The following is a 49,788-nucleotide window of genomic DNA, read 5'->3' on the forward strand; positions in this document are numbered from 1 at the left end:
CCGCCAATGGCCACCAAACCGTCCAGCGTGCCGCGCAAGGCCCGCCGGGGGTCGGGAAACCACAGGCGCTCGTCCAGTTGAACCAGAGCCGAACGCATCCCGTTGCTTACTAATATCCGAGATTCTCCAACAACTCAATGATGTGCCATTCGAGGGAGCCGGCGATTTCCATGGCCCAGTATTTGTCCAAATGCCCTGGATTGCGCTTGAGGAGCACTTCAGGATTCATACTTTCAGGGCAGCCCAGCGCATGCCACAGGCCCACCCGCACATCGTTCAACACCTGCAGCAGGCGCTCGACTTCATGCCCTTTCAAGCGGAGATGATAGCCCCGGCCCACCCGTTTAAGGTGTTTTCCTTCCTGCATGAAGGTTTGCTTGAAACGCTGGTTTTCGGCCTTCTGTTCTGCCAATGCCTGCCGCAGCAATTCTTGGGCAGCTTCGACGATTCGGGGGTCCTGGGAATGGGTCAGAGATTGATAATCTTCTTTGAGGACTGGGTACTGGTCCACGACCATCAGCAACGCCTCCCGTTCGTCAGGATTCAGCCAGAATACCACCTCATCGTCACTCTTCTGCACCAGTTTCATGGCTCCACCTTAATGTGCCGCAAAAGCACCCGGGCGACAACTCTGAGTGCCGAAGGCGGGCGGGAAGCAGCAGGCTGACGTCCTCAATCATTTTTCGGCCTGAGCTGCGGGAAAAGGATGACATCGCGAATGCTTTCCTGGCCCAGCAGCATCATGCAGAGGCGATCAATGCCCATGCCCATGCCGCCGGCGGGCGGCATGCCATGCTCCAGCGCCACCAGAAAGTCCTCATCCAGCTTCTGTTTTTCCCCGCCGGCCTGGTGTTCCAGCCGCTCGCGTTGTTCAAGGGGGTCATTTTGCTCAGTATATGCCGGAGCAATTTCCTGACCGTTGATGCATAATTCAAAAACCTCTACGCAGTCCGGTTCTTCGGTAGACAACTTGGCCAGCGGCACCAGCTCTTTGAGGAGGTGGGTGACAAAGGTTGGCTGGATGAGGGTTGGCTCGATCAATTTTTCAAATACTGCTCCGGTGACTTCAAAGTCCTCGTATTCGGGAGTGATTTCGGCGCCCAGGGCCTGGGCGCGCGTCCGCCGTTCTGCCGGCGTAAGAGTGAACCAGTCCACACCGGCTTTTTCACAAATCAAGTCCTTATATTTGACCCGGCGCCACGGGGGGGTCAGGTCTATGGTGCGGATGACCTGCCCGTCGGCGTTTTTGTGCTCAATCACCAGCGTGCCGAGCACCTTTTGGGCGACGTGGCAAATCATGGACTGGGTCAGTTCCATCATGCTTTCATAATCGCCATACGCCTGATAGGCCTCGAGCATGGTGAACTCCGGATTGTGGCGGCGGGACAGGCCCTCGTTGCGAAAATTGCGGCCCAGTTCAAACACCCGGTCCATACCTCCCACCAACAGCCGCTTGAGATATAATTCGAGGGCAATGCGCAGGTAGAAATTGCAGCCCAGCGCGTTGTGGTAGGTTACAAAAGGTTGGGCTGCCGCCCCGCCCGGGATGCTCTGCATCATGGGTGTTTCCACCTCCACAAAGCCGCGGCTGTGCAAGAATTCGCGAATTTCGCGCACGATGGCGCTGCGCTTGAGAAAGACTTCGCGCACCTCATCACTGGCCATCAAATCCAGGTAGCGTTGGCGGTAGCGAATTTCTGTATCGGCCAGCCCATGCCACTTGGCCGGCGGGGGGCGAAGGGCCTTGGCCAGAATGGTGAACGATTCCAGTTTAACGGTCATTTCGCCTGTGCGGGTGGTGAAGAGGGTCCCTTTAACGCCGATGAAATCGCCGAGGTCCAGATGTTTGAAAATGTCGAAGCCCTCCTCGCCCAGCACATTTTTCTGGGCGTACACCTGTAGGCGGCCGGTGGTGTCCTTGATGTCCACGAACATGGACTTGCCCATGTCCCGGTGGGCCGTAATGCGGCCGGCCAGGGCCACCGGCCGGCCCTCGGCATAGCGGGTGCGCGCCTCGCCGATGGTTTCCGAAGGCGTGAACTTGTTCGCAAAGGGGTTGATGCCCCTGGCCCGCAGCGCCGCCAGTTTGGCCTTCCGCTGTTCGATCAAAGCATTGGTCTCTTCCATAAAAGCCCGGTGCCACTAAACACGATATCCTCCATCCTGTTCAAGGATTTTGGCAATCCGGCCTCTGCACCGCACGCCACAGACGAGCAAATCCAGTTGACGTTGAGGCGGCTCTTCCGCAACCTTTCGCCGAAAAACAAGTCATAATTATGAGTGATCCGGTACAAGCGCTGAAGGACTTGAAACCAACCAAAGCCTACTTCATCGGGATTGATTCAGATGGCTGTGTGTTTGACACGATGGAAGTGAAGCACAAGGAATGTTTCACCCCGATGTTTGTCAAACACTTCAACCTGCAGCCGGTGAGCAAGTACGCGCGTGAGACCTGGGATTTTGTGAACCTGTATTCCAAAACTCGCGGGGTAAACCGCTTCCCGGCATTGTCCCGTGCGCTCAAATTGCTGCGGGAGCGTCCGGAGGTGCAGGCGCGGGGAGTCAAGATTCCTGATACCCAGGCGCTGGACGAGTGGATAGCGCGGGAGACCAAGCTGGGCAATGCCACCCTGAAAAAAGAGGTGGAGGGCGGCAACGTTGCCCTGAAACAGGTTTACGAGTGGTCGGTGGCGGTCAACAAGTTCATCGAAGAAATGGTTTATGGCGTGCCGCCGTTTCCGCTGTTCCGCGAGAGCTTGTTGCGCATGGTGGAAAAGGCGGATGTCATAGTCGTCTCCCAAACGCCCACCGAGGCCCTCGTGCGGGAATGGCAGGAGCACCATATCGCCCAATATGTGCGCGTGATTTGCGGACAGGAAATGGGCACCAAGACCGAGCACATCAAATATGCCGCGGGCGGGAAGTACCCGCCGGAAAAAATGTTGATGATTGGAGACGCCCCCGGTGATTTCAAGGCGGCCAAGGCCAACGGCGCGTTATTTTATCCCATCAATCCCGGCAATGAGGAGGCGTCGTGGAAGCGTTTTTACGAGGAGGCGTTGGATCGCTTCTTTAATGGCACCTACGCGGGGGAGTACGAACAAAAATTAATTGCCGAATTTGATCGCTGCCTGCCGGAGCATCCGGCCTGGGAACGCAAAGTCTGAGCGGCTTCAGGGCGCTTTGTCTTGCAGACGGCGGGCCACTTCGTCCGCCGTGGCCCGGGCCCAGGCATCCGCGGCGAGGATGGTATCCAGATCAGGGTGGGCACACACCGTGTGCGCCTCCATGGTGCGGGCCACCGTTTCGGTGATTTGCGGAAAATTGATGCGCCGCTCGCAAAAGGCGCTTACGGCGACTTCATTGGCGGCATTGAGGACGGCCGGGAGGGTGCCGCCAATTTCGCCGGCCTGGCGGGCCAGGCGCAGGGCGGGGAAGCGGTCCAAATCCGGCTCCTCAAAGGTCAGGGTGCCAATTTTCGGGAAATCGGTTTGCACGCGCTGACTGGGAAGACGCACGGGATAGGTGAGGGCATACTGGATGGGCAGGCACATGTCGGGGGTGGAAAGCTGGGCGAGAATGGACCCATCCACAAATTCCACCATCGAATGAATGACGCTCTGCGGATGCACCAACACGCCGACGCGCTCCATGGGGATGTCGAAGAGCCAGCGGGCCTCAATCATTTCCAGACCTTTATTGAACAAGGTGGCGGAATCAATGGTGATTTTGCGGCCCATGACCCAGGAGGGATGTTGCAGGGCGCGCTCGACGGTGATGGCTGGAAATTCACTGGCGGGTGTATTACGGAAAGGCCCGCCGGAAGCTGTCAACCACAGGCGGCGCACGGATTCCGGTGGCTTGCCGTCCAAACATTGAAAAATGGCCGAGTGTTCACTGTCCACCGCCAGCACTCGCACGCCGTGCCGGCGCGCCTCGGCCATGACAGTTTCGCCTGCCATGACCAGAATTTCCTTGGAGGCAATGGCAATATCCTTGCCTGCCCGGATGGCGGCCAGGGCCGGCTGCAAGCCGGCGGTGCCGACGATGGCGATGAGCACAATGTCGGCCTCGGGCAGCGTGGCCAGTTTGACCAGCCCTTCCACCCCCGCGTGCACCGGCATGGGAAGGGTGGCACGCAGCGAGGCGGCCTTGGCGGGGTCCGCCACTGAAACTGCCAATGGCTGGTAACGGCGGGCCTGCTCGGCCAGCAATTGAATATTGTTGCCGGCGGCCAGCGCGACAATGCGCAAGTGCTCCGGCAAATCGTCCGCCACCTTCAAGGTGCTGGTGCCAATGCTGCCCGTGCTTCCCAGTAAGACCACCCGTTTCATGTGAATTACCACCTACACTTCCCCTAATCGCATCACGTAACGCAGATAGATATACATCAGCGGCGCATTAAACAGCAAACTATCCAGTAAATCCAAAATCCCGCCAATTCCGGGAAACAATCGGCCGGAGTCTTTCAAGCCTGCTTCGCGCTTAAACAGGGATTCGATCAAATCCCCCACCACGGCCGCCGCTCCCAGCAGCAGTCCCAGGGCCAGGGCATGGGCCACCGTCATGCCCGCCAGCGTCTGGGGGGCCGCCAGCACCCACCCCAGGCTGGCCAGCAGACTGAAGAGCAAGGCTCCAGCCAGTCCTTCCCACGTTTTGCCGGGACTGATGCGGGGGATCATCTTGTGCCGGCCCATCAGGGAGCCGACGCTGTAGGCGCCAATATCGCTGAACTTGGTCACCACGATGAAATACAGCACATAGTAGCGGCCATCCACCGCGGGGAAGAAAATGATTTTTTGGATGAAGTTCAACAACCAGGGCACATACATCAAACTCAGCAAGGTGATGGCGATGGCGGTAAGTCCATGGGGATTGTCTCTGGCGGTGAGCTGCCGCAAGCACAGGCCGAGAACAAAAAGGATCAGGAATCCCACCTCAAAATCGTTCACCTCGCTGGGGGGGTGACGAAATGGCAGATATTTCTCGGCCTGAAAAAAAATAAAAGTCCCGCCAATCAGTAAAAGACCGCCCACAATGCCCCAGCCGCGAAAGCAGGCCAGTGAGCGGCGTTCGGCCATGCCAAAAAACTCCAACTGGCCGGTAACGGCCAGCAATGAAAGCAACAGCAAAACCACCGCGTCCGAAAGCCAGGGTAGGCCTGAAAACAACGCGGCAATGATGGTGCTCCACAACACCACAGAGCTGCCCAATCTGCGTAAAAATATGGCCCGTTTAGAGAGGCCCGGCGTGGCTGTTATTGCGTCTGCCATGCGGCGGGCATTATCGTTTCCCCGTCAATAGTGTCGAGTGTGGAATCCGGTGGGGCTGAACGGCTGCAGCCTCCAATGTCACGCTGAATTACCTCCCGGAAAGGGAGAACCATCGCAGCCGTACCGACCCCTCGGAACGGGCGGCCACCACCATGCCTGGCGTCACCTCGTACAACGCCGGCCATGTATATCGGAAAGTAACGGGCCAGGCGTCATGTGGGAGCGGCCTCCAGCTCCGGCCGTCATCGTCACTGAGGGCCAAAGTGTTCTGACAGGAGGTCAACAGCAGACGGCCATCGCGCAAAGTTATCACGTAAGGCGCGGCTTCGTGGCCTTCAATGGGAGTGCCCAGGCCCGCCGGCCAGTGCTCGCCGTCGGTCGAGATTTTATAGTGCACCAAACCCCGCCGCATGCCGACCACTTCATAGACCAGAAAAAATCGTCCATCGCGTAGCCGCGTCACCACTCCCATGCCGGGACGAAGCTTGCCTCCGCCTGGTTCTTCCACAATGACTTTTTCCTCGCCCCAAGTGTGGCCTCCATCGGCGGAGGTTTTCTGGGCAAGAACCTGGCTGTAGCCGGCGTGTTTTTCCGAGGAATAGATCACGCTCACGCGCCCGTCCGGGAGTTGTAGTAAAAACGGTTCCCACAGGCCCCTTTTTTGAGCGGCCGTTGCACCATCAATGGAATCAATGTTGCTAATTTTACGCCAAAGGCGGCCTTTGTTGGTGCTGGCGTACACGGGCAGATGATACGATTGGCCGTCCACCAGGGAGCGGCCGGTCAAGAGAAGGGTTCCGTGCTCGAGCCGCAACAAATGGCCATTGTCAAACTTGCGTCCTGGCTCGCGCAGTTCAGTCAGGGACTTCCACTGGCGGCAGTCATCCTCGCTCAGCAGCAGTTCCAGGCGGCTGGGCTCGTTGGAAGAAAAGCGCGTAACGACCATCAACCAACGTGCATCCTCCAGGTGCTGCAAGCGTGCCCAAGCGCCTCGTCCAAGGTCCACCGGCGGCGGCACGGCAGCGGGGATAGGGTTGGTAACCATGAACAGGAAGGCAACGAATGGCAGCAAAATCCGAACCATGAAAGGAGGGTAAGGTTCTCAGGGAACCAAGTCCAGCTTCACCACAACGGAGGCGCGATTTACCAGCCTGTCCTAATTCACATTGCAAAGGTTGAGCTTCTTGCCAATAAAGCTTGGCAACTGGGGTGGTAATATATATTGTGCCGCGCAATCAGCCTCGCCTTCGCGATGAACATGCATGCCCCGGCGGCCAGGACGGGTGACGAGCCGCCGGAGGGGGTGGTTTTTAGGGATTATGTCTGAAATGCGTTTTGCCGTCATGGGCACGGGTTTTTGGGCGCGGTATCAGTTGGCCGCGTGGTATGAGCTGCCCGGAGTCAAATGCGTGGCGCTCTACAATCGTACGGTGGCCAAAGCTGAGGCTCTGGCCCGGGAGTTCGGGATTCCTGCGGTTTATGGAGACGTCGAATCTTTGCTCCGTCACGAGGAAGTGGACTTTGTGGACATCATCACCGATGTTTCCACGCATCGGGCGCTGGTGGAACTGGCGGCGCGTTACCGGCGGCCGGTCATTTGTCAAAAGCCCATGGCTCCCACCATGGCGGACGCGGAGGCCATGGTGCGGGCGTGCGCGGCCGCGGGCGTGCCCTTTTTTGTGCACGAGAACTGGCGCTGGCAGACGCCGCTGCGGGCTTTGAAAAAAGTGCTGGATAGTGGCGTGGTGGGCCGCATTTTTCGGGCGCGGGTGACTTACTGCAACAGCTTTCCCGTGTTTGACAACCAGCCCTTTCTCAAGGAGGTGGAGCAATTCATCCTCATGGATATTGGCACCCATATCCTCGATACCACCCGCATGCTGCTGGGCGAGGCGAAACACTTGTATTGCCGGACCACGCGAGTTCGGGCCGACATTCGTGGCGAGGACGTGGCCACGGTGATGATGGAGATGGCCTCGGGCGCCACCGTGGTTTGTGAGATGAGCTATGCCAGCCGGTTGGAGCACGAGCGTTTCCCCGAGACATACGTCTTCGTCGAGGGCAGTCAAGGCTCGGTGGAATTGGGGCCGGATTACTGGGTTCGGGTCACCACTGCCAACGGCACCTTGGCGCAACGGCACCCACCGCCCTTTTACCGCTGGGCGGATGCGCGTTATGCCGTGGCCCAAACGGCAGGCGTGGCCTGCAACGCCAACCTGCTGCAGGCATTGCGTGGCGCAGGACCGGCGGAAACCACTGGGGAGGATAATCTAAAGACCTTGCGCCTGGTTTTTGCGGCGTATGAGTCAGCGCGCACCGGGCGGGTGATCAGCCTGCCGGTTGGCGGTTGAAGTAACATAGAAGTGAAACAACACATGATCACCATCACTCTTATAGGGGCGGGCGGTAAAATGGGCTGCCGCATCACGGACCACCTGAAAGATCATCCCGGCTATACGCTGCGCTATGTCGAGTGCAGTGAGCGCGGGGTGGCCCAACTGGCCACGCGGGGGGTGACCCCCACCCCCATGGAGCAGGCCGTGCCCGGCGCCGATGCGGTCATCCTTGCCGTGCCGGACAAGCTGCTTGGCAAGGTCTCCCATCAAGCGGCCCCGTTGATGAAGAGCGGGGCGATGCTCATCACCCTGGATCCCGCCGCCGCCCATGCCGGCGAGCTGCCCGCCCGCGAGGACATCAGCATTTTTGTTACCCACCCCTGTCATCCCAGTGTGTTTGAATATGAGGAAGATCCCGAGGCGCGCGCTGATTTTTTCGGCGGCGTCAAAGCGCGCATGCCCATTGTTTGCGCTTTGATGCGTGGGCCGGAGGCGCATTACGCGCTGGGCGAACAAATGGCGCGGGATTTTTTTGCGCCGGTCACCCGGGCGCATCGCATCACGGTGGAACAGATGGCCTTGTTGGAACCCGCCATGGCGGAGACCGTGGGCATTGCGCTGATCATGGCTCTGCGGGAGGCCTTGGAGGAAGTTGTGCGCCGCGGGGTGCCGCGCCCCGCGGCCGAGGATTTTCTCTACGGCCACATCAAGGTGCCGTTGGGCATTGCCTTCAACCGGGTGGATTTTCCGTTTTCTGACGGCGCCAAGCTTATCGCCGAGTATGGCCAGCAGCGGATTTTTCAACCGGATTGGAAGAAGGTATTTGAACCGGAGGATGTGCGCGCCCAGGTGCGCGCCATCGTGGAGGGACAGTTTAAGCCGCAAGACTAAACGCGGTAGGCGTCATGAAATTGGGCATCGGCAGCTACACCTATCCTTATTCTGCCGGTCTGGGTTGGAGACCCGGAGTGCGGCGGTTGACCATCTTTGAATTGCTGGAACGTGCCCGCCAATTGGGCGTGCGAGTAGTGCAATACTGTGACAACCTGCCGCTCACCCGGTTGTCCGACGAGGAATTGGGGCAATTTGAACAGGCGTTGCAACAAACCGGCTTGCAGGTGGAGCTGGGCACGCGCGGTCTTCAGGACACGGCTGAGTTGCTGCGTCACCTGCGGTTGGCGCAAAGATTCGGCGCATCTTTTGTGCGGCTGGTGGTGGACGCCGCCGGTTTTGAACCGTCGCCTGAGGAGTGTGTTGAGCGGTTACGGGCGGTGTTGCCGGAATTCAGGGAGGCAGGAGTCAAACTGGCGCTGGAAAACCATGACCGTTTCACCAGCCGCACCCTGGTGCGGATCATTGAACAAACAGACCCCGCGTGGGTGGGCATCTGCCTGGACACGGTCAATTCCTTTGGGTCTTTGGAGGGTCCGGAAGTGGTGGTGCCCGCACTCGCCCCTTACACGCTGAATCTCCACTTAAAGGACTTCACCATCGCCCGCGTTCCCAATCAACTGGGTTTTGTGGTGCAGGGATGTCCCCTGGGGCGGGGACGGCTGCAGGTGCCGTGGGTTCTTGAGGTGCTGCGCCGGTCGGGGCGGGATGTCAACGCCATCATAGAATTGTGGACATGCGTGCCGGATACCAACACTGACCCCTGGGCGTTGGAGCAGGAATGGGCGGAGCAAAGTGTGCGCCATGCGCGGCAATGGATTGACCTCTGAAACGGAAGTCCGGCATGATACCGGGCACAAATCACCATAATGCCATGAATCGCCAAAGCACGAGTTGGACAACCCTGGTGGATACAGTCACAAAACCTTGGCGTAACATTTCGCGTTGGACTGGGGCTGCCCTGGCCGGGCTGTTCTTGCTTACCGGCGGCTGCCAAAAGTCTGATCCGCCAACTACCGCCGGCAAGCCATCACTGACCATCGGCGTTTCTTTTGAGACCCTGCAAACGGAGTTCTGGGTGGCGGCTTTGGAGGCGTTCAAGGCGGAGTGCGGGCGGCGCAATTATAAAATGATTCAGGCGATTGCGGACGGCGATGCCAACCGGCAAATCGAGCAGGTCCGCAATTTCATCACTCGCAAGGTGGATGGCATCGTCATGGTGCCCAAGGATGCCAAGGCCTGTTTGCCCATCATCAAAGCGGCCAACGCCGCGAACATACCTATTGTGTTGTTTAACCGTCCTCCGGAGAAGAGCGATGCCCGATCGGTGGCGGTGGTGGCCGACAATTTTGCGCTCACCCGCGAGACCGTGCGCTACATGATCGGCGAGGCCCGCAAAACCGGACGCAAACACAAGGCCATGGTTCTGATTGGGGATTTGGGCGACATCAACGCCATTGGGCGCCGGGATGGCTTCGATGAGGCGGTCAAAGAGGCCCCGGAGGTCATCGAGGTGGTGGCCCGCGTGCCCACCGAATGGAATCAGGAAAAGGCACAGGCGGGCGTGGTCAACGCGTTTCAAGCCAATCCGGACATTTCCTTCATCTTCACCTCGTCGGATTTTTTGCTGCCCAGCATTGTGTCCGCGTTGAAGGCCACGGGACGCTACAAAAAAATCGGCGAACCGGGCCACGTGATTCTGGGCGGCTTCGATGGCGACGCGACGGCGTACCAGATGCTGGCAGAGGGTTACATGGACGCCACGGGGGTGCAGGACGTGTACTTCGAGGTCAACGCTTCGCTTCAGGCCATTGAAGATTTGCGGGCCGGCAAGGTAGTGCCCGAGATTCTCAAGGACCCGGGGTTTGTGATTCATCAGGGCAACCTTAAGGAGAAGGCCCCGCGCATGTGGGGCGCCAACGTTAAGCGTTGAGGGTTATGACCTGGTGGAAGCGGTGGGCGAACTCTGAGCACTTGGTGCTGGGATTGGCGCTGGCCTGTTTTGCCGCTCTTGTTCCCTTCACGCCGGGCATCACAAGCGCGGAGAACTTGGCCAACCTGGCCCTTACCTTGCTGCCGCTCTACGTGGTGGCCATGGGCCAGACGGCGGTGATGATCACCGGGGGCATTGATCTGTCGGTGACATCCACCATGGCGCTCACCAGTGTTTTGGGGGCGGCCATCATGAGCGGCGATCAAGGCTGGCTGGCGGGGCATCCTCTGGCTCTGCCGGTGGCCTTGGCGGGCATGGTGGCGTTGGGTGCGTTGGTTGGTCTGCTCCATGGCGCAGCCGTGGTGTTGCTGCGGATGCCGGCGTTCATTGTCACGCTTACCGGCATGATTTTTTTCAGCGGGCTGGCCATTTGGCTGACCAATTCCCGCAACATTGGTTCTTTGCCCCCCGCATTTAATGCCATAGGTGGCCAGGCCTGGCTGGCATTGCTGGTGGTGGCGCCGCTGGCGCTCGCCATGCACCTGGCTTTGCGTCAAACCGTATGGGGCAGGTGGCTTTTTGCCTGCGGGCAAAATCCGCGCGCGGCCCGTGTTTCCGGCGTGCCGGTGGGCGGGGTGGTGGTGAGTGCGTATGTCCTGAGCGGCCTGCTGGCCGGAGTGGCTTCCATCCTTTACACCGGCCAGGCAGAAAGCGGCTCGCCGGTGCTGGGACAGCGTCTCTTGCTGGACATCGTAGGCGCCACGGTTTTGGGAGGCACCAGTTTGTTTGGTGGCCGCGGCAGCGTACTCTGGACCTTTTACGGGGTGCTGTTTTTCAAGCTGCTGGACAACGGGCTCAACCTGCTGGGGTTGTCGCATTACAACATCATGTTCATCAAGGGGGCGGTCATCCTGGCCGCCGCCGCCGCCGATGCCGTGCGCCGGCGAATCGCTGCATGATTGTCTGCGAGTCCATCAGCAAAAGTTTTGGCGCCGCGCGGGTGTTGCGCGAGGTGAGCTTCTCCGTGCCGCCGGGGCAAACCGTGGGGTTGGTGGGTGAGAATGGCGCAGGCAAGTCCACCCTGATGAACATCTTGGGGGGCAACCTCCGGCCCGACAGCGGCCGGATGTGGTGGGCGGGAGAACCTTACGCGCCGCGTGATGCCCGCGATGCGGAACGGCGCGGGATTGCTTTTATCCACCAGGAATTAAACCTCTTCCCCAATTTGACGGTGGGCGAAAACTTGTTCCTGACCGCCTTTCCCCGGCGGGGCGGACTGCCGCTCATTCACCGGCAAGTGTTGCGGAAGCGCGCCTTGGCCCTGCTGCAGGAAGTGGGATTGGACCTTCCGCCGGAGACGCCGGTGGAGCGGCTGACGATGGGGGAACGGCAACTGGTGGAGGTGGCCCGTGCCCTGGGGCAGGAGGCCCGGTTGATCATCTGGGATGAACCCACCACCTCCCTGGGGGCGCGCGAGGCGGAAAACCTGTTTGCCCTCATGGGGCGCCTGCGAGCGCGTGGGCTTTCCATGATTTTCATCTCCCATGCCTTGGAGGATGTTTTGCGCCTGTGTGATGCCGTGGTGGTACTGCGCGATGGGGAGGTGGTGGGCGGGGGCCCGCGCGAGCAGTTTGACCAGCAACGATTGATCCACTTGATGGTGGGCCGTCAACTTAATCAGCTTTACCCGGAGCGGCCCGCCTTCGTGCCGCGCCCGGAAGAACTGCCTCTGTTGGAAGCACGTCATCTGAGCCAGCCAGGGGTCGTGCATGACATCAGTTTTCGGCTGCATGCGGGGGAAGTGTTGGGGGTGGCCGGCTTGATGGGCGCCGGCCGCACCGAGCTGGCACGCATTTTGTTTGGTTTGGATTCTTATCAATCAGGGGAAATTTTGGTGCGGGGGCATCCGCTGCAGCGCCCCAGCCCCCGCCAATGCCTGCGGCAAAGGCTGGCGTTTGTCACCGAAAACCGCCGCGAGGAGGGCCTCTGCCTGGAGGCCACTGTGGCCGACAACGTGGCGCTGGTAGCGTTGTCCCGGCATGCCCGCCGGGGATGGATCAACCGGGCCGAACTGCAACGAGCGGTGCAGGAATTATGCGCGGCGGTGCGGCTGCCCGCTCCCCCGCCGTTGTCCCTGCCGGTGGGCCAGCTCAGCGGGGGGAATCAACAAAAAGTCGTCCTTGCCAAATGGCTGTTGAGCCGCCCGGAAATTTTGATTCTGGATGAACCCACCCGCGGTATTGATGTGGGGGCGAAATATGAGATTTACCAGCTCATCGCCCGGCTGGCGGAGCAGGGGACGGGAGTCCTCATGATCAGCTCGGAGATGGAGGAACTGCTGGGGATGTGTGACCGTCTGTTGGTGATGGCCCGCGGCGAGATTCAGGCTGAGCTGCCGCGCCACGCCTTTCAACGTGAGCGCATCCTGGCCGCCGCGCTGGGAGGGCGAAAGGCCGGCCACGCATGAAAAACGCCGCTTCCAAATGGCTGATGCGGGCGCTCAATGCCGCCCCGCTGCTTTTGTTTGCCCTCATGCTGGCGGGGTTTGGGCTCAAGTCGCCCAACTTTCTGTCCCTGGCCAATATCACCAACATTTTGGTTCAGGCGGCGCCTACGGCCATGGTGGCGGTGGGCATGACTTTTGTTTTGGTGGCTGCCGGCGTGGATTTGTCGGTGGGAGCGATTATGTTTGTAGCCGCCGCGCTGGCCGGCAAGTATGCCATGAGCTCCGGCTCCATTGTGCCCGCAGTGGCGGTGATGGTGGCGACGGGATTGCTGCTGGGCGCCGTGAATGCTGCCCTGATTACCTGGCTGCGCCTCATTCCCTTTGTGGTCACATTGGCCATGCAATTCATCGGCCGGGGGCTGGCCCTGAACATTACGGAAACCCGCTCGCTGCCTTTGCCCGAGGCATTTTTAAGTTTGGGCACGGAGCGGTGGCTGGGTGTGCCTCTGCCGGTGTGGTGGCTGGCGGGTGTGGTGGCCCTGGCGCATGGTGTATTGGAACACACACCTTTCGGCCGGCAATTGTATGCCGTCGGGCATGATGCCGAGGCGGCCCGCAAAGCGGGACTCCACCCGCGCCGCATTGTAGCGGCGGTGTACGTGATCAGCGGGTTCTGTGCGGCCCTGGGGGCAATTCTCGCCATGGCGCAACTGGGGGCGGTGTCGCCCAAGTTTGGTGAAAACAAGGAATTTATGGCCATCGCCGCCGCTGTGCTGGGCGGCACCAGTTTGTTTGGCGGCCGCGGCAAGGTGTTTCCCGGCACGCTTTTGGGGGCCATATTGATTCAGACGATTGAAAACGGTTTGGTGATGCTCAATGCCAATCCCTACCTTTACCCCCTGATCACCAGTGCGATCATCTTTGTGGCGGTGTTGGTGGACAGCCTGCGCAATCAATGGCAGGTCCAATGGAGCCGGCGCTGGATTCGCCGGGAGGAAGAACCGGAGCTATCATGAAAAAACGCTGCGCTTCTGAGCTGGATTGCCGTATTTTCCGCACAGGTTCCCTTTGTGAAACTCCGCCCCCCATGGAGCTGGTGGCCGGACCGCTGCGCCTCCTGTTTGAAATTGAATCCGGTTTTTTGCGGCGGGTTTGTCTGGGTCGGCGCGAGCTGCTGCGCGGGATTTATGCCGCCGTGCGGGATGAAAATTGGCGCACCATCCCGCCACAGATCCTGGACTTTCAACCTGAAGTGTATGCGGATCATTTTCTCCTGAAATTTCATTGCGAGCATCGCGAAGGCGGAATTGATTTTCGCTGGGACGGGCAGGTCGAGGGCCATTCAGATGGGACGATTATTTACACCTTGGATGGCCGGGCGCATGCCACTTTCCGCAAAAATCGTATCGGCTTTTGTGTCTTGCATCCCATTCGCGAGTGCGCGGGCGCGCGCACACGCCAGGTGCGCGTTGGCGGGGAGGTGATCGAGGGAAGATTTCCCAGCCTGATTGAGCCGCAAATCTTTGGGCAAAGTCCCTTGCGTGATTTGTGTGCCCTCGCTCATGAAGTGCAGCCCGGCTTGTGGGCGGAGCTGAAGTTTGCAGGCGACCTTTTCGAGATGGAAGACCAGCGCAACTGGACGGATGCCAGTTTCAAGACGTACTGCACACCGCTGGCTTTGCCTTTTCCCGTGCTGGTCAAGGCAGGCACGCGCATCCAACAGCGGGTCGAACTGCGCTTGAAAGGCGCGAAGGGGCGCATGCCCTCTGCACGGCCCACCTCGAGGAGGACCATCGTCCATCTGCGCCTGCCCGGAAACGCCAGCAAATGGCGGCCTTTGCCGTTGTTGGGTTTGGGGATGGCTACGCACGAGGAGCCCCTGTGCGAGCAGGAAGCGGCATGGCTGCGGGCTTTGCCACTGGCTCACCTGCGCTGCGACTTGCCCCTGAGCCAGCCCCATTGGCCGGCTCTATGGCGCCGGGCGGTCCGTCAGGCGCGACGGCTCAATCTGCCCTTGGAACTGGCCCTGCACCTGCCTTCTGACTTGCAGGCGATCCCTGACACGCTGGCCCGCACCCTGGCCGCGTCTGGCGTGGCCCTGGCACGCGTGGCAGTCTTGCGTGAAGGCGAAGCGGCCACGTCCCTGGTCACCCTGGAAAGGGTGCGCCGCCTGTTGGGGAGGTGGCTTGACTCCGTGCCGGTGGGGGCTGGCACCAACGCGCATTTTTGTGAATTGAATCGCGAGCAGGCGCTGGGCAGGGTGCCGTGGCAGGAGGCCGATTTTTTATTCTGGCCCATCACTCCCCAAGTGCATGCCTTCGATGATGTGTCCTTGGTCGAAACGCTGGAAGTGCAGGGAGACACGCTTGCCAAGGCGGCGGCTTTCGCGCCGGGCAAGCCGTGCGTCATTTCGCCGGTGACCCTCAAGCCGCGCTTCAACGCCGTGGCCACCACCGCGGTTGCATCGGCTGCCCGCCCCGACAGCTTGCCGGAAAACGTTGATCCACGACAAAGTTCGTTGTTAGCGGCGGGATGGACATTGGGCTCATTGGCCACCTTGTCTGTGAACGGGGTCTCAGCGTTCACTTACTATGAAACCACCGGATGGCGGGGCGTCATGGAAACCCGGAGTGGCTCTCCTTCGGAGCTTGGATTCCACTCCGTGCCTGGGGGAGTATATCCCGTTTACTTTGTGCTGGCGGCCCTGGATGGTTTTAACGAGTTTGCCGCGCCCTCCACGTCCGGCGCTGACCAGATTACTACATTGGCCCTGCGTGACCGGCTGGGCAGGCGGCGTTTCGTGGTGGCAAATGTGCGGGCCAGCCGGCGGAAGATTCAGTTACACCTGCCGCATGGCGCCTGGGCCGTGCGCACTTTGCACGAGGAAAATTACCTCCGTTACGCGTGTCATCCTGAACAATTTATCCGGGAGGCGGGGGAAGTCCGGCACGCGGTTTCGTCCAAACTCCAACTGGAGCTTGGCCCTTGTGCGCTGGCCGTGGTGGACGAACTCAGTGACTTTCCAAACCAGACGGTGCGGGGGCAGCGGCGTCCAAAACATCAGCCAGTTTGCTCAACAGACTCTTCACCGTGAACGGCTTCTCAATAAAATGCATGCCCGGCTCCAGAATGCCGTGATGCGCGATGACGTTGGCGGTGTAACCGGACATGTAGAGGCAGCGCAAACCGGGGCGGACCGGGATGATTTTATCGAATAACTCGCGCCCATTCATCCCGGGCATGATGACATCGGTGATCAGCAGGTGAATTGGTCCCTGATGCTGGTTCGCCAGCCGCAGGGCCTCGGCAGGGGTGCGTGCGGCCAGCACGTGGTAGCCATTTTGGGCCAGGATGCGCTGTCCCAGGTGCAGCACCTGATCTTCATCCTCGACCAAGAGGATGGTTTCGTTGCCGCGGCGGAGCTTTTCCTCGGTGCTTTGCGGACCCGGCGCCTCGTGGTTGGTTGCGCGCGGTATATACACCTTGAACGTCGCACCCTGGCCGGGTTCACTGTACGCATTAATCAGACCGCGGTTTTGTTTGACAATGCCAAAAACCGTGGCCAATCCCAAACCGGTGCCTTTACCGGGTTCTTTGGTGGTGAAAAACGGCTCAAACAGGTGCTCCTTGGTGTGGACATCCATGCCTTCTCCGTTGTCCGTGACAGCCAGCATCACGTAATCGCCGGGCACCGCCTCGGCGTGGGTGGCGGCGTAGGTTGCGTCCAGTGTCATATTGGCGGTTTCGATGGAGATCAAGCCGTGCCCGCGAATGGCATCGCGGGCGTTGACACACAAATTGGCCAGGATTTGATCCACCTGGGCCGGGTCCATCCAGACCGGCCACAAGTCGGCGCCGGGTCGCCAGTCCAATTGAATGTTTTCGCCGATGAGGCGGCGCAACATCTTGAGCATGCCCTGCACAGTCTCGTTGAGGTTGAGAACATGCGGGGCAATGGTTTGTTTGCGGGCAAAGGCCAGGAGTTGGCGGGTCAATTCCGCGGAGCGCTGTGCAGCCAGTTCAATTTCCTTGAGGCTCTCACGGGCCGGGCTGTCCGGAGGCAGATCATCCAAAGCCATGGCCACATTGCCCAGGATGGCTTGCAGCATGTTGTTGAAGTCATGGGCAACGCCGCCCGCCAGCCGGCCGATGGATTCCATTTTTTGTGCTTGAGCCAGTTGCCCCTGCAATTTTTCGCGCTCGGCTTCCGCCATCCGCTGGGCGGTGATGTCGGTATGCGTGCCAATCATGCGCAGGGGGCGTCCAGTTTCATCGAACTGCACGATTTTTCCCACGGACAAAATCCATTTCCACTCGCCCGTTTTGGTGCGCTGGCGGAATTCGACGCGGTAGTCAGGCCGCCGTCCGGCCACGTAGTCCAAATAGACACCATACACCGTCTCCCGATCGTCCGGGTGCAAGCGCTCCCGCCATGCGGCGCTGGTTTCCTTCAATTCTTCCGGTTTGTAGCCGAGCATGCGCGCGTATTCCGGGCTGACTACTGCCTCGCCGGTGACGAGGTTGAAGTCATACAGGCCCTCGTTGGCTGAGGCCAGGGCCAGGCGCAGCCGCTCCTCGCTTTCTTGGAGTGCCTGCTCGGTTTTTTTCCTGGCGGTAATGTCGCGCAGGTGTTCGATCACATAGAGCAGGTGACCGTGTTCGTCGAGCACGGGGTAGGAGCGGACGTCCAACCAACAGCCCATTTCGGGCACAAATTTCTCGATTTGGGCCGGCCGGCAGGTGGCCAACGCCTCTTCGCTGGCGCACAAGGCACAGGGGTGGTGACGGCCAATCATCTCGTAACAGGGGCGGCCTCTGGCCTGTTCTGCCGTCACTCCCAACAGACGGTAGCCGGCGGCATTGTAACGGATCACCCGGCGTTGGGTGTCCAAAACACCGATGACATCTGGAATGGCATCCAACAGCCCCTCCAACATCCGGGCCACTTCATACGAGTGTTGCTTATCCTGTTGAGCTTGTTGCCGCGCCAGGTCCGCCTGGCGACAGGTGGCCTGCATGTGTTGGACAGACTGGTGGCTTGCCTCCAATTGTTGCGCGAGGTGTTGTCGCTGCAATTCGGTGATCTCCGCCTGGTTCTTCCACTCCTGGCGCTGGCGGTAAAGCCGGTCATAGGCACCCACCTGCGCCAAAAAAGACGGGCCGCGTAGCGGCCCCGCGAGGCAGCCGTCGGCGCCGGTGTGAATGCCCTCCAGCCCCGCGGGACTCAAGGCCTGTTCCTCCAAGGTCAACAAAAGTATGCCCTGAGACCGGCTGGCGTCAGATTTCATCTGCCGCACGACTTCGAGACTGGCGGGGCTGGTCAATTCGGGGTCCAGCAAGAGTAAATCGGCCCCTGTCTCACGCAAGGCGGCCATGGTGCCCTGACCGGTGGTGGCCCAGTCGCTCCGGTAGCCGGCCGCGACCAGTTCCTGGGATGCGCGTCGGGCGGTCTGCGCGTCATGGTGGGCGATAAAAATGCGGGTTGGGCCCATGGCGGAGCTGGTACTCATAATTAATCAGGCGACCTTTCACACCCTGCTCGTGGCTCACCGGTAAGAACGGAAGCTTGCGGGCGGGCTGAATTAAGAACGGTTGAACGATCGTGGCCGGGGATGTTTTTCACCCCCTGCCGTAACGGCGGTTCAACTTATGAAACTACTCTACGCTTGGGGGGAAGTAATTGCCAGCCGAAATTAGGGGTCCGTGGTTTTCGGGTTTGCCACATTCCTGCGGTTTTGGCTGTGTTCTTGAAATACTGCAGGGTAAGGGGCATATTTCCGCCCTCATGGATTTGATAGGTGATTTATATCAGCAGGGGCGTGCCGCGGGACGGCCGGTCATCTCGTTTGAGTTATTTCCCCCCAAGACGGAGGCAGGCTGGCAACAGTTGGTGCGGCACACGTTGCCGGAGTTGCAGTCCTTGCGCCCCGATTATTTTTCGGTCACCTATGGCGCGGGGGGGAGCACCCAGGAAAAATCGCTGCAGTTGGTGCGGCTGCTGGCCCAGGACTGCAAGGCCAACACCTTGGCCCATCTGACCTGTGTCAATGCCACGGCCGCCCAAATTCAACACGTCCTGGCTCAGTTCCGGGCGGTGGGGGTGCGCAACATTCTGGCCCTGCGTGGTGACCCGCCGCCGGAGCAGCCGGAATTTGCGCCGGTGCCCGGCGGGTTCAGTTACGCTTATCAACTGGTGCAGCTTTTGCGCGAGATGGGGGGGTTCAGTATTGGTGTGGCGGCGTTTCCCGAGGGGCACATAGCCTGTCGGGAGGGCAAGCGGCGGGACTGGGAGCATCTGGCCGCCAAAATTCGTTGTGGGGCGGATTTTGCCATCACTCAGTTGTTTTTTGACAACCGGCATTATTTGGCCCTGCGCGACTTCTTCAAGGAACAGGACCTGCAAGTGCCGTTGGTGCCGGGAATCATTCCCATCTTAAGCACGGCACAGATTCAGAAGTTCACCGCCCTGTGCGGCGCCGAGATACCGCCGGCTCTGGCACAACGCCTCCGAGAAGTCGCTGCCGACGAAGCCGCCACAGTGGCTTTGGGCATTGAATATGCCGTGCAACAGTGCCAGGAGCTCCTGGCACGTGGAGTCCCAGGCATTCACTTTTACTGCCTGAACAAGGCCCATTCCGTCAGCGTGATTCTGCGTCAGTTAGGGTTGCGATAAATCCATGCATGGCGGCGCCACATTCGGGTTGCCTCCGGCACTGCTCCTCCTGCTGTGCCTGGGGCTGGGTTGTCGGGTTTCGGCACCGCCCAAACGCCCTCCCCCCCCGGTGGAAGTGCCCGCCGCCTGGAGTGCCGGAGGGGCTGAGAGCTCTGCGGTGACCGACGTGTGGTGGCAAACCTTGGGGGCCACCGGACTGGCGGCAGTGGTCGAGGAGGCATTGCTGGCCAACTGGGATTTGAAGGTGGCGGCGGCCCGGTTGGAGGCGGCGGTGGCCCAGGCACGAATAGCCGGGGCGGCGATGCAGCCCCGTGCCGGCTTTGACTTTGGTGCCAACCGTCAGGAACGCAATTTCATCGGCCTGCCCATTCCCGGGGCGGGCAACCGGGTGTTGACCTCGCGCTCCACATCCTATGGCGCCACCTTTAGTGTGAGTTGGGAGTTGGATTTGTGGGGCCGCATTCGAGCCGGGCGGCAGGCCGCCCTGGCTGAAGTGCAGGCCAGTGCGGCAGAGCTGGCGGCAGCCAAGCTGTCGCTGGCCGCCCAAACCGCCCGGGCATGGCTGGCGGCGACAGAGGCTGCCCAACAAGTTGCCCTGGCCCGGCAAACGGTGACCAATCTTCAGTTGACAACCGCCCAGGTGCGCCGCCGGTATGATCAGGGCCTGGCCCCAAACCAGTCGGACCTGCGCCTGGCCCTGGCTAATGAAGCCGCGGCCAGGGCGGCGCTGGCCGAGCGTCAGTCGCTTTATGAGCGCACCCTCCGACAATTGGAAATCTTGTTGGGACGTTATCCGCGCGGGATGTTTGAAGTAGAACAGGCCCTGCCGCCCCTCCCGCCTCCTCCGCCTGCCGGTTTGCCTGCCGAGTTGTTGGAGCGGCGTCCGGATTTAGTCGCCGCCGAGCGCCGTCTGGCGGCGGCAGATGCGCGTTTGCTGCAAGCCAAAGCTGCCTTGTATCCGCGCATCACCTTGACGACCACCGGGGGGACGAGCACGCGGGATTTGGTGGATTTGCTCGATCTGGATTACAAGGTGTGGTCCCTGGCGGCCAATGTGGTGCAACCCCTGTTTGAGGGGGGACGTTTGCGCGCCGAAGCCGCCCAGGCCCGCGCGCGTGCGGAGCAGGCGATGGCCGAATATGCCCGCACCATGCTCCAGGCCTTTGCAGAAGTGGAAACGGCCCTGGCTGTTGCCGCCCCACTGGCGGCGCGCGAGCAGGAACTGGCCGAGGAGATGCGGCAGGCCCAGGCCGCCTGGCGGCTGGCGGAGGAACGGTATGTCAGCGGTTTGGAGAACTACCTGTCGGTGCTGGCCGCCCAGCGGCAGGTCATCAACAGCCAGAGCCAGCGGCTGGCGGTGCAGCGGGCCATTTGGGAGAACCGCATCAATCTGCATCTGGCGTTGGGCGGCGGATTTTCCCTTGCCCCGTCGCAGCCGGCTTCTCACCGTAAAGAGGACCGCCCGAGGTTCAATCCACGATGAAAAGATTACTACACATTGGCTTAATCCTTGGGGTGCTGACGGCGGGTTTGGGGGTGTCGGCCTACCTTGTCAAGACTCGCAAAAAGCCCGAGCCGAAACCGGCGCGACGCCTGCCGCCCCTGGTGCGCGTGCTGGTCGTGCAGCCCACGCAAATGCAGTTGTCCGTTCACAGTCAGGGGGTGGTAACGCCTCGCACCGAGGTAACCCTCGCGGCGCAGGTGGAGGGGCGCATTGTCTCAGTATCCCGCTCCTGGGTGGTGGGTGGTTTTGTGGAGCAGGGCGAGGTGCTCCTGCAGGTGGATCCCAAGGATTACGAGCTGGCCTTGGTGCGTGCCGAAGCCAACGTCACCGCCGCCCAAGCGCGGTTGGTGCGCGAAGAAGCCGAAGCCCAGGTGGCCCGGCAGGAATGGCGCGAGTTGCACGGCGAGGGTCCGCCGCCGCCGTTGCTGGTGCGGGAGCCGCAACTGGCTGAGGCAAAAGCCGCCCTGGCCGCGGCTAAGGCTGCGGTGGAGGAGGCTCAATGGCAGTTGGAAAAAACACGGGTGACGGCCCCGTTTGCCGCGCGCGTGTTGAGCAAAAGCGCCGACGTCGGCCAATATGTTGTGCGGGGCACCGCCTTGGGCCGCTTGCAGGCCGTGGATTATGCGGAAGTGCGCCTGCCTATTCCGGTAGATCAACTGGCTTTTGTCGAACTGCCCATGGCCCCAGAAGATTACTCCAGCCCCGGCAAAATGCCCGAAGTGCGGCTGCGCGGGCAGATTGGCGGAGTCGAACACGCCTGGACCGGCCGGGTGGTGCGCACAGAAAGCCAGATAGATCCCCAGACCCGGATGTGGATGGCCGTGGCACGGGTGGAAGACCCCTACCAACGCCGGGCCGGAGCCTCCCCCAAACCGCCTCTGCCTGCCGGATTATTTGTGCAGGCCGAGATCCTGGGCCGTAGGGTTGAAAACGTGTACGAGCTTCCTCGTTTTGCGCTGCGGGGTGAAGCCCAAGTGTTGGTGGTTAAACCGCTCCAGCCTCTGGATGGCGCCGGTGTCAGGGACGGTGAAGGTGAGCTGGAAATTCGCGCAGTGCCGGTAGTGCGGACCACCCGGGAGCAGGCCCTGGTGCGCGGCTTGAATCCGGCCGAGCTGGTGTGTCTTTCCGCGCTGGATGCGCCGGTTAATGGCATGCGCGTGCGCTTCGCCCTTGCGGGAGCATCCTCCACGCCCTCCGCCCAGCCATGAACCGGATCATCGAGTGGTTTGCACGAAACAGCGTGGCGGCCAACCTGCTGGCGTTGGTGGTCATGGTGGCCGGATTGATGACCTCCCTGACGCTGCGCAAGGAGATTTTCCCCGAATTTGACTCGGATCTAATTACGGTTTCTGTGGTTTATCCGGGCGCTGCGCCGGAGGAATGTGAGGAGGGGATATGCGTTAAAATTGAAGAGGCCATCCAAGGTTTGGAAGGGATCAAGAAGATCACCAGCACGGCAGCCGAAGGGGCGGGCGCGGTCACGATTGAGTTGTTGCCCGGCACGGATCAGCGCAAAGCCCTGGACGACATCAAGGCGCGTGTGGACGCAATAGACACCTTTCCCTTGGAAGCGGAGAAACCGGTCATCCGCGAGGTGACCATGCGCAAGCAGGTGATCAATGTGGCCATTGCGGGGGCCGCGGACGAGGCCACGCTCAAGCATCTGGGCGAGCGGGTGCGGGATGAAATCGCGGCGCTGCCGGGCATTTCCGAGGTGGTGCTGGCCAACAGCCGCCCCTACGAGATCAGCATCGAGGTAAGCGAAACCGCGTTGCGGGCGCATGGCCTGAGTTTTGACGAAGTGGCGCAGGCCGTGCGGCGTTCCTCATTGGATGTGCCGGGCGGGGCGTTGCGGACGCGCGGGGGGGAAATCCTTCTTCGCACCAAAGGGCAGGGCTATCGCGGGCGCGATTTTGAACAACTGGTGCTCCGCACACGCCCGGACGGCACACGCCTGCTCCTGGGGGAGGTGGCGCGGGTGGTGGACGGTTTTGCGGAGACGGATCAGGCGGCCCGTTTTGACGGGGATCCGATGGTGCTGGTGCAGGTCTTTCGCGTGGGGGAGGAGGATGCCATCCAGATTGCCGACACGGTAAAGGCTTACGTCGAGCGGGCGCAGCAGGAGATGCCGCAGGGCATACGGCTGACGGTGTGGCAGGATGATTCGCGCTATTTGCGCAGCCGTCTGGAGCTGCTCTTGCGCAACGCGCGCACCAGTTTGATTTTGGTGGTGGTGACGCTGGCGCTGTTCATCCGTCTGCGCCTGGCCTTGTGGATCACCTTTGGCATTTTCTTTTCGTTCATGGGGGCTTTGTGGGTGTTGCCCGGGCTGGGGGTGACCATCAACTTGCTGAGTCTTTTTGCCTTTGTGCTGGTGCTCGGCATTGTGGTGGATGATGCGATTGTGGTGGGCGAAAATATCTATACCCACCAGTCCCGCTCGCATGAGGGGCTGCAGAGCGCCATTCGCGGGGCGCAGGAAGTTATGGTGCCGGTTTTTTTTGGCGTGCTGACCACCGTGGCCGCCTTCGCCCCCCTGACCACCGTGCCGGGCAATACGGGCAAGATCATGAAGGTCATTCCGCTGATTGTCATTCCGGTGCTGCTTTTTTCCTTGTTGGAGTCCTACCTGGTGTTGCCTACCCACTTGAGGAACATTCACGCGAAAGATTTTGGCGAGGTGCACGGCCTGCGGGGGCTGTGGCGGATGGTACAGAATGCGGTGGACGCCGCCCTCCAATGGTGGATTAAGCGTATTTATCAACCCTCCCTGGAGTGGTGCCTGCGCTGGCGTTATTTGACGCTGGCCTCGGCCTTGATGCTGCTGGTGGTGACCGCCGCGCTGGTGGTGGGGGGGCGCATCAAGTTTGTTTTCTTCCCCAGTGTGGAGGGGGAAAACGTGGCCGCCTTTCTCACCATGCCCCTGGGCACACCGGCGGAGGTGACGGCGGAAACCGTCAGGAAAATTGAGGCCGCCGCTTTCAAGTTGCAGGAGGAACTGGTGCGCGAGCGCGGCGAGGAGGCCCGCAGGCTTTTCCGGCACATCATGGCCTCGGTGGGCGAGCAGCCTTATCTGACCGCCATGCGCCGGGGCGGGGGGCGGATTGCCGCCCAGATCACCGGCGCCCATCTGGGCGAAATCCAGATTGAACTGGCCCCGGCCGAGGAGCGCACCATCAGTGCCGTGGAAATTGCCAACCGCTGGCGGGAGCTGACGGGTCCTGTTCCAGATGCGGTGGAACTGACCTTTACCGGCACGCTCTTTACTCCCGGCGATCCCATCAACGTGCAATTTTCCGGCCCGGACATGGAGGAGTTGCGCCAGGTGGCGGAACAATTCAAGGAACGCCTGGCAGGCTTCACCGGCGTCAAGGACATTTCAGACACCTATCGGGCCGGCAAACAGGAAATCAAACTGCGCATCAAACCGGAGGCGGAGGCGTTGGGGTTGACGCTGAGTGATTTGGGGCGGCAGGTGCGCCAGGCGTTTTATGGCGAGGAGGCTCAGCGCATTCAACGCGGACGTGATGAAGTCAAGGTCATGGTGCGTTACCCAGCCCAGGCGCGACGCTCGTTGGGAGATCTGGAGGAATTGCGCATTCGGGCCCCTGGTGGCGTCGAAGTGCCTTTCGCGCAAGTGGCGGAGGCTCGTCCCGGCCAGGGCTTTGCCACCATTACGCGGGTCAACCGGCAGCGCGCCATCAGCGTAACGGCGGACGTGGACGTCAGTCAGGCCAACGCCAATGAAATCAACCGTGAGTTGCGGGATCGAGTGTTGCCCGAGCTCCTGGCCGAGCATCCGGCGGTGCGCTTCAGTTTTGAGGGCGAACGACGGGAACAGGGCGAGACCTTGGGTGGGGTGATGCGTGGGCTGGTTGTGGCGCTATTGTTGATCTACGCGTTGCTGGCCATTCCTTTGGCCAGTTACTTGCAACCGTTCATCATCATGGCGGCCATTCCTTTCGGGTTTGTGGGCGCGGTCTATGGCCACGTTTTGATGGGGCTCGACCTGACCATTCTGAGCATGTTCGGATTGGTGGCGCTGGCAGGGGTGGCGGTCAATGACAGTCTGGTGATGGTGGATTTCATCAATCGCTATCGCGCGGAGGGGCATAGCGTGAGCGAAGGAGTCCGGCAGGCGGGGGTGGCGCGCTTCCGGGCCATTTTGCTCACCTCATTGACCACCTTTGCCGGCCTCTTCCCGCTCATCATGGAAAAAAGTTTGCAGGCCAAATTCCTGATCCCCATGGCCGTTTCGCTGGCGTTTGGGGTGATTTTCTCGACTTTTGTTTCATTGATTTTGGTGCCGGTGTTGACGGTCATTTTCCATGACCTGCGCCGCTGGATTTTGCCGGGAAGCACTGCCCCGCTGAATGGCGTGGGGGGGCCTTCTCAACCGCCGCAGCCCGTCTAGATATGTTTTGGGCGGCCGACATTCACGAAAGCGTAAGCCCCAGCGTGCGGCAGGGGATTGTGCAGCAAGCGTTGAAAGACCGGGTCATCCCTGCGGCTTTGCATTACGAAACACCGCGCCAGGCCCAGAAATGGCTTGAATTGCACAAGGCTTTTTCACCTGCCCACCGGGAGGAGGGGGGCGCAGCCAATTACCGGCATGCCAGTGGCCGGCTTGCGGCGCAACTACCTGCAAGGGAGGTGGTGGTTATCGGGTTGGGGTGTGGCAGCGGCTTCAAGGACAGATTGCTGGTCCAGGCATGCCTGGATTGCGGCCTCACCGTTCATTATGCGCCGGTGGACATCAGTCTGCCCCTGGTTTTGTCTGCGGCCCGGGCCGTGCAGCCATTGATCCAGGCGCGAGGTGGCAAACTTTTTCCCCTCGTGTGCGATTTGACCGCGGAGGAAGATTGGCGGTCCTGGTGGCAGCCCAAAGTGCCGTCCGGCGCCGTGGGCGTGATCACCTTTTACGGGTTACTGCCCACTTTGCCGCCAAGGGAAGTCCAGCAGGTCCTGGCCCGCTGGCTGGCCCCTGATTCCTGGTTGCTGCTGAGCGCCAATTTAATTCCCCAGCCCGGGCATGCCGTCAGCCTGCAACAGGTCCTGCCGCAGTATGACAATGAGCCAACCCGCCAATGGCTGGGCCTCTTGCTGGAAGATCTGGGTGTGCCCGGCGAAGCGGGACGCCTTCATTTCCAGGTTGAGATATTGTCTGGCTGTCCATCGGTATGGGCGATTGTGGCCAACTGGCAATGCCTGCAACCTCTGGATTTGGTGGTGGGGGAAATCCCTTTCCATTTTGAAGCAATGGCGCGTTTGCGGCTGTTTTCTTCCTTTCGTTATACCACCTCCCAAGTGGAGGAACTGTTGCAGCCCCTGGGACAAACGAGGGTTGAATCTTGGCTTGATTCAACTGGGGAAGAAGGTGTTTTTCTTTGTGTCGGGAGGCAGGGAAGAATCCTCCCTAATCGTTTTTAAGCTGAAGGGCCTCCTTCTCGCAGGCAACTAGACTTTGGTACATCGTTTCTGCATCCGGTGCCTCCAGCAATTGTGCCACCAAGCCGGTTTTTTGCGCCATCAGGCAGATGCGGGCCAGGGTGTGAAGGTGCAGTCGCTCGTCCTGGCAGGCCAGAAGAAAAAACAAACGGGTAGGCTCGCCGTCGGGTGCCCCAAATGGAATGTCCTGCACACTGCGGGCGACTAGTAGAAAGGAGTCGGTAAACATATAAGGGAGGTGATGCCGCGGGTGCGGCACGGCCAGACCGCCGGGCAGGCCGGTGGGGCAGAGCGCTTCCCGCTCCTCCAGACTCTTGAGCAACTCCTCGGGATCGGAAACCAGACCTGTGGCATCGGCCAGTTTGACAAGCTCGCGCAGAATGGAGGAACGCGTTTTTCCCTTCAAATTCGGGGCCACGTAAGCCGGCTTGACCAGCCACGGCATGAGTTCTTCGCCGGGCACCAGTCTGCGCGTGGCGGCTGTGCTGCGGGCGTGGTATTCCTTCAAAGGTTTGGCCTCCAGTCCCAAGATGCGTTGCGAGGCCCAGGCGTCCACTTCGGCCCGCCGGAAGATAATGCGCCCGCCGCGTTTTTCGTGGGGAATTTCCTGGCGTTTGACCAGGGTTTCCACGTCCTGCGGTTGCAGGTGCAGGTAGTCAGCCACTTCATTCAGGCTCATTTCACGAAACGGCATGGAGCCATGATGCCTTCAGCCCGCAGGGCTGGCCAGTTGAAATTTCCGGCTGTTGTCTGCGCTTTTACGCTTGTCACCCTGCCCGCTGCATTTCATGTTGCTTCCATGCGCTTCGCCATTTGCAACGAAATCTACCAGGGCTGGGCCATGGAGGATGCCATGGCGCATGCGAAAAAGACCGGTTACGAGGGCTTTGAAATTGCTCCCTTTACCATGGGCAATTATGTGACACAGGTCTCGCCCGGGGAGCGTCAACGGGTGCGTGAAATGGCCCAAAAACATGGCCTCGTTCTGACCGGCATACATTGGGTGCTGGTGGGGGCGGAAGGCATGTATCTCACCAGCCCGGAGGAGGAAGTGCGCCGCAAGACCTCCCAGTATTTTGTGGAGCTGGTCAAGTTCTGCGCGGATTTGGGGGGCAAGGTGGTGGTGCTTGGTTCTCCCAAACAGCGGAGCCTGTTGCCGGGTGTGACTTTTGAGCAAGCCTGGGAGTGGGCCACCGAATGCCTGCGCCCGGCGGTAAAAGCGGCCGAGGATCGCGCGGTGACCGTATGTTTTGAGCCGCTGGCGCCCATGGAGACGAATTTTGTCAACCGGGCGGAGGATGCCATTCGTTTTGCGCATCAATTTCACAGCCCCGCCATGAAAATCATTCTGGATGTCAAGGCGATGTGCGGTGAAACCAAGCCCATCCCGCAGATTATCCGGGAATCCAAAGGCGAGTTTGTTTATTTCCATGCCAATGACCGGAATCTCAAGGGGCCGGGATTTGGCGACACGGATTTCCGCCCCATCGCCGCCGCGCTGCGTGAGGTGGGCTACGACGGCTGGGTTTCAGTGGAGGTCTTCAAATTTGAAGAGGGGGCGGACGTGATTGCCACCCGCAGCCTGGAATACCTGCGGCAGGTGTTTCAGGAACCAGCAGCGGTGTGAGCGGGCGGCAGCCCCAATTCGCGCTTGAACTTCTTCCGGATGAGCTGCTCGGGGGGTAATTTATCTTGGGGCGCCAGGCGATGGGTTGCCTGCGGACTCCATGGAACGGCCCGGCGGTTCAGGGAGAGGACGCGGGGCATCATTTCCACTTCATGCCCAAACACCTGCAGCGTGACCACCCCCGGAAATTTGACCGGGTCCTGGTGCACCACTGTGCCCCAGGGAACAGCGCGTTGGGGTTGGTCAAAACGCATCACGACATTGGTGGGGGCCGCGGTCTCCCCCTCGAAGACCACCTCGACTTTTTCAATACCCAACCGGCTCTGGTGAATGACCAGGGCGGGGGGACGATTGGAAGCGCTGAGAAAGGTCACTTCCCACGGTCCCAACCTTTCCCGCCACCACTCGATGCCGTAGAAGGCGGCCACGTAAAAGGCCAGCGTGACGGCGGCAATGACCAGCACCTGACGTCTGAAGGAGGAGGGTTGCATGCCTGGATGCTTATTCCACCGGGCCGCCGAGCCGGTGACGATTCTCCCACAACTCTTGGGGACGGAAAATTCCCACCGGCGTAATAATGCCTGTGATCAGCTCGGGGGGAGTAACATCGAATCCGGGATTGCGGGCGTGGCTGCCCGGGTTGGCAATGCGCACATAACAACGCTGATCCGCTGGTTTTCCGGGCGGCACACCCCACGCCCCCAAAACCTCCTCCTCCTCCCGTTCTTCAATGGGAATGGCCAGTCCATCCTTCATGCGCCAGTCCAGGGTGGACAGGGGAATGGCCACGTAGAAGGGGATGTTGTGGCGATGCGCCAGGACGGCCTTGGTGTAGGTGCCAATTTTGTTGGCCACCTGTCCGGTGCGCCCCAACGTGCGATCGCTGCCCACAATGACCAGGTCAATCTCGCCGCGCTGCATCAAATGGCCGGCGGCATTGTCCGCAATGACCTCATGGGAGATGCCTTCCTGATGCAATTCCCAGGCCGTTAAACTTGCCCCCTGGCAGCGGGGGCGGGTTTCGTCGCAGAATACATGGAATCTCCTCCCCGCCTGGTGCGCGGCATACAGCGGCGCGGTGGCGGTGCCCACATCCACACAGGCCAGCCAGCCGGCGTTGCAATGGGTGAGAATCCGCATGCCCTCCTTGATCAGGGGGGCGCCGTGGCGGCCAAGGGCCAGGCACTCCTCCACACTGGCTTGTGCAAACTGCTCGGCGACCTGGAGCGCGAGCGCCTGCTGCTCGGCCAAGGAACGGCCAGCCTTCATGAAGCGCAGAACTGTTTGGATGGCATTCTGAGGGTCCACGGCGGTGGGCCGCGCCCTGGCCAGGGTGTTTTCCACATGATGCACATAGTCGGCGAGCGGCACTCCCTGGTTTTCCTGAAAGGCACGCACCCCTTGAGCCAGACCGTAGGCCGCCGTGGCGGCAATCGCCGGCGCCCCCCGCACCACCATGTCTTTGATGGCCTGCGCAGTTTCCTGGTAATCCTTCAGCTCCACCAGGCGGAATTCATGGGGAAGCAGGCGCTGGTCAATCAGCCGCACCACATTGCGTTGAACGTCAAAACTGACGGTGCGATATTGCTGAACCTGGCCGTGCAGTTGAACCTTCATGCTAAGTCTGGGGCGAAGGAGGCCGCTTTAGAGGATCACCATGTCATCGCGGTGTACCACCTCGGTGCGTCCGCACTGCCGGGCGCGGATTTGATCCGCGGGAAAACGGCTGATGCCGCGGGCAAATTCCGTGCCGTCCAGATCACAAATGCGCACCACCTCGCCGGCGTGGAAATCCCCTTCACAGCGGGCAATGCCGGCCGGCAGGAGGCTGCGCCCATTTTCCCGCAGACTTTTTTTGGCGCCGTCGTCCACCAACAACGAACCGCGGGGATGATGGAAAAAGGCAATCCAACGCTTGCGCCCGGTCAATTTGGAGGGTTTGGGCACAAAAAGCGTGCCTTCATTCAAACCTTGCAAAATGTTCTGCAGGGTATTTTTCTTCCGCCCCGAGGCAATCACCAGCGGAATGCCGGAACGCACAACGATGCGTGCAGCCTGGATCTTGGTTTTCATGCCCCCCACGGCGGTCTCGCTGTCCGTGCCGCCGGCCAGGCGCTCCAGCGAGGCGTCAATGTTTTCGATGAGGGACAAGGTGCGTGCATTGGGTTTGCCAAAGTTCTCGATCACGCCGTCCACCGACGTCAGAATTACCAACAAGTCCGCTGGCAGCAGTGTGGCGACCAGCGCGGACAGCTTATCGTTGTCGCCAAATTTCAGCTCCGTGACCGAGACGGCGTCGTTTTCGTTGATGATGGGAACGATGTTGGGGTGACGCAGCAGGGCCAGCAGCGTATTGCGGGCGTTGAGATGGCGCTCGCGATCCTCCAAATCATCGTGCGTTAACAGCACTTGTGCCACAGCCAGCCCCTCCCGGCTGAAAAACGACTCGTAGGCTGCCATCAGGCGGCTTTGTCCCACCGCCGCGCAGGCCTGCAAATCAGCCAGCTCCGTGGGACGCCGGGCAAATCCCAGCACGCCCATGCCGGCGCCCACAGCCCCGCTGGAGACCATGACCACTTCTTTGCCTGATTTGCGCAAAAGAGCCACCTGCCGGGTCAACTGCTCCATCTGGGCGGCATCCGGCTGCCGGGCGGCATTGGTTAAGATGCCCGTGCCCAATTTCACCACGATGCGGGTGATGTTTTGTAAAACCTTTGCTCGCATCGCCCCAGTCCTAACAGATTTGGCCTGGCCTTGTCGAGGAAGCCTTCATGCCGTTCCTGCCGGCAGACTTGACGCTGTGGGCGGATGTCGCGATGGTGGGGCCATGTCTCGACCGCGATGTGTTGGCCTTGGTTTGTTGCTGGGCCTTGCCTGCTTTGTCCACGGCGCCGAGCGGGCCGCTGTGTTTTACCAGGCGGGCATGGGCTACGATGAATCGTGGGCCCAGGAGCTGGCCGGCCACGCAGCGGCCGCGGGTTATGCAGCTCAGTGGGTGGGGCTGACCCAGTTGACCAATCCCTCTACGCTGCCCCCAGCCGGCCAGTTGCTGATCTTGCCCCAGGCTCGTCGTCTGCCTGCCGCAGCAGTGACCGCCGTGGATGCCTTCTTGAAGCGGGGCGGACGTCTGGCCGCTTTTGGTGTGCCGGCCTGGAAACCGGGACTTTTCAAGGTGGGCGACCAATGGTTGGGCCGGGGCGAATATGAGGCCATCCTCAATCGCCAGCCGCCAAGTCGCATTCTCAACGATTTCTCGCAAAGCGATTTGACCAGTTGGCGCCGAGCCAGCAATACACCTGAAGCGCCCATGCAGTGGGCGATTGCGAAGGACGCCGGCAACCCCGGCTTGCACGTGCGTATCGAGGATTTTACCGGCTGGGACATCCTGAGCTCGCCCCCCTTGTCCCAGCCATTTCCTGCCGGCCATACTTTAACTTGTTTTCGCGCGCGCGGGGCGCCCGCCACCAAACAGCTCGCGGTGGAATGGGTGGAGGCCGATGGCTCGCGGTGGATTGCCACCGTGAATCTTTCCACGCAATGGCAGCAGTATGCCCTGCCGCCGGAAGCTTTCAAACCATGGCAGCCGCCGCCTTCACGAGCGGGGCCACAGGCACACTTCAATCCGGCGCAGGCCGTGCGTTTCACGGTGGGCATCGCTCAGAGTCACACTACCTTGGAGGGACGGCAGCACGAATTCTGGCTGGATGATTGGGGCACGGCCCCGAATCCCTTTGGCGAGGTGCCGGCGCCCGGCTTTGTGAATCATCCGCACCTGGAGGGGCTTTGTCCTGATTATTTGTTCTATCCCGTGCAAACCGCGGTAATCGTGCAGACTCCGGCGGATTTGGGGCTGGCCGGGCCGCTGCGGCTTTCCCAGCCTTTGCCGGCGGGTGTGTACGCGCTGCATCCCCGCCAGCAAGGCGAAGGTTATGACCAGCGCCGGCCGTGGCGCTGGCAGCCGTTGTTGGAGGCCCGCGACGCGCGCACTGGGGAGCACCGCGGTGCATTGGGGGCGTGGATGAGTTTTTTTCAGGGGCCTTATGCCGGCAGCCTGAGAGTCGTTTTCACCCCGGAGGCCCCCTCTTTTTATCGGCAAAAAGAAATGCGCGCCTGGCTTCCTCAAGTGCTAGCGGCCATGCGCCGCGGGGTGTTTTTCAAAGATGGCGGCGCTGAGCTTTTCACTGTTTTCACCAATCAATCCACCCGGCTGGGGGCAACGGTGGCCAACTGGGGAGGCCCCGTGGAGATCAAAATCAACCTGCGAGCTGAGACGTTGAAAAGCCGCAGGACCTGGTTTGACCAAGATTGGCAGACCAACCTGGCGCCCCAGGCGGTGGTTGCGCTGACGGCGGGACAGGCGCCGGCATATTGGCCGCTGGAAGGCTGCCGGTTGACGGCGGAACTCACGGTGCAGGGGCGAGTTGTGGACCGTTTGCAACACGAGCTGCACGTCTGGCAACCGCCTGCGCGGCCGGCTTACGTGCAGGCGAAAGAGGGCCGGTTGTATTGGCAGGGACGGCCTTGGAAGGCCCATGGTGTCAATTACATGCCGGCCACCGGCATTGCGCTGCCACATGATTATTTCGAGCATTGGATTGGGCGGGGGGGATATGATCCGGAGGTGGTCCAACGGGATTTGGAGCGCATCCGCGGCATGGGCCTTAACAGTGTCAGCGCCTTCATTTATTACCGCTCCCTCGACGGCGGGCATCTGTTGGATTTCCTGCGTCGCTGCGAGCAGTTGGGGTTGAAAGTGAACCAATCGCTGCGGCCGGGTACTCCCATGGAATTTCGATGGAACGAAATGAAAGCGCTCATTGAATATTTCCGGCTTGCCCAGCACGACATTATTTGGGCCTACGATCTGGCCTGGGAACCGAGCCATTACGATCACAACTACCAGCGCCGCCATTACTCGCAGGAGTGGCGCCAATGGGTGCAGCGCCATTACGGCGATTTGGCCCGCGCCGAAACCGCGTGGGCCTTTCCGGCGCCCAAGATTGAGGGAAGCCTTGATGTGCCCGGCCCGGAGCATTTGTTCAAGGATGGCCCCTGGAGGAAAATGGCGGCCGATTACCGCCTTTTTTTGGACGAACTGGTGGGCGGCCGTTATGCCGAGGCACGGCGCCTGGTCAAGTCCATTGACCCCCATCACCTGGTTAGTTTTCGTATGCAGATGTCGGGCGATCCCACGCATAACTGGCCGGGTCTGCTGCCTTACGATTTCTATGGTCTGCGTGAGGCCGTGGATTTGTGGGAGCCGGAAGCCTACGGCCGGATTGGCGATTGGGAGAAGGTGCGGCCCGGACACTTCACCGCCGCCTACGCGCACCTGTGCAATCCGCGGCTGCCGTTGGTGTGGGCCGAGATGGGCAACAGTGTGTGGGACATGAACACGATGTCGCCCAGTCCGGGAAAACTGGCTTTTACCGCGCAATATTATCGTGATTTTTATCGTATGCTCATCGAGTCCGGCGCCGATGGGGTTTATTTCTGGTGGTATCCGGGGGGCTACCGCCTTTATGAGAACAGCGATTACGGCATCGTGAATCCTGATGGGACCGATCGGGAAATCACCCGTGTGATCCGCACGGAGGGCGTCAAATTCATGCGCGCCGCCAAGCCACCACCGCCGAATTACTGGATATTGGTGGAGCGTGATCGTGACGCGCGCGGTCTCCACGGTATTTATGAGGCGGTAAAAGGCGAGTACTGGGAGGTGCTGGCCGCCGGCAAGACCCCCGGGTTGCGCTGGTCACGGGAACCGTCGCAACGATAACCAGGTGGTGTCGGGAGAGACAAGGGGGGCCGAGGGAGCCTAAGCCTCGAAGAAGTGACCTGCTGACGTGCCTGCGTCCTGATTTGGTGGACAGCCATAGCGTAAGACGCTACAACCAGAAACTACGTGTATATGACCACCCACACCTTGTATCGCCTTTGTTTGCGCGGATTTTTGATGGCGGCGGCTTTTTGCGTGGGCGGCCTGGATGCAGGCGCGGCACCGGCGGGTCCCGCAGTTGTACCACCGCCGGGCAATGTGTTTCTAACCGGCGAGGAAGTTGTGGTTTCCTTGCCCGCCGGGGGTCAGGGTTGGGAGCTGTGTAGCTATCGTGATGAGACCCGTGTGCCGGTTGTTACTCGTGAAGGACGGGCCCTGCTGGGGCGTCTGCCGGTGGGTTTTTACCGATTGCGCGCCACCAACGCGGCCCCGGGCGTGTGGACCTCGCTGGCGGTCATTGAGCCGCTGAAAGCTCCAGTTTCCCCGCGTTCGCCGATTGCTCTCGATGTTGCCATGGCCTGGTTTTATCCACCGGATAAAATGGATGCGGCGGCCCGTTTGTGTGCGTTGGCCGGGGTAAACTGGGTGCGCGACCGAATGACCTGGCGCGAACTAGAGCCGGAGCGCGGCCAGTTTGCCGCGACGACGCGCTACGATCAAAGCGCCCGGGCGCAATCGGCCGCGGGTTTGCGTGTCCTGCAGGTGCATCATCATTCGCCCGCCTGGGCCAATCCGGTCAGCGCGCGTTTTCCAGTGGATTTGCGGGATGCTTACCGATTCCAACGCGAGCTGGCCCGGCGGTGGCGCGGGCAGGTGCTCGCCTTTGAGCCGTGGAATGAGGCGGATATTGAAGTATTTGGCGGCCACACGGGCAGCGAGATGGCCTCCCTGCAAAAAGCCGCCTATCTGGGCATCAAAGCCGGCAACCCCCAAGCCATTGCCTGCCTGAATGTCTGGGCCCACCACCGGCCGGCCCAGTTGGAGGATTTTCATGCCAACGCCGCCTGGCCTTATTTTGATACCTACAATTTCCATCACTATGAACCTTACGAGCGCTATCCGGCCTTGTATGCGGATCACCGTGCGGTCAGTGGCGGGCGCCTCCTGTGGGTCACGGAATGTGCCATGCCGGTGAAGTGGGCGGGGGATCCCTCCCTCAAAGAGCTGCCCGATGAAAATCTATGGGATCAGTCCGAGCGACTGGTCAAAACCTTTGCTGCGGCCCTGCATGAAAACCCGGCGGCGGTTTTTTATTTCTTGCTGCCTCATTACGTGGAAGGGCAGACGCAGTTTGGCATTTTACGGCCCGATCTCACGCCTCGTCCGGCCTATGTCTCGCTGGCTGCCGTCGGCCGCCTGCTGGCGGAGGCCAGGCCGCTGGGGCGTCTAAGCAACGGCCCCACCAATGCGGTGGCCTACCTGTTCAAAGCGCGGCCGAACGGCCAGGAGAGGGAGATCCTGGTGGCCTGGGCGCGCAGTGGCGAAATCCCGTTTGTTTGTATGGCCGACGCGGTATGGGACCACCTGGGGCGGCAGCGCCGTGTTACCGCCGAGCATCGGCTCACACCTGCGCCGCTTTTTATTGCTTTGAATAAGCGGGGCCCCTGGCGTTTTGAGCCGCCGCCCAAAACGCCGCCGTTTTTACCGGGCAAGCCCTCGCCGGTGGTGTTGCAGTTGCTGCTGAGTGCTGAGCAGACCGTATTGGCCAAATCTGCCGCTAAAGTCTCGGCTGAGCGCCCGGAAACGCTGTCCTTATTCGCCTATAATTTCTCCGAGCGCCCTGTACGGGGATCGTTGGCGTTGAAGCGCGGGGGGGAATGGCTTGCGCCGGCTGTGTCAGGCGCCTGGCCTCTGCGACTGGAACTGGCCCCCATGGAGCGGCGCGAAATCCCCTTGCGCCTGGACTTGCGAGACAAGCCCGCCCGCATGGTGGAAACGGTGCGCCTGGAGGGCCAGTTTGGTGCCGCGGGGCAGCCGGTATTAAGTTTTAACATCATGCCTTATCCGCCCCGTTTTGACCGGATAACGCTCCTCACCTTGAACGGGGCAGGGGATATTGGCCGTTGGGCCGGAGAGATCTCGGGCAACGGCGAGCTTCGTTTGGCGGCCACCCCCAATGGCATCAACGTGCAGGCCCAACCCGGTGGGACTGACCGCTGGGTGTATCCGCGCTTGGATTTGATTGCAGGAGAGCGCCCGCCCGACGGTGCGACCGGGCTGGCCTTTGAATTAACCGTCCACGAAGGGGAGGGCAAATTTCGCGTCATTTGGCGCGAGTCCAATGGCGCCAGTTATGTTTCTGAAGTCACTGTGATGCCCAAAACAGGTGAAACCATTGAGACTGCGGCCTTGTTTCGCGAAGCGGTCTTTGGCACGGGCTGGTCACCCCCTGACCCGGACGGCAAACTGAATCCGCAAAACCTCGATGCGGTGAAAATTGGCGTCAGCACGCCCTCCCAGCGTGTGCGTTATACCCTCCGCAACCTGCGCTGGGTGGCGTATTAGTAAGTTTCCTTGTCCTTGGTCACGGTGGGTTTGCCGTGATCGGTATTCAGCTCCAGGCAATGCTTGGGACACACCTCCACGCAGTAGCCGCAGGAGATGCATTGCAGCCGCTCGATGCCCCATTTCTTGGCCGCCCGATTCACCGTCAGCGCCCGGGTGGGACATTTCTTGGCACAAACCGTGCAGTACACACACTTGTCTTTAATGAACACCAGTTGCCCCCGGCTGTTGGGCAGGGCACGGCGGGGCGTGAACGGATACCGCCGGGTCACCGGCGGTTGGATGGCCCATTTAAGGGCCAGTTTGGCCATGGTAAAATACGCCATAAAACCACCTCAACGCTCGGTACAACTGATGCAGGGATCAATGGTCAGCACCAGCACCGGCACATCGGCCAGTTCGCATCCCTGCAAAATCTTGAGCAGCGCAGGCAAATTGGCAAAGGTGGGCGTGCGCACCCGGAAACGCTCCAGGTTTTTGGTGCCGTTGGCCTTGATGTAATAAATGACTTCCCCGCGCGGCTGCTCGGTGCGCGCCGTAAACTCGCCTTTAGGATTGCCAGTGACCTTGACGCTGATTTCCCCTTCCGGCATCCGGGCCGCGGCCTGCCGGATTAAATCCACGCTCTGGAATAATTCCTCACATCGCACGGCGCAGCGTGCGTAACAATCGCCCTCGGTGCGGGTTATCGGCGCAAAGTCCAGCTCGCCGTAGGCCGCGTAACCGCGGAGGCGGGTGTCCTGGGCCACACCGCTGGCCCGGAGCATGGGGCCGACACAGCCCAAATCATAAGCCTCCTCCCGGCTTAGCACGCCCACTTCGCACAACCGATCCTTGACTGAGGAATCGTCCAGAAACACCTTCACAATGTCCCGCATGTCCGATTCCAGCGCCTGCAATTCCGCAAGGATCACCTGCATTTGGTCTTGGGGAATGTCCCGCCTGACCCCCCCGATTTTGCAGGAGCCGAAAATCACGCGGCCGCCCGTGGTGGCCTCGATCAAGTCCAGGAGGCGCTCGCGCACGCGCCAGGCATGCATAAACAGGGCCTCAAAGCCAAAGGCGTCGGCCGTCAGCCCCAGCCACAGCAAATGACTGTGAATCCGCGACATTTCCCCCCAAATGACCCGCAAGTACTGGGCCCGCGGCGGGACCGGGATTTGCATCAGCTCCTCCACGGCGTGGCAGAAGGTCTGGCCATGAATAAAACTGCAAATCCCGCACACCCGCTCGGCCACATAGACAAATTCCTGGTAGTCCCTCTTTTCCACCAGCTTCTCCAGGCCGCGGTGAATGAAACCAATCGAGGGCACCGCTTCCACCACGCGCTCATCTTCAATCACGAGATCCAGATGAATCGGCTCCGGCAGCACCGGATGTTGCGGGCCAAAAGGAATGACGGTGTGAGCCATAAGCTGTCAGGATTGCGAGGGGGAGGCGGGGGCGGGCGCCGCCGGTTTGGCGGTGAAACTGGCACCAGGCACCGCCCCGGAAACGGTGCCGGTACTGCCGGAGGCGGCCGTGTTTTTGAACGGAAAGGGCGTGGCTGTTTTGATGAAATGACCGTGAAAATCCACGGCCATCCCCTCCACCTGGACATCAAACAAATCGTGCATTTCGTTTTCGTACACAAACGCGGCCCAGTAAATCCGGCTGATGCTGGGCAGGCGCGGTTCCGCCGCCGGCAGCGTGACGCGCAAAGTTTGGAATTTGCCCAGCCGGTCAAAGCCGTAATTGATTTCGATTTGCTCGCCGGCGGGCGTGGCGCTGATATGAACCAGGCGCCATCCCTCGTGCCGCAACATCAGCACGCGCGCGGGCAGCTCCGCCGCCGGCACGGGCACAATGGTTTGATCAGCTTTCATAACGAGGTTTTTCCATATAGACCCAGGTGACCGCATTGTTAAAGGGCACCTCCTTGAAGGGACGGTAGCCCAGGCGTCCGTACAAGGTCAGGTTGCGTTTGCTGCGATGGCCGGTGAACGCCTCAAAACGCCGCACGGAGGCCGGCCACACCGCTTCGATTTCCTTTACCAGCCGGCTGCCAATGCCGCGCCCCTGAAAGTAGGGATGCACGATTAACCGCAGGATGTGGGCCGTATCCCCCTCGCTATATCCACGCACGGCGCCGATGATCTTGCCGTTCACCACCGCTTTGAGGAAGACCATGCGTTGAAAATCCTCCTTCAACTCGGCCAGGCTTTGCTGCAGGGCCGGCACGCTGTCATCGCCGTATATTTCAGCCTCGCTCTGATAGGCAATTTTTTGCAAAGCCAATATTTCGGCCACATCCTCCGGGGTGGCGCGCACAATGATGGTCTGATCAATGCTGTTGGCCATCGCGGTAATCCGGCGATGTTTATCCTCCAACACCTCCACCGCCTTCAAAATGCCATCAATGATGGCCTCCGGTCGTGCCGCGCAGCCGGGGACATACACATCCACCGGGATTACCGTGTCCACCCCGCCGGCGATGTTGTAACAGTCCTGAAAGATGCCGCCGCTGGCCGCGCAGGCACCCACCGCCACCACCACCTTGGGCTCGGGCAGTTGATGGTAAATGTTCTGAATCACCTGCCGGCTTTGTTCGTTCACCGCGCCGGTCACCAGAAAGATGTCCGCGTGTTTGGGGTTGCCCGTGTTGATGACGCCCAGACGCTCGGCATCATACAGAGGGGTCAAACAGGCCAGCGTTTCGATGTCGCAGCCGTTGCAGCTTGAGGCATCATAGTGGATGATCCACGGAGATTTCTTAAAACCAAGCATACGGATGTTTCCGCAGGGCGCTAATACCGCAATAAAGTCAAAACCAGGATGTTCCCAAATCCCAGGGCCAGCGTCACCGCCCAGGCGCTCTTGACGGCCGTCAGCCACTTCAAACGGGCAAAGGTGTTATCGGTCAAAATCAAAAACCCGTAAACGCCGAGGGTGGCGGCCAACCCCAGGACCGGCACCGAGGCAAAGAACAAATAAACCCAGCCTAAGAGTAGCACCGTTTCATACCAATGCGCCACTTCGATCATCGCCAGCGCCTTGCCCGAAAACTCCGTCGTCAACCCCCGCACCAGCTCCTGATGCGCATGATGCGAGCAGCTAAAATCGAAGGGCGACTTCCTAAATTTGATTTCCAGCGCGTACAAGAACCCCAGAAACACTCCGGGCAACGGTCCCAGGAGCAAATCCGGGTGCTTGACGATGTCATGCACATAAAAGCTGCCGGTGACCAGGTAGATGCTCACCGCCGCAATGAGCACCATCGGTTCGTAGGCCATCATCTGAATCAGCTCGCGCTCCGCTCCCAGGAAGCTGTAGGGCGAGCTGGCTTTGTAGGCTCCCAACACCAGAAAGATCCCCGCCAGAGTCAGCGCAAACACCACCAGCAGCAAATCCGAGCCGGCAAAAAACAGGCCGCCGGTGAAAATCATCAAAATGAGGAAGAAGAAGATGTAAAAGTTCTGGGAGCGCCGGACGACAATGGTTTCCTTGTTCCATAATTTCAGAACGTCAAAAAACGGCTGCCAGATTGGCGGCCCTTGGCGGGCCTGCATGCGGGCCGTTAACTTGCGATCCAAGCCAGTCAACAGCCCGCCCACCAGGGGGGCCGCAATCAAATAAATGACCAAACGCCATCCGGGACTCATAACAAGACAAAGCCCAGGAGGAACACCAGCAAACTTAACCCCGCGAACAGCCCTCCCCGCAGCAGGTGTTCTTCCTTGAGCAAATCCTGAAAATAATAATTGCGCAGAGTCATCGGCCGCACCGCGCCGCGGGCATCCAGAAAATGGGTGTTGCTGTGGTCAACATTAGCCCCGCTGAGATAGGCATCCATTACGTGCACCTTCCGCTTGTAATTGATAAAACTCAGCGGAAATAGCCCCACCATGCACAGCATGATGGTCATGATGATGAAATTGCCATGATCCATCGCCGCCGTGCGCCAGTACACCTCCATCACATATGGCTCCACCAGTTCGGAGGAGATCAGGGGAAAGAACAGGCACGTCAAGCCGGTCAGAATCGTCAGGCCGCCCATTGCCAGCCATTCGCCGCGGCCGATGCCCTTTTCTACATTTTCGATCGGCCCGGTCACTTCGAGAAGTTTGCCCAGCCACTTGACCCAGAAAAACAGGGTGGGGGCCGAGCCAAAACACACAAACACGGCCAGGAGGGGATACGAATCCACCACCGCCTTGAGCACCGCCCACTTGCTCAACAACATGCCAAACGGCGCGAGAAACATACCGGCGATGCCAACCTGTAAAAACACCGAGATGCGCGGCAGGCTGAGAATAAGGCCGCCCATCTTTTCAATGTCCCGACTGTGCAGTTTGTGCTCAATTACCCCGACGCAGAGGAATAGCAGGCATTTGGCCACGGCATGAAATACGATCATCAAAATGCCGGCCCAGACCGCCTCATAAGTGCCAATGCCGCCGCACAGCACCACCAGGCCCAGGTTGGCCACCGTGGAATAGGCCAGCACCTTTTTGGCGTCACTCGTGCAGACAGCCGCAAACGAGGTCACCACAAAAGTTACCGCCCCCGTCAATGCCAGCACCGTGCCCGGCACGGTCCCGTATAACACGGGCGCCAGCCGAAGAATGAGATAAAGGCCCGCTTTAACCATGGTGGAGGAATGCAGCAACGCGCTGACCGGGGTGGGCGCCACCATGGCCCCCAGCAACCACCGCGAAAACGGCAGTTGCGCCGATTTGGTCAGGCCGGCGAAGGCCAGCAAGGCCACGGGCGCCAGGACCACCTCCGGCGTCTTTTGAAAAAGCACCGCCAGTTCGATGCTGCCCGAGCGGGTGTGGAACAACACAATCCCCGCCGCCATCGCCAATCCTCCCATCAGATTCAAATTGAGGGCCCGCAGGGCATTGTGCCGCGATTCTTCGGTCTGTTTGTAGCCGATTAAGAGATAGGAACACAACGTGGTCACCTCCCAGAAAAAGTAGAACCACAACAGGTTGTTGGAGAAAATAATGCCAAACATTGCCCCCATGAAAATGAATAGCAGCCCGAAAAACATCGGTCGCCGGTCGGCTATTTCCGGGTGGTGATGCTCGTGAAACTCCCGCATGTACCCCAGCGCGTAGAGGCAGATCAATCCTCCCACCACGCCGTTGATCAGGGCCATCAAGATGGAGAATTTATCTACAAACAGGTTTTGTCCGACGCGCAGCTCCCCTCCGTGGCTCAATTCAAACCACGCCATGAGCGCGGTCTGGGCCAGGACCACGGCCACTACAACCGGATGCCGATGCTTCCACCCCACCCGGATCAAGTAGGCCGCCATCCCGCCTTCCGCCGCCAGCATCAACCAGTTGACCCAATGCGAGTCCACCTGGAAGACATCCCCCGTGTGAAACAGACGCACCGCCAGATTGACACTGAGGACCGACACAAACAGAACGGTGCCCAGCACCACCGCGCGCCGCCAGCGATCGGAACGAATGCCCCAAAGGAGCAAACCCGCAATCCACGGCACCGCAATTAATAATGTTAATGCACTCATCATGCCTCAGCCTTGCAACGGAATGTTCCAAATGGGCCTCATGCGCCAGGGCACACGAGTTTTGGTTCTGGGGTGAACCCGTTGCGGAATTGGCGAATTGCCAGACGTTGATAGTCATTATCCTCTCCCTGTGCCCGGGAAGCAAGAGGTTAACCTCAGTTTGAAGATTGCTTAAACCATTTAATGGTTATTCCTAATCTTAACACACATTGGGCAGCCTGGTCCGAAAAGTGACCAAGAACGCTGCCGTATTTGGTGAGCCTGGCGCCAGTGCTTGGCGGAGGCGGTGCGCTTCGTATTTCCTCGGGACCATCCAGACTCCCGTTCGCTGCCTATGGGAGCTCCTAATAAAATTGCTTAAACAGAGTAAGATAGAGTTACAAGGAATCATAATAATGTCTGATATAATACTATCTTATCTAATAAGGTGGCTCTATTAACCAAATCTGTTTAATCTTTGGCAAAATATGCGTAGAGCTTCCCTTGAAAGTGGCGTAACACTTGAGTTATGAAAGCCAAAAAAGCCGAAAGAGGCATCGTGTCTCTTGGGCTTCCCTGTGGGGCGAAGCGCGGCTTTTTGTTTGAGGAGGCGGAGCAAACTCGTCTGCAGGGTCAACCGGGTGTTTGCGTGACGTTAGATCCATTGAGCATCAGGCTTTTATGAAATACTACGTCCTCATCAAAATGGTTCCCGATACCGTCGAGGAACTGGTCATTGGCCCGGACGGCAAATCCTTGGATGTGGAGGCGGTCCGCCCCAAGCTGGCGGATAGCGACGATCACGCCATCGAGGAAGCCCTGTTGCTGCGGGAAAAGCATGGGGGGGAGATTACGGTCGTCGCCTTGGAATCGCCGGAGGTGGATGACGTTTTGTTCACGGCTTTGGCCAAAGGGGTGAATCAAGCCGTCAAGTTGACCGGGGATTGGAACCAGGTGGGCAGTCTGGGGGCTGCACGCGTATTTGCCCAATATCTCGCGCCCAACGGACAGTTGCCCCCTGAGTCGCTGGTCATGTTGCGCAGCCAGGCTTATGACGACTTGGAGGGTGAAATTGGTCCCTGTCTGGCCGAGCTTTTGGGCGTGCCCTTTATGGGGGTGGTAACCAAAGTTACACCTGCCGGAGGACAGGTCACTGTCACCAAAGAATTTGCCGGGGGTCTGCGCGGCGAGTTCAACCTACCCCTGCCTTGCGTCCTAGGCATTCAATCCGCGGAAAAACCGCCGCGTTACGTGCCCATTGCCAAGGTGCGGGCCGCCCAGAAAACCGCCAAAATTGAGGAGGTTGAGGGGGCGGCTCCCGAGGCTGCAAAAGCTTATGAGGTGGAGCGCATGTACCTGCCTGAAGCGGCAGGCCGTGCCCAAATGTTGGAAGGTTCGGTGGAGGAAGTGGCCGACAAGGTGGTGGAAGTGCTGGCGCAGAATAGTTTGTTGTAATCCCAAAACGGAAAGGACAAACCATGAGCCAGGGAATCCTCATTTGGACTGAGCACCTGCGGGGCCAGGTTGCGGAAATCACCTACGAGATGTTGGGGCTGGGCCGCCAGTTGGCCGATGCTTTGAAAGTGCCGCTCGCTGCCGTTGTCGCGGGGGAAAATGTCACCTCATTGGCCAGCCAGTTGGGGATGGCCGATAAAGTGCTGCTGGTGGAAAATCCAGCCCTCACCCTCGCCCCAGCATCCACGCAAGCCTCAGTATTGCAGGCACTTATGCAACAAGAGCAAGCCGCCCTGATTTTAGTTGGAGGTACGAATGTCTCTTTGGGCGTAGGGGCTGTGCTGGCTTGCCGCACCAAACTTCCCTTCGTCAATTTTTGCAAGGCAGCGCGGGTCGAAGACGGCGCGGTTATGGCAACCAGTCAACTCTTTGGTGGCAAAGTGCTGGCCGACACCCGACTGGCCGACCATCGCGGCATTATCAGTGTGTATCCGGGGGCCTTTCCGGCCGAGGCAGGCCGGCGCGCCGGCCCCCCCGAGCTTATTCCCGCAGCCGTCGAGGTGACGCCTCCGCCGGTCAAGTTCGTGCAGTTCATTGAGCCGGAAACCGGCGATGTGGACATCACCAAGCAGGACATTTTGGTGGCCGTTGGGCGCGGCATCCAGAGCCAGGACAATGTCGCCCTTGCGGAAGAGCTGGCCACCGCTCTTGGGGGCGCGGTATGTGCTTCCCGTCCGGTCATTGACCAGGGCTGGCTTCCGCTCAGCCGGCAGGTGGGCAAGTCTGGCATGACCGTCAAGCCGCGGCTCTATCTGGCCTTGGGCATTAGTGGGGCGCCGGAGCATTGGGAGGGGATGCAAGGATCCCGGCTTATTGTTGCCGTGAATACGGATCCCAAAGCGCCCATTTTCGACGGCGCACATTTTGGGGCCACTGTGGATGCCCTCGATTTGTTGCCCGTGCTGACCGAAAAAGTAAAAGCACGCAAAGGCTGAGGCGCACCGCCCGTTCGCCCGGCCTGGATTACGGAATGGGTTATGGATATGATGGTCTCAGTTAGTATAGCCCATTGGGCGGCCGCCGAGCCTTTATCCGCCCTCGATAACGCCGTCCGCCAGGCGGCCGCCACGCTCGCGCCACCGGACTTAAATCCCGTGCATGGCACTTTTCTCGGCTTGCCTGGGGTGGTTTGGCTTTGGCTGCTGGCCGTCCTTTCTTTTGGCCTTTTTGGCTGGCGCGTCTGGCACATCGTTGCAGCCCTGCGGCGTGCCCGACCCGAAAACCGCTTCGACCAAATCCCCCGCCGCCTCCGTTTGGTGGTGGACAATGTGCTACTGCAAAGGCGCATTTTCAATGAGCGCGCCATTGGTTGGCCCCACTTCCTTATTTTCTGGGGATTTGTCCTGTACGCCACCTGTTTCAACTGGTCCCTCCTCAGCGGACTTTTTCCTTTTCTGAAATTACCGTTTCCCGATGAAGTCCGGCTGGTGGGATTCCTTTTGGAAATCTTTGCTGTTGTTGTCTTGGTGGCTTTGGCCATCGCCCTGGCCCGGCGTTTGTTTTTCCCGCCGCCGCGGTTGCATCTGAGCGCGGACGCCAACTTAATCTTGGGATTAATTGCCCTCTTGATGATTACCACCCTGCTTGGCTCTGGATTCCGTCTCCAGGCCGAGGGCGGCCATGCTTCCGCCTGGGCGCCTTTGGGCAGTGTGCTGCTCAAGTTCCTGCCGGAGGCTTCGCCTGCCACTGCTGCGTCCTGGGCCAAGGCCATGTGGTGGTTGCACATGCTGGGCGTCTTTTTCTTCCTGTGTTACCTGCCGTTTTCCAAACACATGCATCTCCTGGTCAGCCCCCTCAACGTGTTCTTTGGCCGCCTGCAACCCGTCGGGACCTTGGATGCGCCGGGCACCAGGGAGGACTACACCACCGGCGCGGCACATTGGAGTGAATTCACCTGGAAACAACTGCTTTGTGGTTTTGCCTGCGCCGAGTGCGGACGCTGTGATCGCGCCTGCCCGGCGCAAAACAGTGGCTATGCCCTATGCCCGCAGGATGTCATTCAGAAACTCAAACATCATTTCGAGCAGGCCGCACTTCGCAGCAATGGCAACACGATCGCCACGGCTTCGACCGGCGCCAGCCCGGCAGAAGCGTCCCCGGTGCTGGCCGGCGGCCTGATACAACCCGCGGAAGTCTGGGCCTGCACCACCTGCCTGGCCTGCATGGAATGTTGCGCCGTTTGGAATGAACAGGTCCCCATCATCGTCCAGATGCGCCGCCACCTTGTCAACCAGGGCGCGGTGGATCGGGGCATCCAGGACATGCTCGACAAGTTGAATCGCTACGGCAACTCCTTCGGCAAATCCGACCGCATGCGCGCCCGCTGGGTGCAGAATGGCGGTTTGAAGATCAAGGATGCCCGCAAGGAGGAGGTGGAATACCTCTGGTTTGTCGGAGACTTTGCCTCCTTTGACCCACGTCTGGAATCCATCACCCAAAAAACCGCCCGGTTGTTTGAAGCGGCCGGTCTCAGTTTCGGCCTCCTTTATGAAGCGGAGCGCAATGCCGGCAATGATGTCCGGCGGGTGGGGGAGGAAGGGTTGTTTGAAGTCCTGCGGGACAAAAACAAACAGGCCCTGGCCAAGGCCAAATTCAAAACGATCGTCACCACTGATCCCCACACCTATAACACCCTGAAAAACGAGTATGGCCTTGAGCCAGACCTCCGGGTCATGCATTACACCGAGCTGCTCAGTGAATTACTGGCTCAAGGACGCCTGAAACTTCGCCAGCCTCTTCAGGGGAAGGTCACTTATCACGATCCCTGCTACCTCGGCCGTTACAACGGTGTTTACGAGCCACCCCGGGACATCCTGCGCCGGTTGGGATTGGAGGTCCTGGAAATGCCCCGCTGCCGCGCCCGCAGCTACTGTTGCGGCGCCGGCGGGGGGCGTATTTGGATGGAAGACGCTGAAAAGGTGCAGGAACGGCCAGCCGAGAGCCGGGTGCGTGAGGCCGCCGCGCTGGAGGGGGTGGATACATTGGTAGTGGCCTGTCCCAAAGACATCGCCATGTTCCGTGACGCCCTCAAAACCACCGGCCTCGAAGGCCGGCTGGCGGTCAAAGATTTGGCTGAATTGGTGTGGGAAGCGGTGCAGGAGCCGGCCGCCACCACGGCCGCTTAAGAAAGGAAAGTCGAGCCATGATCTCCACCATCGAATACGAGGTCTGCCAGCGCGATACCAAGCTGGATACCTTGTTGAGCACTCCGGAAGGCAGGCGCATCCTCACTTGCATCCAGTGCGGCATGTGTGCCGGCACCTGCCCTTATGGGGATCACATGGATTATCCGCCGCGCCGGATCATTAACATGCTGCGCCGGGGCTTCCTGGACGAAGTATTTCAAAGCGACAGCATGCTCAAGTGTGTCGCCTGCTATGCCTGCATGGCCAAATGCCCGCGCGGCATCCGGCTCTCCGATGTGCTTCTGCCCCTGGTCAAGGAGCAGACGCTGATGAACCTGCAGGAAATGCCCGCGGAACTGCAAAAGAGCCTGCAAAATACGCTGCGTTACGGCAATCCCATGGGCGAATCCTCCCGCAAACGCGCCAACTGGATTGCCAGTGCGCCGCACAAGGTGCCCATCATGTCCGAAGTCAAACGGCCGGTGGACGTCCTTTGGTTTGTGGAGTGCTATACGTCCTATTACGCCCGCGGCCAGGATAACAGCCGCGCCATGGTCCGCCTCCTGCATGCCTTGGGCGTGGACTATGCCATCCTTGGCAACGAGGAAAAGTGCGCCGGTGATTGCGGGCAGCTTACCTGGGAGTCGGGACTGTTTGAAACGCTGACCGACTATAACATGGAGATTTTCAAGAAGTATCAGTTCAACCGCATCATCACGGGGGATGCGCATGCCTTTAACGCCTTTCGCATCCGTTATCCCATGTATGGCTTCAACTGGCCGGTGGAGCATACCACCGGTTTCTTGGCCCGCCATGTGGAACAACTTAAGCCCAAGCTCAAGAAACCCCTCAACCTGACCATAACGTATCACGATGCCTGTTGTCTTGGGCGCCGGGCCGGCCTTTACGATGAGGCCCGGATTTTGCTCAAGGCCATTCCCGGGGTGAAGTTGGTCGAGATGGTGCACAACCGCATCAATTCCATCTGTTGCGGCGGCGGGGGCGGCGGCATGTGGCTTGACACCTATTTCAAGCAAAAAGGCATGGAGCGCCTCAGTGAACGCCGCATCAAGGAAGCCATTACCACCGGCGCCGATGTGCTTGCGGTCTCCTGCCCGTACGAAATCTACCGTTTCGAGGACGCCCTGAAGGTGGTGCCCCACGACAAGCCCATGATCGTGCGCGACGTGGTGGAATTACTCGCTGATTCCCTGGAGGACTGATATGTACATTCCCAAGAAAAGCGATCCCATCCGCATCGGCTTCTACGTCTGCCACTGCGGGGTGAACATTGCCGGCACCATTGATGTCAAGGCGGTGGCCCAATACGCCGCCAGACTGCCCAACGTGGTTGTTTCGCGTGACTATAAATACATGTGCTCCGATCCGGGTCAGGAGCTCATTCAGCAGGACATCCTCGAAAACCGCCTCAACCGCATCGTCGTCGCCGCCTGTTCGCCCTTGCTCCATGAGCACACCTTCCGCGGGGCCATCAACAAGGCGGGCCTCAATCCGTTCTTCTTTCAAATGGTCAACATTCGCGAGCACAACTCGTGGGTGCATACCGACAAAGAGGCTGCCACCCGCAAGGCCCTGGCCCAGGTGCGTGCCGCCATCGCCCGGGTTCCGCTCCACAAGCCGCTGGAAGTCAAGAAAGCCCCCATCAACCCCAACGTCCTCATTGTGGGCGGTGGCATCGCCGGCATCCATGCGGCACTGGTGCTGGCCAATGCCGGGAAACTCGTCTATCTGGTGGAGCGCCAGCCCACCATTGGCGGCCACATGGCCATGTTTGACAAAACCTTCCCCACGCTGGACTGTGCCATGTGCGTGCTCAGTCCCAAGATGTCGGCGGTGGACAAACACCCCAACATCCGCCTCTGGACGTATAGCGAAGTAGCCAAAGTGGATGGATATGTGGGCAACTATCGCGTGACCGTCCGCCGCAAACCCCGCTACATCATCGAAGACCTGTGCACGGGATGCCAGGAGTGTGTGGACGCCTGCGTTTACAAAAAGCCCACCTTTCCGGATGAATTCAACCTTGGCCTCGGCAAGCGCAAGCCGGTTTATCTGCCCTTCGCACAAGCCGTGCCGCCCATCGTCATCATTGACCCGGAGACTTGTATCGAGGTGAAAACCGGCAAGTGCAAGAAAACCTGTGTCGAGGCCTGCGGAGATCGCAAAGCCATTGACTTCAAGCAACAGGAGGAATTGCGCGAAATCCAGGTGGGCACCATCATCGTGGCCACCGGCTTCAAAACGTTTGATCCTCATCGCACCCCCTACTACGGCTATGGCGTTTACCCCAATGTGTACACCTCCTTGGAGGTGGAGCGCCTGGTCAATTCCTCCGGCCCCACCGGCGGTGAAGTGGTGCTGAAAAACGGTCAAAAACCCAAAAAAGTCGCCATCATCCATTGCGTCGGCTCCCGCGATGAAAACACCAACCGTTGGTGCTCGCGCGTCTGTTGTTTGTACTCCCTCAAGCTCGCCCACTTGATTCATGAGCGCACCGAAGCCGAGATCTTCAATTTCTATATTGATATGCGCAGCCCGGGTAAGAGCATGGAGGAGTTTTATAATCGCATCGCCGAAGAGGGCATCCAAATGATTCGGGGTAAAGTGGCCGATGTCTTTCCAGATCCCGCCCCGGATGCCAATGGCCGCTTGATCGTCAAGGCGGAGGATACATTGATGAGCCGCATCCTTCATGTGCCTGTGGACATGGTGGTCCTGGCCGTCGGCCTGGAACCTCATCCCGATGCTGATGACGTGCGCCGCTTGTTTAACATGAGCTGCAGCTCCGAAGGCTGGTTTCTTGAGCGTCATCCCAAACTGGCCCCCGTCAGCACACCCACCGAGGGCATCTTTCTGGCTGGGTGTTGTCAAGGGCCGAAAGATATTCCCGATTCCGTCGCGCAAGCCGGCGCTGCGGCGGCCGAGGCGTTTTCCCTCATTGACCGCGGTCACATTGAAATGGAACCCAATACCGCCTTTGTCATTGAAAACGAATGCTCCGGCTGTAAATCGTGCATCCCGCTTTGTCCTTACACCGCCATCAGCCTTCTACCTGATAAAAATAAGGCCTACATCAACGAAGCGTTGTGCAAGGGGTGTGGGACGTGTGTGGGGGCGTGTCCGTCGGGTTCGATTGTGCAGAACCTGTTTGAGGACGCCGAAGTGTTCAGTGAGATTGAGGGGGTGTTGGCGGAGTGAAGGAGAACTGGCAT

Annotated in this window: 40 protein-coding genes and 1 pseudogene (1 of these 41 running past the window's edge); 23 read left to right on the forward strand and 18 right to left on the reverse strand. The window is 60.0% G+C overall.

The annotated features are described in order from the left end of the window. From aat to lysS, 3 genes are all read right to left on the reverse strand, one after another. On the reverse strand, positions 1-98 hold the 5' portion of the coding sequence (aat, locus tag N3J91_12570) for a leucyl/phenylalanyl-tRNA--protein transferase (GenBank protein MCX8157258.1). It extends 571 nt beyond the left edge of the window; the window shows 98 of its 669 coding nt (coding positions 1-98); the start codon lies at positions 96-98; its stop codon lies off the left edge, out of view. Between the two features lie 11 nt (positions 99-109). After that, positions 110-589, reverse strand: coding sequence for a hypothetical protein (locus N3J91_12575; protein ID MCX8157259.1), 480 nt, complete (start codon positions 587-589; stop codon positions 110-112). 83 nt (positions 590-672) lie between these two features. Continuing rightward, positions 673-2,127, reverse strand: coding sequence for a lysine--tRNA ligase (gene lysS, locus N3J91_12580; GenBank protein ID MCX8157260.1), 1,455 nt, complete (start codon positions 2,125-2,127; stop codon positions 673-675). Between the two features lie 149 nt (positions 2,128-2,276). On the opposite strand from lysS, the gene N3J91_12585 reads away from it, so the two are divergent. After that, on the forward strand, positions 2,277-3,167 hold the full coding sequence (locus N3J91_12585; protein MCX8157261.1) for an HAD family hydrolase: 891 nt from the start codon (positions 2,277-2,279) through the stop codon (positions 3,165-3,167). A 6-nt stretch (positions 3,168-3,173) separates the two neighbouring features. On the opposite strand, the gene N3J91_12590 is transcribed toward N3J91_12585, so the two are convergent. The 3 genes from N3J91_12590 to N3J91_12600 form a co-directional block, all read right to left on the reverse strand. Further along, positions 3,174-4,334, reverse strand: coding sequence for a 1-deoxy-D-xylulose-5-phosphate reductoisomerase (locus N3J91_12590; protein MCX8157262.1), 1,161 nt, complete (start codon positions 4,332-4,334; stop codon positions 3,174-3,176). Positions 4,335-4,346: 12 nt separating this feature from the next. Further along, a complete protein-coding gene (locus tag N3J91_12595) occupies positions 4,347-5,213 on the reverse strand; it encodes a phosphatidate cytidylyltransferase (GenBank protein ID MCX8157263.1) in 867 nt (288 codons plus the stop codon). 148 nt (positions 5,214-5,361) lie between these two features. Further along, positions 5,362-6,357 (reverse strand): glycoside hydrolase, encoded by a 996-nt coding sequence (locus N3J91_12600; GenBank protein ID MCX8157264.1) that lies wholly within the window; start codon positions 6,355-6,357, stop codon positions 5,362-5,364. A 235-nt stretch (positions 6,358-6,592) separates the two neighbouring features. Between N3J91_12600 and N3J91_12605 the strand changes: the two genes are divergently transcribed. The 8 genes from N3J91_12605 to N3J91_12640 are packed head-to-tail and all read left to right on the forward strand — an operon-like array spanning position 6,593 to position 15,973. After that, positions 6,593-7,624, forward strand: a complete 1,032-nt coding sequence (locus N3J91_12605; protein MCX8157265.1) for a Gfo/Idh/MocA family oxidoreductase — start codon at positions 6,593-6,595, stop codon at positions 7,622-7,624. A 24-nt stretch (positions 7,625-7,648) separates the two neighbouring features. Further along, the gene (locus tag N3J91_12610; protein MCX8157266.1) at positions 7,649-8,500 is read left to right on the forward strand and encodes an NAD(P)-binding domain-containing protein; all 852 of its coding nucleotides are present in this window, start codon (positions 7,649-7,651) and stop codon (positions 8,498-8,500) included. Positions 8,501-8,514: 14 nt separating this feature from the next. Beyond that, positions 8,515-9,330 (forward strand): sugar phosphate isomerase/epimerase, encoded by an 816-nt coding sequence (locus N3J91_12615; GenBank protein ID MCX8157267.1) that lies wholly within the window; start codon positions 8,515-8,517, stop codon positions 9,328-9,330. 44 nt (positions 9,331-9,374) lie between these two features. After that, entirely contained in the window at positions 9,375-10,433 is a 1,059-nt protein-coding gene (locus N3J91_12620) for a sugar ABC transporter substrate-binding protein (protein MCX8157268.1), read from the forward strand. 5 nt (positions 10,434-10,438) lie between these two features. After that, positions 10,439-11,392, forward strand: a complete 954-nt coding sequence (locus tag N3J91_12625; GenBank protein MCX8157269.1) for an ABC transporter permease — start codon at positions 10,439-10,441, stop codon at positions 11,390-11,392. Next, complete coding sequence (locus N3J91_12630; protein ID MCX8157270.1) at positions 11,389-12,900, forward strand: sugar ABC transporter ATP-binding protein; 1,512 nt, start codon at positions 11,389-11,391, stop codon at positions 12,898-12,900. Before N3J91_12625 ends, N3J91_12630 begins: the two co-directional genes overlap by 4 nt. Further along, positions 12,897-13,895 (forward strand): ABC transporter permease, encoded by a 999-nt coding sequence (locus N3J91_12635; GenBank protein ID MCX8157271.1) that lies wholly within the window; start codon positions 12,897-12,899, stop codon positions 13,893-13,895. The genes N3J91_12630 and N3J91_12635 overlap by 4 nt, the downstream gene beginning before the upstream one ends. Continuing rightward, positions 13,892-15,973, forward strand: coding sequence for a hypothetical protein (locus N3J91_12640; GenBank protein ID MCX8157272.1), 2,082 nt, complete (start codon positions 13,892-13,894; stop codon positions 15,971-15,973). The genes N3J91_12635 and N3J91_12640 overlap by 4 nt, the downstream gene beginning before the upstream one ends. On the opposite strand, the gene N3J91_12645 is transcribed toward N3J91_12640, so the two are convergent. Beyond that, a complete protein-coding gene (locus tag N3J91_12645) occupies positions 15,891-18,389 on the reverse strand; it encodes a PAS domain-containing protein (protein ID MCX8157273.1) in 2,499 nt (832 codons plus the stop codon). The two genes, N3J91_12640 and N3J91_12645, sit on opposite strands and share 83 nt — an antisense overlap. A gap of 275 nt (positions 18,390-18,664) precedes the next feature. Here N3J91_12645 and metF point away from each other — a divergent pair, with 275 nt between their 5' ends. The 5 genes from metF to N3J91_12670 are packed head-to-tail and all read left to right on the forward strand — an operon-like array spanning position 18,665 to position 26,486. Continuing rightward, entirely contained in the window at positions 18,665-19,552 is an 888-nt protein-coding gene (gene metF / locus N3J91_12650) for a methylenetetrahydrofolate reductase [NAD(P)H] (GenBank protein MCX8157274.1), read from the forward strand. Positions 19,553-19,556: 4 nt separating this feature from the next. Next, positions 19,557-21,035 (forward strand): efflux transporter outer membrane subunit, encoded by a 1,479-nt coding sequence (locus tag N3J91_12655; protein ID MCX8157275.1) that lies wholly within the window; start codon positions 19,557-19,559, stop codon positions 21,033-21,035. Beyond that, the gene (locus N3J91_12660) at positions 21,032-22,264 is read left to right on the forward strand and encodes an efflux RND transporter periplasmic adaptor subunit (GenBank protein MCX8157276.1); all 1,233 of its coding nucleotides are present in this window, start codon (positions 21,032-21,034) and stop codon (positions 22,262-22,264) included. The genes N3J91_12655 and N3J91_12660 overlap by 4 nt, the downstream gene beginning before the upstream one ends. After that, positions 22,261-25,470, forward strand: coding sequence for an efflux RND transporter permease subunit (locus N3J91_12665; GenBank protein ID MCX8157277.1), 3,210 nt, complete (start codon positions 22,261-22,263; stop codon positions 25,468-25,470). The genes N3J91_12660 and N3J91_12665 overlap by 4 nt, the downstream gene beginning before the upstream one ends. A 2-nt stretch (positions 25,471-25,472) precedes the next feature. After that, complete coding sequence (locus tag N3J91_12670; protein MCX8157278.1) at positions 25,473-26,486, forward strand: L-histidine N(alpha)-methyltransferase; 1,014 nt, start codon at positions 25,473-25,475, stop codon at positions 26,484-26,486. Here N3J91_12670 and N3J91_12675 read toward each other — a convergent pair. Beyond that, on the reverse strand, positions 26,473-27,198 hold the full coding sequence (locus N3J91_12675) for a PTS sugar transporter subunit IIA (GenBank protein MCX8157279.1): 726 nt from the start codon (positions 27,196-27,198) through the stop codon (positions 26,473-26,475). The genes N3J91_12670 and N3J91_12675 overlap by 14 nt on opposite strands. 105 nt (positions 27,199-27,303) lie before the next feature. Here N3J91_12675 and N3J91_12680 point away from each other — a divergent pair, with 105 nt between their 5' ends. Continuing rightward, positions 27,304-28,131, forward strand: coding sequence for a sugar phosphate isomerase/epimerase (locus N3J91_12680; GenBank protein ID MCX8157280.1), 828 nt, complete (start codon positions 27,304-27,306; stop codon positions 28,129-28,131). Here N3J91_12680 and N3J91_12685 read toward each other — a convergent pair. The 3 genes from N3J91_12685 to proB are packed head-to-tail and all read right to left on the reverse strand — an operon-like array spanning position 28,110 to position 30,855. Next, complete coding sequence (locus N3J91_12685; protein ID MCX8157281.1) at positions 28,110-28,622, reverse strand: hypothetical protein; 513 nt, start codon at positions 28,620-28,622, stop codon at positions 28,110-28,112. The genes N3J91_12680 and N3J91_12685 overlap by 22 nt on opposite strands. A 10-nt stretch (positions 28,623-28,632) precedes the next feature. Next, complete coding sequence (gene mtnA, locus N3J91_12690; GenBank protein ID MCX8157282.1) at positions 28,633-29,748, reverse strand: S-methyl-5-thioribose-1-phosphate isomerase; 1,116 nt, start codon at positions 29,746-29,748, stop codon at positions 28,633-28,635. Positions 29,749-29,775: 27 nt separating this feature from the next. Next, positions 29,776-30,855, reverse strand: coding sequence for a glutamate 5-kinase (gene proB / locus N3J91_12695; GenBank protein ID MCX8157283.1), 1,080 nt, complete (start codon positions 30,853-30,855; stop codon positions 29,776-29,778). Between the two features lie 103 nt (positions 30,856-30,958). Here proB and N3J91_12700 point away from each other — a divergent pair, with 103 nt between their 5' ends. Continuing rightward, entirely contained in the window at positions 30,959-33,910 is a 2,952-nt protein-coding gene (locus N3J91_12700) for a hypothetical protein (protein ID MCX8157284.1), read from the forward strand. A gap of 132 nt (positions 33,911-34,042) precedes the next feature. Further along, positions 34,043-36,415: a hypothetical protein gene (locus N3J91_12705; protein MCX8157285.1), complete on the forward strand. Its 2,373-nt coding sequence runs from the start codon at positions 34,043-34,045 to the stop codon at positions 36,413-36,415. On the opposite strand, the gene N3J91_12710 is transcribed toward N3J91_12705, so the two are convergent. From N3J91_12710 to N3J91_12740, 7 genes and pseudogenes are all read right to left on the reverse strand, one after another. Beyond that, on the reverse strand, positions 36,412-36,741 hold the full coding sequence (locus tag N3J91_12710) for a 4Fe-4S binding protein (GenBank protein MCX8157286.1): 330 nt from the start codon (positions 36,739-36,741) through the stop codon (positions 36,412-36,414). The two genes, N3J91_12705 and N3J91_12710, sit on opposite strands and share 4 nt — an antisense overlap. A gap of 9 nt (positions 36,742-36,750) precedes the next feature. Further along, positions 36,751-37,827 carry a nickel-dependent hydrogenase large subunit gene (locus tag N3J91_12715; protein MCX8157287.1) on the reverse strand — a complete coding sequence of 359 codons (1,077 nt, stop codon included), beginning with the start codon at positions 37,825-37,827 and terminating at the stop codon, positions 36,751-36,753. Positions 37,828-37,833: 6 nt separating this feature from the next. Beyond that, the gene (locus N3J91_12720; GenBank protein ID MCX8157288.1) at positions 37,834-38,280 is read right to left on the reverse strand and encodes an NADH-quinone oxidoreductase subunit C; all 447 of its coding nucleotides are present in this window, start codon (positions 38,278-38,280) and stop codon (positions 37,834-37,836) included. Further along, on the reverse strand, positions 38,270-38,755 hold the full coding sequence (locus N3J91_12725) for a GNAT family N-acetyltransferase (protein ID MCX8157289.1): 486 nt from the start codon (positions 38,753-38,755) through the stop codon (positions 38,270-38,272). Before N3J91_12725 ends, N3J91_12720 begins: the two co-directional genes overlap by 11 nt. Positions 38,756-38,767: 12 nt before the next feature. Beyond that, a pseudogene (nuoB, locus tag N3J91_12730) lies at positions 38,768-39,181 on the reverse strand (NADH-quinone oxidoreductase subunit NuoB). A gap of 20 nt (positions 39,182-39,201) precedes the next feature. Further along, positions 39,202-40,056 carry an NADH-quinone oxidoreductase subunit H gene (locus N3J91_12735; GenBank protein MCX8157290.1) on the reverse strand — a complete coding sequence of 285 codons (855 nt, stop codon included), beginning with the start codon at positions 40,054-40,056 and terminating at the stop codon, positions 39,202-39,204. Beyond that, the gene (locus N3J91_12740; GenBank protein ID MCX8157291.1) at positions 40,053-41,939 is read right to left on the reverse strand and encodes a proton-conducting transporter membrane subunit; all 1,887 of its coding nucleotides are present in this window, start codon (positions 41,937-41,939) and stop codon (positions 40,053-40,055) included. Before N3J91_12740 ends, N3J91_12735 begins: the two co-directional genes overlap by 4 nt. A 505-nt stretch (positions 41,940-42,444) precedes the next feature. Between N3J91_12740 and N3J91_12745 the strand changes: the two genes are divergently transcribed. Genes N3J91_12745 through N3J91_12770 form a run of 6 tightly spaced genes read left to right on the forward strand, consistent with a single transcriptional unit; the run spans position 42,445 to position 49,774 of the window. Next, positions 42,445-42,600: a hypothetical protein gene (locus tag N3J91_12745; protein ID MCX8157292.1), complete on the forward strand. Its 156-nt coding sequence runs from the start codon at positions 42,445-42,447 to the stop codon at positions 42,598-42,600. Further along, positions 42,597-43,370: an electron transfer flavoprotein subunit beta gene (locus N3J91_12750; GenBank protein ID MCX8157293.1), complete on the forward strand. Its 774-nt coding sequence runs from the start codon at positions 42,597-42,599 to the stop codon at positions 43,368-43,370. The genes N3J91_12745 and N3J91_12750 overlap by 4 nt, the downstream gene beginning before the upstream one ends. 23 nt (positions 43,371-43,393) lie before the next feature. After that, the gene (locus N3J91_12755; GenBank protein ID MCX8157294.1) at positions 43,394-44,365 is read left to right on the forward strand and encodes an electron transfer flavoprotein subunit alpha/FixB family protein; all 972 of its coding nucleotides are present in this window, start codon (positions 43,394-43,396) and stop codon (positions 44,363-44,365) included. Positions 44,366-44,413: 48 nt separating this feature from the next. Continuing rightward, positions 44,414-46,555, forward strand: coding sequence for a heterodisulfide reductase-related iron-sulfur binding cluster (locus tag N3J91_12760; GenBank protein ID MCX8157295.1), 2,142 nt, complete (start codon positions 44,414-44,416; stop codon positions 46,553-46,555). A 17-nt stretch (positions 46,556-46,572) separates the two neighbouring features. Further along, complete coding sequence (locus N3J91_12765; GenBank protein MCX8157296.1) at positions 46,573-47,778, forward strand: (Fe-S)-binding protein; 1,206 nt, start codon at positions 46,573-46,575, stop codon at positions 47,776-47,778. A gap of 1 nt (position 47,779) precedes the next feature. Then, on the forward strand, positions 47,780-49,774 hold the full coding sequence (locus tag N3J91_12770) for a CoB--CoM heterodisulfide reductase iron-sulfur subunit A family protein (protein ID MCX8157297.1): 1,995 nt from the start codon (positions 47,780-47,782) through the stop codon (positions 49,772-49,774). Positions 49,775-49,788 lie beyond the last annotated feature (14 nt).

Source organism: Verrucomicrobiia bacterium (assembly GCA_026414565.1).
In the GTDB taxonomy this organism is placed as follows: domain Bacteria; phylum Verrucomicrobiota; class Verrucomicrobiia; order Limisphaerales; family Fontisphaeraceae; genus Fontisphaera.

Coding starts and splice junctions, on each gene's coding strand:
- N3J91_12615 (MCX8157267.1), top strand. CDS start 8,515: ATGAAATTGGGCATCGGCAGCTACACCTATCCTTATTCTGCCGGTCTG.
- N3J91_12675 (MCX8157279.1), bottom strand. CDS start 27,198: ATGCCGTTTCGTGAAATGAGCCTGAATGAAGTGGCTGACTACCTGCAC.
- N3J91_12640 (MCX8157272.1), top strand. CDS start 13,892: ATGAAAAAACGCTGCGCTTCTGAGCTGGATTGCCGTATTTTCCGCACA.
- lysS (MCX8157260.1), bottom strand. CDS start 2,127: ATGGAAGAGACCAATGCTTTGATCGAACAGCGGAAGGCCAAACTGGCG.
- N3J91_12590 (MCX8157262.1), bottom strand. CDS start 4,334: ATGAAACGGGTGGTCTTACTGGGAAGCACGGGCAGCATTGGCACCAGC.
- N3J91_12760 (MCX8157295.1), top strand. CDS start 44,414: ATGATGGTCTCAGTTAGTATAGCCCATTGGGCGGCCGCCGAGCCTTTA.
- metF (MCX8157274.1), top strand. CDS start 18,665: ATGGATTTGATAGGTGATTTATATCAGCAGGGGCGTGCCGCGGGACGG.
- proB (MCX8157283.1), bottom strand. CDS start 30,855: ATGCGAGCAAAGGTTTTACAAAACATCACCCGCATCGTGGTGAAATTG.
- N3J91_12750 (MCX8157293.1), top strand. CDS start 42,597: ATGAAATACTACGTCCTCATCAAAATGGTTCCCGATACCGTCGAGGAA.
- N3J91_12625 (MCX8157269.1), top strand. CDS start 10,439: ATGACCTGGTGGAAGCGGTGGGCGAACTCTGAGCACTTGGTGCTGGGA.
- N3J91_12740 (MCX8157291.1), bottom strand. CDS start 41,939: ATGATGAGTGCATTAACATTATTAATTGCGGTGCCGTGGATTGCGGGT.
- N3J91_12755 (MCX8157294.1), top strand. CDS start 43,394: ATGAGCCAGGGAATCCTCATTTGGACTGAGCACCTGCGGGGCCAGGTT.
- N3J91_12700 (MCX8157284.1), top strand. CDS start 30,959: ATGTCTCGACCGCGATGTGTTGGCCTTGGTTTGTTGCTGGGCCTTGCC.
- N3J91_12685 (MCX8157281.1), bottom strand. CDS start 28,622: ATGCAACCCTCCTCCTTCAGACGTCAGGTGCTGGTCATTGCCGCCGTC.
- N3J91_12600 (MCX8157264.1), bottom strand. CDS start 6,357: ATGGTTCGGATTTTGCTGCCATTCGTTGCCTTCCTGTTCATGGTTACC.
- N3J91_12770 (MCX8157297.1), top strand. CDS start 47,780: ATGTACATTCCCAAGAAAAGCGATCCCATCCGCATCGGCTTCTACGTC.
- N3J91_12630 (MCX8157270.1), top strand. CDS start 11,389: ATGATTGTCTGCGAGTCCATCAGCAAAAGTTTTGGCGCCGCGCGGGTG.
- N3J91_12635 (MCX8157271.1), top strand. CDS start 12,897: ATGAAAAACGCCGCTTCCAAATGGCTGATGCGGGCGCTCAATGCCGCC.
- N3J91_12745 (MCX8157292.1), top strand. CDS start 42,445: ATGAAAGCCAAAAAAGCCGAAAGAGGCATCGTGTCTCTTGGGCTTCCC.
- N3J91_12660 (MCX8157276.1), top strand. CDS start 21,032: ATGAAAAGATTACTACACATTGGCTTAATCCTTGGGGTGCTGACGGCG.
- N3J91_12610 (MCX8157266.1), top strand. CDS start 7,649: ATGATCACCATCACTCTTATAGGGGCGGGCGGTAAAATGGGCTGCCGC.
- N3J91_12655 (MCX8157275.1), top strand. CDS start 19,557: ATGCATGGCGGCGCCACATTCGGGTTGCCTCCGGCACTGCTCCTCCTG.
- N3J91_12620 (MCX8157268.1), top strand. CDS start 9,375: ATGAATCGCCAAAGCACGAGTTGGACAACCCTGGTGGATACAGTCACA.
- N3J91_12665 (MCX8157277.1), top strand. CDS start 22,261: ATGAACCGGATCATCGAGTGGTTTGCACGAAACAGCGTGGCGGCCAAC.
- N3J91_12605 (MCX8157265.1), top strand. CDS start 6,593: ATGTCTGAAATGCGTTTTGCCGTCATGGGCACGGGTTTTTGGGCGCGG.
- N3J91_12765 (MCX8157296.1), top strand. CDS start 46,573: ATGATCTCCACCATCGAATACGAGGTCTGCCAGCGCGATACCAAGCTG.
- N3J91_12575 (MCX8157259.1), bottom strand. CDS start 589: ATGAAACTGGTGCAGAAGAGTGACGATGAGGTGGTATTCTGGCTGAAT.
- N3J91_12585 (MCX8157261.1), top strand. CDS start 2,277: ATGAGTGATCCGGTACAAGCGCTGAAGGACTTGAAACCAACCAAAGCC.
- N3J91_12715 (MCX8157287.1), bottom strand. CDS start 37,827: ATGGCTCACACCGTCATTCCTTTTGGCCCGCAACATCCGGTGCTGCCG.
- N3J91_12735 (MCX8157290.1), bottom strand. CDS start 40,056: ATGAGTCCCGGATGGCGTTTGGTCATTTATTTGATTGCGGCCCCCCTG.
- N3J91_12705 (MCX8157285.1), top strand. CDS start 34,043: ATGACCACCCACACCTTGTATCGCCTTTGTTTGCGCGGATTTTTGATG.
- mtnA (MCX8157282.1), bottom strand. CDS start 29,748: ATGAAGGTTCAACTGCACGGCCAGGTTCAGCAATATCGCACCGTCAGT.
- N3J91_12670 (MCX8157278.1), top strand. CDS start 25,473: ATGTTTTGGGCGGCCGACATTCACGAAAGCGTAAGCCCCAGCGTGCGG.
- N3J91_12645 (MCX8157273.1), bottom strand. CDS start 18,389: ATGAGTACCAGCTCCGCCATGGGCCCAACCCGCATTTTTATCGCCCAC.
- N3J91_12725 (MCX8157289.1), bottom strand. CDS start 38,755: ATGGCCAACAGCATTGATCAGACCATCATTGTGCGCGCCACCCCGGAG.
- N3J91_12680 (MCX8157280.1), top strand. CDS start 27,304: ATGCGCTTCGCCATTTGCAACGAAATCTACCAGGGCTGGGCCATGGAG.
- N3J91_12720 (MCX8157288.1), bottom strand. CDS start 38,280: ATGAAAGCTGATCAAACCATTGTGCCCGTGCCGGCGGCGGAGCTGCCC.
- N3J91_12710 (MCX8157286.1), bottom strand. CDS start 36,741: ATGGCGTATTTTACCATGGCCAAACTGGCCCTTAAATGGGCCATCCAA.